This is a genomic window from Caldicellulosiruptor naganoensis (genome assembly GCF_026914285.1).
In the GTDB taxonomy this organism is placed as follows: Bacteria; Bacillota; Thermoanaerobacteria; order Caldicellulosiruptorales; family Caldicellulosiruptoraceae; genus Caldicellulosiruptor; species Caldicellulosiruptor naganoensis.
Genome location: NZ_CP113864.1, coordinates 1 through 57,671, shown reverse-complemented (window position 1 = coordinate 57,671; position 57,671 = coordinate 1). Strand labels below are relative to the sequence as shown.

Below are 57,671 nucleotides of genomic sequence, written 5' to 3'. Positions count from 1 at the left end.
TGCCTTTTATGTGCATGATTATAATAGGAACATTGTAGTCTGCAGCAACCTTGAACATCTCTTTGTCAAATGTGCCGCCGCTTATATCGTTTATTATATCAGCCCCTGCTTCTATAGCCTTTTTGGCAACAGAAGCTTTGTATGTGTCAATTGAAATAGGTATATCTTTTGAGACATCTCTTATTGCTCTAATTGCTGGAATAACTCTTTTCAGCTCCTCATCTTCAGGAACCGGGTCTGAAAAAGGTCTTGTAGACTCACCCCCAACGTCAATCAAGTCTGCTCCCTCTTCAATCATCTCAAGGGCTTTTTGAGAAACTGCAGTACTATCTACCCTTGAGCCTTCGTAAAAAGAATCTGGCGTGACATTTATAATTCCCATCACATTTGTCTTAAGAAGGTTTATTTGCTTTCCATTTGCACAAAGAGTTCTTTGTGAAATGGTAAAATCTGCATCAAAACTGCACTCAAACCCTTCTTCAGAAAGATAGCATTTTGTCCTCTCAAAATTGGCTTTTGAAGTTGTAGCAAAAGCGATATTGTCTTTTACAACAACAAAAAAACCAAGGTCCGAAAGAAGAGCTACAAACTTTGGCACATCTTGGATATTGTCAAACCTCAAGATTATACTCTCTGACCTTTTTACAAAGTCCAAAATCTCTCTTTCATCAAACCCTTTTTGATACATAATCTTCTTTAAATTTGCATCTTTTGAAATAAGTCTCAAATCATCTTCACCACCTTATTGTAACCTCACCGCTTTGTATTTTTACCTCTTTCCCATCCTGCACACAGATAAGCTCGCCATTTTGCCCTATGTCTTTGCAAAATGCCCTCTGCACACCGTTTATGACAATCTCCTTGCCAAGGTTTATACAGTAGCTTTTATACTCATCTCTAAAGCGTGAAAAACCATAATTTTTGAAATTCTCAAGCTCGTTTTCAAACTCTTCCAAGATTTCAATAATTATTCTTGTCCTATCAAAGTCCATGCCCATCTCTTTCCTTAATGTGGTTGCAATCTCCAGAAGTTCATCAGGAAGGCTGGCTGCATTTACATTAAGACCTATTCCGATGATGACATTCCCAGCACCTTCGAGCTCACCTGAAAGCTCTGTCAAAATCCCACAAACCTTTTTGCCATTCAAAAGAATATCATTTGACCACTTGATAAAACTTTGAACTTTATATTTTCTCAAAACCCTGTTGACAATAAGCCCCGTAAAAAGTGTAAGGGGAACCACCTTTTCTATGTCAATGACCTCAAGCCTCAGAAAAATAGACATCTTAACTCCTTTTTCTAAGTCAATCCAGCTTCTTCCAAACCGTCCCCTGCCGGCATTTTGTCTTTCTGCATATACAACCGTTGCTGATTCCAATTTTTCTTGGTTTTCTTTTACATAGTTGTTTGTTGAGTTTATTTGCGAAAAATATAAAAAATCCTTGAACAATTCAGATCTTGAGATGAAATCTTCTATCTCCCAAACTCTTATTATGTCTTTGTCAACAAGCTGATAGCCTTTTTTCTTATAAGATGCTATAGCAAAGCCCATCTCTTGTAGGCTCTTGATTCTTTTGTTCACTGCCATGCGGCTGACATTCAGTTCTTTTGCAAGACTTTCGCCTGAGACAAAGTCCTCTTCATAAAGCTTTTTTAATATGTATATTGACTTTTCATCCATGGCTTTTTAAAAATCCCTTCCTTTTTAATAAATCAGATTTCTTTGTTTTAAAGGCTTCTTAAATTTATAAATTTTGTTCACATTTTAACTTCAACAACCCCTCTTTGCAATACCCAAACTTAAACCACTCACAGCTTCTGCAGATGCTTTCAAATTCTTGGATTGAAAGCTTTTTTATTACTTTATAAATCTCACTTGGCAAAACATTGTCAAAATTGCTAATGCCGTTTTTGCAAAGAAATTCCATAAGCTTTATATCGAAGTTTTTTACCTTCTCTTCTGCTGTGCAACTACCATCCACAAGTCTTGGACATCTTTGGCATATCACATCTGGGTATGTAGCAAGTACAACTTTTTGATTTTCAGTAAAAACTTTCTCATACACCTTTTTAAAATTTTCCACAAACTCCTTGTTATACCCAAGCCCTCTAAAGCCAAGAAAGCATAAAAGATGATGAAATCTTAATTTTATCATGAAACTTGACTTTTAATGCCTACAATTGATTTAATTTAATTATACCACTCATGCCCAAAGTACAAAATTGCAATTTCGCAATCATAATCATCTACTATTTCTTCTGCCACTTCGTTCAGCTGAGAAAACAGAAGCTGAAAGTACAAAGAAAGATCTGTACCATCACCAAATGTCCATCCTTCTTCGGGTATTTTTAGTACTGTCCAGAACAAACTATAATTATACATTTAGAAGGCCATTTCTTTGTATATATATCCATCTTGACTAAAAGTCGTTTCTGTCGACTTCCAGTGGCAATTTTTTGAGAGCTAAATTGTATTCGGTTTCATTAATGTAGAGTAAGGTTTTGTTTGGATTGTTGGCAGCAGCTGGATAGACGGAAGGCTTTGAGGTGGCTATATAGCTTGATTTTTCTGGCTTGATGTGAGTTTTCCACAGATGTTTTGATATAAAAACATTGACAGAGGTGCATAATCTTGATATAATAAAATCAAGCTATTTGACGTGTTTGTAGCCTGCCCTTTGGGGATTGAAATTTCAAATATCCCAAAAGCTTGTTTATTATCCCTGTTAGTTTGTAGCCTGCCCTTTGGGGATTGAAATAGATTATGATATGGGTGTCGTGCCAACGTTGCCTGGTTTGTAGCCTGCCCTTTGGGGATTGAAATAAATCAAGAAAATCTTCAAACTTCATAACAATAAGCGTTTGTAGCCTGCCCTTTGGGGATTGAAATTGAAAGTCTCAATATCAATAATTTCAACGCTTGGTGTTTGTAGCCTGCCCTTTGGGGATTGAAATGATTTTGGTATAAGATTCATTGTTTGAATTCCTGAACTGTTTGTAGCCTGCCCTTTGGGGATTGAAACTCAGGTAATTCTGAAAGCTTTTTCCCATGTAACTTTTCGTTTGTAGCCTGCCCTTTGGGGATTGAAACTCAGGTAATTCTGAAAGCTTTTTCCCATGTAACTTTTCGTTTGTAGCCTGCCCTTTGGGGATTGAAACTCAATCTGTAAATGTTTATGAGGTCTCAAAAAATTGTTTGTAGCCTGCCCTTTGGGGATTGAAACACTGCTTAACCCCTTGTACTGCCTGTGTCCTCAACACGTTTGTAGCCTGCCCTTTGGGGATTGAAACGGACATTCCCATACTCTATCCTTCAATTTTAGTATTGTTTGTAGCCTGCCCTTTGGGGATTGAAACTCCAAATCAACCGCTATCTTCAAAAGCTCATCATACGTTTGTAGCCTGCCCTTTGGGGATTGAAACTATGGTAGACAGCGACGGTGAGATAGGCCCAGCTAAGTTTGTAGCCTGCCCTTTGGGGATTGAAACTGAACCTGTAACAAGGTTTGAGATAAAGCTTAGTTTGTTTGTAGCCTGCCCTTTGGGGATTGAAACACTGTAGAGATAAATCATACATTATTCACCTCAACTAAGTTTGTAGCCTGCCCTTTGGGGATTGAAACATTTTTCGTTGCTTCTCATACATGAGGCCTATTGTATTGTTTGTAGCCTGCCCTTTGGGGATTGAAACTTTAAACTCCAATCATGAGATATAAAACCTTTATCAGTTTGTAGCCTGCCCTTTGGGGATTGAAACGCTTCTTCTGCAGATTCATGAAGTATAAAGACATCTGTTTGTAGCCTGCCCTTTGGGGATTGAAACCGATTTTGCACTTAGACACGAAAAGAGCTTTGCTGTGTTTGTAGCCTGCCCTTTGGGGATTGAAACTTATACGTGCTGACAATGAAGCGTTCAAGGAAAGCAGTTTGTAGCCTGCCCTTTGGGGATTGAAACAAATTTAAGTATGTGTTTATTTCTTCCACTGTCTGCGTTTGTAGCCTGCCCTTTGGGGATTGATGCGGAAGAAGAGGATAAGAAAATATGTTTGATATTTCTCTTCCCATCTGCTATAATGTTTTCAGAATACCTTCTCAGGTGAAAACAATGAATAATAACCAGCTCCCTCATAACATAAACGACCTTGAGTACAAATACATATTCTCTAACAAAAGCATTTTCCTCAGGCTTCTGAAAAGGCTTGATGAGATTGGAATATTCAAAAACCTCACAGAAGACCAGCTTGAAAGAATTGACAAAAGCTATGTACTACCTGATTTTTCTCAAGAAGAAAGTGATTTGCTTTACAAAGTAAGCCTAAAAGAAAAAGAAATTATCTTTTACATTTTGTTTGAACACCAGTCTTCAGTTGACCATTCAATGCCCTTGAGGCTTTTGTTCTACATCACAGATATATACAGAGACTATATCAAGGATTTTGACAGAGTGGAAATAAAGAAAAAGGGATTTACATTGCCGGCAGTTGTGCCGATAGTATTTTACGACGGGGAAGACAGGTGGACAGCCGCAAGAAGACTTAAGGAAAAGATTTTAGGATTTGAGGAGTTTGGAAATTGCGTAATTGATTTTGAGTATATATTGATTGACTTAAACCAAGCAGAAAGCATTTTGCAAGTAAAAGACATACTGAGCTTAATATTGAAGCTCAACAGGATAAAAAGGTATGATGAGTTAGAAAGACTAATTTTAGAGCTTGGAGAATATTTACTGGGTGCAGAGGAGAAGGAGATAGAGGTATTGAAGGTATGTTTGCCAGCTGCTTTGAGAGAGCTTGATGAGATAGAAGTTGAGGCTGCCAAAAGAGCGATTGATGAGAGTGTAAGAGGGGGTGAAAAAGCTATGCCACTATTTCAGAATTTGAGAAAGATAAGAGAAGAGTTAATTTTTGAAGGACTTCAGCAAGGACTGCAGCAAGGGCTTCAGCAAGGACTTCAGCAAGGACTTCAGCAAGGTTTTGAGCAGAGCAGAATAGAGACAGCTGAGAGGATGATTTTAAAAGGTTACAAAGATGAGGAGATAGCAGAGATTACAGGACTTTCGCTTGAGAGAATAAAAGAGCTTCGTGCAAAGCATAGAAATTGATTGAAATTTTGAAAAATATCCTTTTGCCACAAGCGTTTTTGGTGCTGCTTGTGGCTTTTATTGTTTTAGCAAGCAGCAGTAGAATAGAGATTTCACTTTTTGAGTTATTATTCAAAAGACAATTTATATTATTTCATTTTGACCAAAAGTCACATCTGTCGACCTCAGGTAGTAAAATTTTAAGGTTTGATTTGTATGCGGTTTCAAGAAGATTTGACATGGTTTTTGCAAAGTTTCTGGCAGCAGCTGGATAGACGGAAGGTTTTGAGGTGGCTATATAGCTTGATTTTTCTGGCTTGATTTAAGTTTTCCACAGATGTTTTGATATAAAAACATTGACAGGGGTGCATAATCTTGATATAATAAAATCAAGCTATTTGACGTGTTTGTAGCCTGCCCTTTGGGGATTGAAACTAAGATTTCACGATTTGCGTCACACTTTTGCAACGCGTTTGTAGCCTGCCCTTTGGGGATTGAAACCACTATGATTACCTTCTAACCCTTGAAAAACCTCAAGTTTGTAGCCTGCCCTTTGGGGATTGAAACTCGTCATCATAGTTTTTGCTACCTTTCATAACAACTGGTTTGTAGCCTGCCCTTTGGGGATTGAAACCTTTCATTTGCTTCTTTGTTGTAATAAGCATCTCTGTGTTTGTAGCCTGCCCTTTGGGGATTGAAACGTAACAATTAAAACATGACAATGTACATGCCAGCCTTTGTTTGTAGCCTGCCCTTTGGGGATTGAAACCAAAGAAGACAATACACATAACACCATCGAAACACGTGCGTTTGTAGCCTGCCCTTTGGGGATTGAAACGTAAAACCACTCCGTAGGTCTTCCTTTTTGTTGCGTTTGTAGCCTGCCCTTTGGGGATTGAAACGTAAAACCACTCCGTAGGTCTTCCTTTTTGTTGCGTTTGTAGCCTGCCCTTTGGGGATTGAAACGTAAAACCACTCCGTAGGTCTTCCTTTTTGTTGCGTTTGTAGCCTGCCCTTTGGGGATTGAAACACAACCAACCCCGGTGGGGTAGGGCACATGTGGGTGTTTGTAGCCTGCCCTTTGGGGATTGAAACGCTTTCCTTTGATTAGCTATTGAACATCTCATACCCAGGTTTGTAGCCTGCCCTTTGGGGATTGAAACCTAAATGGATGAGCAATATAAACCAGTTCCACAATAAGTTTGTAGCCTGCCCTTTGGGGATTGAAACACAACTTTAAAAACTGGAATCACAAGCATCCCTCATCAGTTTGTAGCCTGCCCTTTGGGGATTGAAACCCTGCATATGTGAATTCTTCTCCTAATTTTTCCACTACGTTTGTAGCCTGCCCTTTGGGGATTGAAACTTTTTATCAACCTCCTTCATTTATTTTTGAGCCTTTGTTTGTAGCCTGCCCTTTGGGGATTGAAACAGACCTGGTCTGGGTCTACTGTGTTTGTGGGCAAGGTTTGTAGCCTGCCCTTTGGGGATTGAAACTGTTACTTACTCTAAATACTTTTGTTTTTTGTTGTGGTTTGTAGCCTGCCCTTTGGGGATTGAAACAAAAATAGACAGTATTTCCGCACATCTGCAAATCCGTTTGTAGCCTGCCCTTTGGGGATTGAAACTCTGAAAGCTTAAAGTTTTGCATCAAAAACCTGATAGGTTTGTAGCCTGCCCTTTGGGGATTGAAACCGACCATATACTTCTACCACAAGTTTTCTAGGTGAGTTTGTAGCCTGCCCTTTGGGGATTGAAACACACCTCTAACACCCAATTTTTGCCTTCAAAAAGCGTTTGTAGCCTGTTCTTTGGGGATTGAAACCATTGTAAACAGTTGTCGGAATTGGCTGTCCTACAGTTTGTAGCCTGCCCTTTGGGGATTGAAACTAATTATTCCCTCCTTAACGATTTTGTATTTTTAGTAGTTTGTAGCCTGCCCTTTGGGGATTGAAACTTTTCTTTTGTTTTACAATAACATTTCAAACCAAATGTTCTGTTTGGTGTGCCTTTTGAAAATGCTTCTCTTTATGGAAGTGCCTTTTTGTCAGTTTATATTTTCCCTGTATATTTTTAACAAAACGGTTATAATAACCTTAGATAAAAAACGTTGGAGAACCTTTTTATGTCCAAGCTATCTCAAATGTATTTCTTTTGGAAAAACTCAATTACCCAGTCTATGGAAAGGTTAAACAGTAACATAAATGGGATATTTCAAGCTCTTTCTGGCTTTTATCAAAACATCGTGCTTACTTTTTGACACCTCCAATCCCCTGAAGAGTATGGAATTCTTGGCAGCTCTTTTTAGGCTACCTTCCACGGAGCGTCCGTCATCGAGCAAAATGATCTCTTTTAAATCTAACCTTTAGACTTCAACTTTCTCAAAAGATAGAAGATTCTTTACAAAAAAGAGAAATCAATCTTGTTGCAACAGATGCTACTTGTCCAAAATGGGAAAGTTCAAATTACATAATATCTGTAATATCTATAGGATACCTTGAGCTTCTTTACAAAGCTGACAGAAGGGTAAAAACTCTTTTAAAACTTGCAAAGGGAATTATTAAGATCTCTAAGCTCAGCACCTATCACAGCCAGCGCTGATATTTTAGCTAAAATAAAACTAAAAGACACAAAAGTGTATTTTACACCCTGATTGAGAACCAATCAACAGTAAGGCGCAATATGACTTAAAAATATTAGAGCTCTTAGTAAGCCTGTGAACCAACAATCTTATCTTGACATGTAACAAAAAATATATTATGCTTAAAATAACTACCATTCCCAATTACTTCTTCTGAGGTGATTTTTTTATGTTTAAAAAACGTTTTATAGCCTTCGTGAGTGTATTTTTAAGCTTGATTTTGCTTTTCTCACAAGTTAGTGCTCAGAGCTTGCTTAAAAACAAATACATTTACATTTTCCCTACTTATGAGAATATCCACTTTTTTTCAAATGGTTTAATTGCTTTTTGCTATCAGAAAAAATGGGGCTTTATGGACTCAACTGGCAAGGTGCTTTTAAATGCTCAGTTTGATGATATTGACGTTGTGGTCTATGATGGTAGGAATATTATGGGGGAAGTTGACAAAATATATAACAACATATTTGTTGTTAAAAAAGACGGCAAAATAGGATTTGTCGATGGAAACTGCAATTTTTTAGTCAAGCCATCTCTTGATTCTATTGAAAAAGTATATCCATACCTTGACATCTTAACTGTAAAAAGCGACGGAAAGATTGGATTTCTAAACCTTGCAAAAAATAAGCTTACTTTACCCCAGTTTGACAAGCTCTTAACTATCGCCAGCCAAGAAATGTACAATCTCATCATGAAAAGCATCAATACTCTTAAGGTGCAAGATTTTTGGCATATTACGCCAATTGAATATTTGCTGTTTGAAAAGAAAGGCAAATGGGGACTTTTAGACTTTGACGGAAATGAGGTAATTGAAGCAAAGTATGACAAGTTTGAAGATGTATTTGCCGATGGCATTTTTAAAAAGATAATACTTGAAAAACTTTCAAAAGGCAGTGCAAGAAAGCTAACCCAACCTGCTCTTGAAGAGTATATTGACATATTCTCTTCACAAGAATTCAAAGACGGAAAAGTGGTTGCTGAAAAATACAAACTTGTTTTTCACAAGAAAGATGGTCGAAGCATTGACGGAAGCAACACATATGATGGTGCAAAAATCCTTTTAAGAGGCAAGTTTGCCGCTGTCAAAAAGAATGGCAAATGGGGTGTAATTGATACAAACGGAAAATGGGTAGTAAATCCCAAATATGAAGACATCCGTGACTTTTCTGAAGGATTTGCTGCGGTAAAGCTTTCTGGCAAATGGGGTTTTATTGACAAAAACTTTAAAGAAGTTATCAAACCTCAATTTGACAGTGTATTTGATTTTAAAGAAGGACTTGCTGCAGTCAAATTAAAAGGAAAATGGGGTTTTGTTGACACTACTTCAAAACTTAAAATAAAACCACAGTTTGATGAGGTAAAAAACTTTTCAGAAGGGTTTGCCGCTGTTAAAATGGGCAAATATTGGACGTATATAAATAAAAATGGAACACCTTTCAAAACCTCTTTTAACAGCGCAGATGACTTTTTTGCCGGAATAGGAAAAGTAGAAGTCGGCGGAAAGATTGGGTTTGTCTCTACAGATGGTCAGTACATCTTATCGCCAAGGTTTAAAAAGAATGCAGATATTATCTGGGATAACATAAACTATGTTTACAGGATGGACACAACTATTAACTCTTTGTACAAATATATAGCCAATTATCCAAAGATAGGATATGTAATTGTTAACAGTGGCAAGATTGGGCTTTTGATGAAAGTAAAATAAAAAACGTGGTCACCAAAGCTGCAAAAGGATGTTGCAGCCCTGATGCCACATGCAAAATGAATTATTTGCCCTACTCTAAACTAAAGACATTTTCAAGCTCACACTCTTCTTTTATTGTGCACACTCCTTTTGCCCACATTGAAGAGAAATAGTCGCTGATTATGCTTGCAGCTGTTATCCTTCTTTTAAAATACTTTGCAGAGCCAAAACACTGCAAAACTGCTCCGCACTTGAATAAAATCTCAAAACCTTCTTCCTTTTCATCTATTTTAAAAACCTGAGACAAGTTCACATAGCCAAAAATAGGGTCTGTTGCTACTTTTGCCTTTCTGGTCTTGACAGGAATAAATGTAGCATCTGGAAGAACAATTGGAAGAAGGTTCTTCTGCCCTATCTTTTTTGAGATGAGCTTTTTTATAGTCAAAGGATCAATTGCATACATAGAATAGAGCTTTTTTGTAAAGCTTCTGATTGACATAGGGCAAACCTTCTTTTCACCGTTTAAAAGAAGAAGCATAACTCCATCGCCGCTGTCAAGATACTGTGGCACAAAGTATATAATGTCTCTTGGAATCTTATCCATTTAAAACCACCATCCTTCTGATACTTCACCAGATTTTACAACTTTTATATTTATTATAACGAACAATTGTTTGCAAGTCAATTGCTTTTAATCTGTATTATTTTTTCTGAGAGCTTGTCTATGGTGTCAGAAAGCTTGTCAATTTTGCTTTCAAATCTTGTAAGAAGATATACGCAAAGTACAATCGGAAAACCTATGTTAGCAATGTTTGTTATAATCTCCTGCACTGCTATCACCTCCTGTTAATTTGAATCATATGTACTTTTATATAAGACATATCGGGGCTGCCTTCTGTTTAGCTTTTAAGAAGACAGCCCCATTAATTTTTAGCCAATGAGCTGATTTACATTTCTGTCTATAATTCTTGCTGAAACCTTCTCAACAATTGGTGCAGACACTGAAAAAATGTTCTTCTGGATTATCAAATTCATTACATTTTCAACTTCTTGTGCTGTCAAATTGCTTTTGGGGTCTGGAATTGAAAGCCTGAATGTCTTGCCATTTTGAAGCCTGAATGTCAAAACCAAAGTGAGCACTGCTTCTCACCTCCTTTCTTGCTAAAAGACTTTTTGAGGCATTAAAGCCTCAAGACCTCAAGTGTATCAGTACACAAGCTCAAAGTTGTTCTGTCTGACGACTGTGTAAAGTGGCTTTGTCTGAAGGCTTGCTATAGCTTGAGCAACCTGATAAACATCCAAATCCTGCGCATCTGGTCGGATGTCATAAGAGAGTGTTTTGACTTTGATTTTGCCAGTTGAAGTTGTCCCATTTTGAAGTTTAATCAAAAGATTTCCTGTAAGTGGATTTGCTGCCATCTTCGCCTCACCTCCTTTCTACAGCTTCTATTTTATCGGGTAGCTGTGGCACTTTCAAAAATTATACGAATATTTGTTTGGTTATTCTGAGTGAGATTTGCTATCAAATGTCGCTCAGATGACTGCAAATCTCATTTGTATGTGCATAAATCTCAAAAAAACTTAAAATAATATCTTTTTGAAACCCATTTTTTAAGGAGGAATCTATAGAGGTGAACCTTAAAGAAAAGAAGGCAAAAGAGTATCAAGATATGGTAAAAGCCCATGAGCCAAGGACAAACCTTCTCAAAAACTGCATATTTGCCTTTGTTGTCGGTGGAATTATTTGTGATATTGGTCAAGCCTTTTTAAACCTATATTCAATGTACTTTCCAAAAGATGAGGCACAGACACTTACATCCATCACAATGATTTTCCTTGGCGCGTTTTTGACAGGAATTGGCGTGTATGACAAAATAGGCAGGTTTGCAGGGGCTGGCAGCATTGTTCCAATCACCGGTTTTTCAAACTCAATTGTTTCACCTGCTGTTGAGTACAAAAAGGAAGGATTTGTGTTTGGAGTTGGCAGCAAGATGTTCTTGATTGCAGAACCTGTTTTGGTCTGTAGAATATCCACCTCAATACTGATTGGTTTTGTGTGCTATTTTGTCAAAATTTTTCCAAAGATTTAATTGGCCTCAAGGCTGAACTAAAAAGCCAGCAAAGGGGGCTTTGGCAGATTGAAAAAGGTTGGAAAATCTACTTTCAAGTTTGAAAGCTGCCCTATAATCTCAGACTGTTTTACCATTGTTGGTAAAAAGGAAGGGGAAGGTCCGCTTGGAATTTTCTTTGACATGGTAATTGAGGATAAGTACGCCGGGCAAAAATCTTGGGAGCTTGCGGAAGGAAAGATTTTAAACATAGCAATTTCAAAACTTATTCAAAAAAGTGGTTTTCCTCTTGATAAGGTTGCCCTGATCTTAAGTGGCGACCTTTTGAACCAGCTCACAAGCTCTCACTTTGCCACAAGAGATTTGGATATTCCATTTATAGGGCTTTATGGCGCATGTTCAACTTTTGCACTCTCTGTTGGGCTTGCGTGTGTGTTTGTTGCCGGTGGGTTTGCAAAAAACGTAATTGCTGCAACATCATCTCACTTTTGCTCTGCTGAAAAGCAATTCAGATACCCTTTGGAGCTTGGTTGCCAGCGCCCCCGACAGCGCAGTGGACTGTCACAGGTGCAGCGTCATTTTTGATAAAGCCTGAGGATGGCACTCAAAAGCCTAAAATTACTCACATTACAGTCGGAAAAATCTTAGACTATGGCATAAAAGACCCGAACAACATGGGTGCGTGCATGGCACCTGCTGCGTTTGACACAATTAGCACGCATCTTGAGGATACAAAAAGAGATTTTACCTACTACGATATAATTGTCACAGGTGATTTAGGATATGTGGGAAGAAAGCTTCTTGAAGAGCTTTTCAAAAAAGAAGGAAAACCTTGCCATTTGAACTTTTTGACTGCGGAATTTTGATGTTTGACCAAAAGACACAAGACACAGGAGCTGGAGCAAGCGGATGTGCGGCCTCTGCATGCACCTTTGGTGGATACTTTTACAAGCTCATGCTTCAAAAAACTTTCAAAAGAATTCTCATTGTACCAACTGGTGCTCTTTTGTCTTCTTCAACAGTCCAGCTTGGTGAAAGTATCCCTGTGATTGCTCATGCACTTTCAATTGAGATTGAGTAAATCTTTTGATGTATCCGCTTTTGTAGAGGTGATGATGACAAATGGATTATTTAATGGCATTTGTAGTTGGCGGGCTTATCTGTGTTGCTGGTCAGATTTTGATTGACAAGACAAAACTGACATCTGCAAGGATGCTTGTGCTTTTTGTAACCCTTGGCGCAATCTTGCAATGTCTTGGGCTTTACCAAAAACTTGTTGATATTGCAGATGCTGGGACAACAGTCCCTCTCCCTGGCTTTGGATATTCTTTAGCAAAAGCTGCTACTGAAGAGGTGAAGAAAATTGGGCTTACAGGAGCATTCACAGGGGGAGTCTCAAGGACAGCTGGCGGCATTGCCGCAGCTGTGTTTTTTGGGTATGTAATAGCGCTTATTTTTAATCCTAAGAGTAAGTAGAATTTCGGAAATGTAATTCATGGAACACTTGCAGATAATGTCATGCAAGAGGGAGAAGGCATTCAGAATAATGAGGATTTTGGCAAAAAACGACTTGGTTTGTAGCCTGCCCCCTGGGGATTGAAATTTTTCCAAATAGTAAGCTATTCAAAAAACAACCCTGAGAAAGAAAAGACAGAAAATTTTCTTTTACATAAATGTCTAAAAAATTCCAAAGCAGACGCAACTAAATAAAAAAGGCTTGCGGGAAGATTTGCCAAGCTAGCCGCAAGGCTTACAATTTTACTGTGATAAATCAACATATTTCACACTCTTTCTTTCAACCAGCAGTCTATCATGCCCTGTGGAAGTCCCCGAATATATCTAACATACACTTTGAGGCCGTCGTACTTGACTTCTGTGACATTGCCTTCAAGCCCTGAATGTGCAAAGAAATTTCTCTTGTCTGGTTCATCGGCAATTGGTTTTGTTGGGTCGACAATTTTTCTAAGCCTTGTCCACTGCTGAGTCTCACCATACGCCTGTATCTTTTCAGTGTCGTTTGAAATCTTATTGCCAAGCATTGTCCAGTTCATCGGAATACCAAATATTGTATAAATCTCTGCAAAAGTCTTCCCAAGATTCTCCAAATCAAACCCAGTCTCTTGGCAAAACATTGTAATGTTGTATTTCTCTAAAACCTCAACAATGCCCATGTAAAATCCCAAACTCAAAATTGCATCTAAGTATGCTTTTTTGTTGAGCTTTGGAGAGCTTTTAAAGTCTTTTAAAAGCTGGTCTTTTGCATGGCTGATGAGATTTTTAAGTTCATTTTTTATCTCATCTCTAGAATGGTATGGATGGTAGTACAAATACAGTGGAACGTTATTTTTGATTGCTGAAAATAAAATGGTAAACATTTCTATCTTTTCTTTCAAAAACTTTCTCTTCTGTCGTATTTGTTGCTTTTGCAAAACTTTATTGTTGCCTTTCTGGTCATCTTGTGGCTCTTGATAGATATTTCTCAAAAACGAAAAGTTGTGGTCGCAGGCTTCTTTTTTGCTGATCGGGGATGAGAAAAAAGCTGTATAGATCTGTGGCTGAATATGTATCTCAAAAGATTTTGCTGTGCTTCCTATAATAGGGTCTGAAAACGTAAGGTATATCTTTGGGCGCTTTTCTTCATGAATCCAGTGCATAAGTCTTGTAAAAACCGCAAAATGCCTTGATGCCTCTATCATTGCTGATATGTATATGTTGTGCCCACTTGAGATGTCAAGATAAATCTCATCCACATCTTCATTCATATACCTTTCTATCATGTCAAACAGAATCTCAGGGACTATATCGTCATAGCTACCATCAAGCTCTATATTTTTAAGATATGTCCCAAGCGAATGAATCACAACTGTTTCATCTCTCAGCCTCTCAAGAGGAAGCCTGTCTATTATTCCAAAAGGAGATTTGAGATATTCTGAAGGATTTTCATATATCCTTTCCAGTTCCTCTTTTAATGAGTCATCTTCTACCCAATCTTTGAGCCTTTCATTTAGAACAATGCTGACAGGATAAATCACAGCTGCTTTTGCCTCTTGCCCTTGCTGTCTTAAAAAATTCCTTAAAACAAAGCTGGAAAGCTCTGAAACTTTTTAAAAGTTTACAACCTCATCATTAAATTTGGTTATAAAAAACTCTTTTAGCGCAGCTTTGGGATTGTCAAATCGCCCAATTTGGCAAATAATCTTCATATAAAAACCCCTTTCTTCAAAAAAGGTTTGCAGACAAAATTTTTTTAGCTGCAAAGGATATATCTTCTGAATCTCTCATGCTTGAAGATCTTTATTAATTCAACAGAACCGTCTGGCTTTATAACTTCTTGAGCTGTTCTTTTAGTTGTGGCATAAATAGGAATAAAACCGTTTTTGAAGCACCAGCTGACAAGATATACTGTTGCGCCAAAATCTCCTTGAATGAGGCAGTAGTTGAGGTTTTGGCTTTTGTTTCTACTCAAAAATGAAACAATAGGCTTGAACATTTCCTCATTTAAATCAACATCCGGCGGTATGTTGCTCCAAAAATTCTGCAAATCTTGAGGAAGTGAAATTATCTCCTCAACTCCAAGCACCTCTCTTGCTTCTTTTTCCTGTTCTTCTGTGAGAGTGTGATTAAATATCAAAAACAGCCTATTCAAAACTTTTCACTCCTTTAATTTAGATTATATACTATTTTGCCAAAAAGTTGAATATTGATTTCATAAAAAAGGCGGGAAAGAGGAGTAAAAAACAATCCTCTTTTTCTGTTCAAATCTGTATATACTTAGTTTTCTTTATAAAAATCAGTATATCACATTTTAAAGCACCTTGAAGTTCTTTTCTTAATCCCTCTCAAAAGCCCTTTAACAACTAAAGAGCAGAACCAAAACTGTTGCAAATACAAGAGGTTTTTTAAAGTATCTTTAAAAACTCTTTCCACCTGTTGACTTTTGATTTATCCATATACTGTCGTCAATAAAATGCAATCTTTTTATCACAACATTTGAAATTTTACCCACAGAAGAATATTTCGACAAATCCCATAATGTCATGTAGTTGTCAAGCGCAGGTATGCAAATGTTTTGTTTTATTCCTGTATACTGCATTGAGCCACTGCTGTCTTTTGCCGGCTGACCAAAAATTGTTAAACACGAAAACGAAAGTTCTATCGCATCAACAGGAGTTAAAGAAAGATTAAAAAGTTCAATTTTAGCAACTGGAAAATTGTAGGTCTTGGTGTCTACTTTGGTGCTATTTACATATATTGGACAGTTGTTGTTAGCCTTTTGATACAATTCAAATATAAATCTTAACTTGATTGATATATTCTTGAGTAGTGTAGTATTTTATCAGGTCAACACAATCTTCAAAAACGTAAACTTGCTTATCATAGTCACTGTCGTAATAAGTACAGCCAAGAACATAGTATTGTAATAGAGTATAATTATTTTTTTCCATTTCGTCAAATAACTCGTCAATACCCTCACTTGTTCCTAAATAGCTTTTCCTCTTTTTTGGGTCATAATATGCATAAGCTATTGTATATTCCACTATTTTGGTATCATTCTTTAGTATTTTCAACAAAAAATTTAACTGGTCATAATACTCAGAAGTTTTTTGCTCTCCATCCAAGATTCCTAAAACAATATCTACCCTTTTGCCATTCATTTTTACACCATTTTTCCTGTAAAGTTCATTTAGAAATATAAAAGGTTGTTTATTCAAATACAATACCGGTACCTGCTGACCATTTAAAATGCACCAGTTTTTAGGTTTGATGTTAACTGTATTAAATTTTTCGTTCCATTTGCTGTGAGGTACACCAACTACTTACTCTCCAAGCTGTCTGAAACAATAAACTTCATTTTCAGAACTTAGAATTTTGTAGCCATAGTAATCTAAATGAAAAACATTGACCATCAAGTTACCATTACCACTGTAAACAGGCAACTGAACGCCATCTATATAAACTTTATAGTCTGAAAGCTTAACCGTCACAGGCAAAGTCAACGCATATGAAATGGTATGACTAAAAAGGCAAATCAAAGCCAATGTTAAAGTTAAACTCAACATCTTTACAAATTTCTTTTTCATTTTCTCAACTCCCCTAAATTTTATTTACAATTTGTATTTTATCTATTATTTTGGTTTTTTCAGTTCAAAAAATATGCGAAGTAGATTTCATGTTAAATTCTTTTACTGGGCTGCTTCAATTAAACTCATACTTGGTTGCCTATAACTACTCCGCAAAATCACAAGATGGGTGATTAACAATTTGTATTTTTAAAACACACAAATAGAATATAATTTCATTTTGACCAAAAGTCACATCTGTCGACCTCAGGTAGTAAAATTTTAAGGTTTGATTTGTATGCGGTTTCAAGAAGATTTGACATGGTTTTTGCAAAACTTCTGGCAGCAGCTGGATAGACGGAAGAATCTGGGGTGACTATATAGCTTGATTTTTCTGGCTTGATTTGAGTTTTCCACAGATGTTTTGATATAAAAACATTGACAGGGGTGTATAAACTTGATATAATAAAATCAAGCTATTTGACGTGTTTGTAGCCTGCCCTTTGGGGATTGAAACGGTGTTATTTGCACAAATATTTTCTCTCTTGGGTTAGTTTGTAGCCTGCCCTTTGGGGATTGAAACTTGTAATGCTGCATTGCTACAATTGAGTCCAGATATGTTTGTAGCCTGCCCTTTGGGGATTGAAACTTTTAATCTCTTGTAGTTTGAGAGTTCTCTTAGAATGTTTGTAGCCTGCCCTTTGGGGATTGAAACTGTTCCTAGCACACCGTTTCCAGCCCAACCATCTGCAGTTTGTAGCCTGCCCTTTGGGGATTGAAACCAAAAAGTGTGAGCCCAAATCAATTATCACGGCTTCTGTTTGTAGCCTGCCCTTTGGGGATTGAAACACCTAATCCTTACATGGACGCTTATACGTTCTATTATGTTTGTAGCCTGCCCTTTGGGGATTGAAACTTGTCTATTGCTTGAAGCAAATCACTTCTTGTTATTTTTTGTTTGTAGCCTGCCCTTTGGGGATTGAAACCAGATGAGCAGGTCGAAATCTTAAGACATGAAATAATGTTTGTAGCCTGCCCTTTGGGGATTGAAACTCTTTTTAGCTTCTTCATAAACTTATCAAAATCCCTGTTTGTAGCCTGCCCTTTGGGGATTGAAACTTCTGTCGAACTGCGTTATCAATATAATGTCATATCCGTTTGTAGCCTGCCCTTTGGGGATTGAAACTTCCTTTTTCACGCTACCATCTGGCATAGCCCAAACGGGTTTGTAGCCTGCCCTTTGGGGATTGAAACACAATCTTGAACCTCAAGGAACATGGAAGTTTAAAGGTTTGTAGCCTGCCCTTTGGGGATTGAAACACAATTGATATTAGAAATATGACACTAACTGAAAAGTTTGTAGCCTGCCCTTTGGGGATTGAAACTTTTTACGTTTCCATTATATAGCTCTTTGAGTGTTTGTAGCCTGCCCTTTGGGGATTGAAACACATTCGCTCTTAAAGCACTAATATCTTTGATTTCCGTTTGTAGCCTGCCCTTTGGGGATTGAAACAGCTGTGTTTTCACTTGTTGAAGAGCTACCCGAACAACGTTTGTAGCCTGCCCTTTGGGGATTGAAACTTTCTCTTGTAACTATCAAACTATGAACGTGAACATGTTTGTAGCCTACCCTTTGGGGATTGAAACTTTCTTCGGCAATCCTTCAACATCGTTGATATTGAAAAGTTTGTAGCCTACCCTTTGGGGATTGAAACACAGGTTTTCCACATATTTCACAATTCCCATATTTATTGTTTGTAGCCTACCCTTTGGGGATTGAAACGTATTAGTAAAGAGAAAACTTTCCTTCTGGTAGTCGGTTTGTAGCCTACCTTTTGGGGATTGAAACGAGAGAATTGCTTGGAACACCATGAGCAGGTGGTGCAAGTTTGTAGCCTACCCTTTGGGGATTGAAACTAAGATACCGATGTTAGCTCAAGGCACTAACCACTTTGTTTGTAGCCTACCCTTTGGGGATTGAAACTGTCATAACCAAGTTTTCTACTTTGACTAAAAAACTTTGTTTGTAGCCTACCCTTTGGGGATTGAAACGTATACTTACAACGTTTGGAATTTCTTGTCAACTAAGTTTGTAGCCTACCCTTTGGGGATTGAAACACGCACACCTGAGCCATACACCACAATCCTCATTTTGTTTGTAGCCTACCCTTTGGGGATTGAAACTACCTCAGCAACGCTTTTCCCAATCGCTTTGGCTAAATAGTTTGTAGCCTCCCTTTGGGGATTGAGAAGAAAGAGCCTTCTCTTTGGAGATTGAGATGTTTGGGTTCCAATTCCGTATTGTCCTTTCTTTTAACTTCGCATAAAATTTGACCTTTCTTAAAGGTTTCAAACAAGTAAAATTTTAATTGTAAATTTCAAAATCGGCTGTTTGAAAGAAGGTCAGAAGCAGTTGGAAAAGGCTTTTGACATCAAAGGTTCGATTGTACAAGCATACATTGTTTGCAAAAGACAGGCGTGGCTTTTGTCGCGAAATATCGGTCCATCGTCAGACAATCCATTTTTGGAGATAGGCAAGTTAATATCGCAAGAGTATTACAAGAATGATAAAAAAGAAGTCTACTTTGACGGGGTAGTTTTAGACCTTATCAGGCAAGAAGATGAAGTCTTACTGGTTGGGGAAATTAAAAGATCATCACGTGCAAAGAATGCTGCAATCTTGCAGTTAAAATTCTACCTGTATAAGCTCTTTAAAAACAACATTAAAGCGCGTGGCAAACTTCTTATTCCTGAAGAGAAAAAGACTTTTGATGTTGAACTCACTACTGACGATATAGAAGAAATAGAAACTCTTACAGAAGAGATTGCTTTATTTTTGTACTCTCAATTACCACCCCAACCACAGAAAATCAAAGCATGTTCAAAATGTTCGTATAAGGAGTTTTGCTGGGCATGAAAAGACCAATTTACATTTTTTCAGATGGTAGCTTGAGAAGAAAAAACAACACTCTGTATTTTGAAAGTGAAGGTGTGCAAAAGTTCATACCTGTCGAAAACACTTCTGAGATTTATATCTTTGGAGAAGTTGAGCTGAACAAAAGATTTTTAGAGTTTTTGACTCAAAGTGAGATAATTCTACACTTTTTCAACAGGTATGGCTACTACGTTGGAAGCTTTTATCCACGTGAGTACCTAAACTCTGGATACATGATTCTAAAACAAGCTGAACATTATCTTGACCCTAACAAAAGACTTTACCTTGCAAAAGCATTTGTGGAAGGCGCATACAAAAATATGAGACAAATATTAAAATATTATCAAAGCCGTGGGATTGATGACCTGAAAATTTATATAGAGCAAATAGAAAACTTATTCAGCAAAATCAACTACACAAATGATATAAACTCCCTTATGGCAATTGAAGGAAACATTAGGCAAACCTATTACTCAGCCTTTGACCTCATCATAGACAAAGATGAGTTCAAGTTTGAAAAAAGGTCAAAACGCCCACCAAAAAATGCACTCAATACACTAATTAGTTTTGGCAATTCAATGATGTACACAATTGTTCTTTCAGAAATTTACAGAACTCATCTTGACCCACGGATAGGATATCTTCACGCTACAAATTTCAGAAGATTTACACTCAACTTAGACGTTGCTGAAATCTTCAAGCCAATAATTGTCGACAGGCTTATCTTTTCAATAATCTCAAAGAACATGTTAAAGCCCGAGCACTTTGAACAGGACTTAGAGGGAATAGTTATCACAGATTTTGCCAAAAAGCTTTTTATTGATGAACTTGAACAAAGACTCTCAACAACAATCTCTGTTAAGAACATTGGTAATTATGTCTCATACAGGCAGCTTATAAGAATTGAGCTTTATAAGATTGAAAAGCATCTCATGGGCGAAAAGGAATATCAGCCATATGTAACCCAATGGTAATTGAGGTGAAGAGGATTTGTACACAATCCTCGTGTACGATGTCAATGAAAAGCGTGTTGCAAAAGCATTAAAGGTGTGCCGAAAATACCTCAACTGGGTGCAAAACTCTGTGTTTGAAGGTGAGATTTCAGAGGCAAAGCTGAAAAAGCTAAAGTTTGAGCTTTCTCAAAAGCTAAACCTTGAAGAAGACTCTGTTATTATTTACAACTTTCAAAGTCGCCTCTATTCCCAAAGAGAAATACTTGGTGTTGAGAAAAACAACTTAGACAGATTTATTTAAAAAATTAAGTTACATGGTTGAAATTCTAATTTGGTTGTGATAAGCTAAATTTTAGTAAAATCAAAGAGGTGCCAAAAAAATGATTGAAGCTGTTGCTGAACTGGGTAGATTCGTGCTGGAGGGAAAATCAAAGTCAGTCTCACAAGAGGGCAGCTCCTCTGATGTTTTATCAAATAATCTTTCTTCTTTTTTATCGCGAATTGAAAGCGAAAAAATTCTTTTTATCCTTTTAAATCAAAACCAGGGAAAGTTTGAATACTGCGGGCTTGAACTTCAAGACCCAATGGAGTCAAGAACACAATTTTACCTTTTCAGCCAAGGTGCAAAAGGCGGTGGGACAAACTTTTCACCTACATGTACTCTTGTAAAGCCAAAAGCTACAAAAAATATGTCAGAGGCCCAAATAAAAGATAACATAAAATCCCAAGTTGAAAAGACGTTTCAGCAAAAGGTTGAAAACTGGTTTTCGAACAAGGCACAGCCTCTTGCTAAGAAATTCTCGAAATTAAAAATTTTAACTCAATCTGATGCAGATTTTATTGAAAAGATAACACAAACCATAAAAGAGCAAAGAAAAAGAATTATAGATGACATTTCCCAAACCATTTATGACATTGAGCTTAAAAAAGGAAATAGCATACTTCTCTCTTTTCTCATCAATGGTAAGTACATTGGCGAATATGAGATTTTCAAACTGTTTTTGCTTGAACTTATAAAAGAGAAAAACCAAAGGTCAAGTTCGCAGGATAAAACATGTTCTTTGTGCAAACAAAAAAGAGAAAATGTCTCTGGTATGGTCAACGTTTTCAAATTCTATACCATTGATAAGCCGGGGTTTATAAAAGGTGGATTTTCGCCTGAGAATGCATGGAAAAACTTCCCTGTATGTTCAAGCTGTCATACACACCTCAGTAGAAGTAGAAAGTACTTGGAACAAAACCTTCAATTTAAATTTTACAACTTTAGATACCTTCTCATACCAAAGTTTACACTTGGATTTGACTCTGAATATGCAGAAATCCTTGATATTCTTGAAAAAACACAAAAAGACATCCGACTTGGTGAGAGAAAATTAGAGCATATCACAGACGATGAAAATGAAATTCTTGAAATTGTGAGCGAATTTAATGACTCTATGTCAGTTACATTCCTGTTTTTAACAACACAAATGGGCGCGGAGAGAATTGTCCTTCTGATTGAAGATGTTTTTCCATCACACTTAAAGAACATATTTGATGCAAAAAGACATACAGAAAAGAAATTTCGCAAACTCTTTGACAACCCTGACATTGACTTTACATTCCAGCAGATTAAATACTTTTTCTCAAAGAGCAACAGGCTTAGGAAAAAGCCAGATCTCGACAGCTATTTTTTAGAGATAACAGAAAGCATTTTTAAGAAAAAGCCAATTGACTTTGACTTTTTACTCTCTCATTTTTGTCGAAGGCTTCAGGATGACATTGTAAATAGCGACTTATCAGCTTTCTACGTTTCTTGTAGCTATGCAATGGAAGTTTTAGAATTTCTGAGTAAACTAAACATTTTAAAGCTAAAAGGAGATGAGATGAATATGCCTTTTGAAACTCCGTTTGACGAGATTTTAAATGAGTTTCCTGTTGCATCTGCAAACCCTGCTGTAAAAGGAATTATCCTTGTTGGCGCGCTTTGTGACATGCTTTTGAGAATTCAGTCAGCGGGTCTTAAAAAAGCGCCTGGAAAAATGCCGCCGTTTGCCAAAAATTTGAAAGGGCTTAGGTTAAAACAAGCTGATATCATCTCACTTCTGCCAAAGATTGAAAACAAACTTATGGAATACTCAGCGTTTGGCAAGGCAAAGAAACTTGTTGCTGCTACAGCTTCAGATCTTTTGCTAAAAGCGCCAGCTGACTGGAAATTATCTTCCGATGAGGTAAGTTTTTACTTTGCCTGTGGTATGAATCTTGGTCAAAAAATCAGGGACCTTGCAAAGAAATTGACAAATGACATAGAAGAGGCTGAAGATGAAGAATAAAACCTTATGTTTTAAAAAATTCAAATAATCAGAAGGGGGAATTTTCGATATGGAAAATTTAAACAATAACATTATCAAAAACAGGTCTGAGATTTTGTTTTTATACGATGTAACAGACGCAAACCCAAACGGTGACCCACTTGATGAAAATAAGCCAAGAATTGACCCTGAGACAGATATATGCATAGTAACAGATGTGCGCTTAAAAAGAACCTGCAGGGATTACTGGGCAGAGTACAAGAACTTGCCTGTGTTCATCTTAAGAGAAATCTCCGAAGATGGAAAGCTCATGACAAAGTCTGACAAATTCTCAAAGTATAATCTCAGCAAAGAAAAGTTAAAAGACTACATTGACATAAGGCTTTTTGGGGGTACAACCACTTTAAAGAGCAAGGACGAAAAGAGAAAGAGCAAGTCAGACGAAGATTCATCAGAGGAAACCGGCGCAATTACCTTTACAGGACCTGTTCAGTTCAAATTCGGAAGGTCTTTGCATAAAGTCGAGTACATGCTTGTCAAAGGCACAACAGTTATGCCATCTGGAGAGGGAAAAGACCAAGGAACATTTACAGAATGCTATATTCTACCGTATGCTCTGATTGCTTTTTATGGTGTTGTAAATGAAAATGCAGCTTTATGTCAAGAGTTGCCTGTAACAGAACAAGATGTTCAGCTTCTTTTAGAGGCTCTTTGGTGCGGGACCAAAAACCTGATTTCACGCTCAAAGTTTGGTCAGATGCCAAGGCTTCTTGTAAGGGTTGAATATAACCAGAGCGGTTTTTACATTGGTGAACTTGACAAACTTGTGAAGCTCATTTCCCAAAAGTCAGATACTGCTATACGATCACCAGAAGACTTCCAACTTGATATTACACGACTTGTTGAAAAGTTTACAAAGTATCAGGATAAGATTCAAAAGATTGAAGTAGCTGTTGATGATTCTCTCAGCTTTGTATGCGAGGGCAAATTTGTTCAGCTAAAAGATGCTCTTTCTTTCTTGGGTGATAGAGTCAAAGTTCTTAAATTTGATTGATTAAGCTTTAAGGTGATGTGATATGAAAGTAGCTGTATTTGATATCAAAGCTGACTTTGGTTTTTTTGGTAAGTTTTATTCAACATCTTCGCCAATAACATACCCTTTCCCACCATTCCCAACCATCCAGGGGATGGTGGGAGCAATCTTGGGTCTTGACAAAAAAGAGTATCTTGATGTTTTAGAGTATGGTAAGTTTCGGGCTGGCATAAGAATTTTAACCCCTGTGAAAAAAATCAGAATGGGAATAAATCACATAGACACAAAAGAAGGAAGATGGCAGCCTATAAAAACCAAAAACCGCCAGCCACGAACACAGATGAGGTTTGAGCTTTTAAAAGATCCTTGTTTTAGAATTTACGCAACCCATACATCTACCAATGTCTTTCAAAAACTTGTTGAATTTTTGCGAGAACACAAAAGCTTTTTCACTCTTTCAATGGGTCTTTCTGAATTTCTTGCTGACTTTGAATTTGTCGGAGTATTTGAGGCTTTTGAAAAGGACATGCCAGATGATTATGTAAGCCTTTGCACACCAATTCCTTTAAGCTATTTAGATAGCAAAGCAGATACACCCCTAAGGATTGAAGCTGGAAAAAGCTACTTTAAAGAGAGAATGCCACTTTACATGCTCAGGACAAGAGAAGTTGTAAAATACGAAGACGTCATTTTCGAACCTACTGGAAAAGAACTTTTAGCAAGACCATCAAGTTATGTGGAGGTCCAAAATGGAGAGAACATCCTTTTGTTTTGATAACAGAAATTTGTCTGGCCTTTTTTCTCACCCCGGCAAAGACGGCGGGATAGAAGGCGCAAAGCCTTTAGAGGTTCATCTTGCAAACACCAGCATTTTAGCTAACTCCTTTGCTTCAGAGAAGAACATTGCACTTTGTTCAACAAAGTTTCTTTCCCAGATTGCAAAAATTACAGCCTTGCTGCATGACATCGGCAAGGCAACTTCTTTTTTTCAAGCTTATCTTTTTGATAAAAAGAAACCAAAAACCAGATTATCGCGCCACTCTCTCATCTCTGCTATCTGTGTTTGGGGAACATTAAATAGGCTCATTGAAGATAAGAAAATCCAAGAGGACAAAGCTTTTGAAGGCTTTACTGCAATTTTAGCATTTTTTGCTACTTTAAAACATCACGGTGATTTAGAAGCAGCATCAGATATGATATTGATCTCAGAAGATGATTTAGAACTTTGCTATGAGCAGATTGAGAATATTGACAAAGAGAAGTTTAATACTCTTATTTCTAATATTTCCACTCTTTACCCTGAAATTGAAATTGGTTTTTTGACAACAGATATCTTAAGAGAATTTGTAGACCATGCAAAAAACTCAATAAAGCTTTTTAAAAGAGCCTTCAGAAAGCTTTTTGACACAGAGATGAAATTCTTTTTCATGCTAAATTTGTTGTATTCTATCCTCCTGGATGCAGACAAAACAGAGGCAATCTTTGGCACTTTGGTTGATATTCCAGAGCTAAACCTTTCTCACACTGATGTGGATAGTTTCAGGAGAAGAATTTTCAAGCCTGAAAACTTCGAAAATTCAATAAAAGCTTTAAGAGACAGTGCTTTTGAAGAAGCAATAAATTGTGAGATTGACGAAAATAGACGTATCTACACCCTCTGTCTTCCAACAGGGCTTGGAAAAACTATTATCTCTTTTGCTTTTGCACTAAAGCTAAGAAGATTTGCTCAAGATAAATTCGGCAGCAAATTTAGAATAATTTACTCACTTCCTTTTTTATCTATCATTGAGCAAAATTATAACGTCATCTCACAGATTTTAAGCTTTTGTGGCATTGACACAACTTCAGACATCATTTTAAAGCACCATCACCTAAGTGATATTGCCTACAAAACCAAAGATGGTCTTCAGAACAACCAAGAGGAAATCTTTGACAAAGACATTGCAAAACTTTTAATAGAAGGCTGGAACTCAAATATAATCGTCACTACATTTGTCCAGTTTTTGGAGAGTATTCTGACAAACAAAAATTCAAATATGAGAAAATTTCACAGAATTGCTAATTCAATTATCATTCTTGATGAGGTACAGGCTATAAACTCAGAGTATTGGTTTTTGTGCAAGAATCTTTTTGAGAAGATGTGTAATAGCCTAAACTGCTACATAATCCTTTCAACTGCCACAATGCCGTTTATTGTTGACAAAAGTAGAGCCATCAGTATTGTAAAACCGGAGAACTATTTTGACAAACTTTGTCGAACAGAGTTGTATTTTGACAATAATTTCTCAAAAATAAGACTTGAAGAGTTTGTGGCAAACTTTGAGTTTGAAGAAGAAAAAACTTACCTTTTTGTCATGAACACTGTAAGCAGTGCAAAAAACTTGTACGAACTTATAAATCAAAGATTTCCTGACATGCAGGACGAAATTACAATTCTGACAACTCATATAATCCCAAAAGAAAGATTGAGAAGAATTGAGCAAATTAAAAATAAGAAGTACAAAATTGTTGTATCAACCCAGCTTGTTGAAGCAGGGGTTGACGTTGATTTTGACCATGTTGTAAGAGACATTGCTCCGCTTGACTCAATCATCCAAGCAGCAGGAAGGGCAAACAGAGAAGGCAAAAAAGGAAAGAGCAAAGTAACAGTTGTTGAACTTGTATCTGAAAGAGGAAGACTTTTTGCAACAGAGGTTTATGATAGTCTATTGATTGATGCAACCAAAAAGATTTTAAGTCAATTTCAAAAGGTTGATGAAAGTAAGTTTGCAGAGCTAATCTTTGAGTATTACAAAGAACTTGCAAGACGCGGCGTGATTGAAACAAGCAGCGACGATAAGGGAACATCACAAAAATTTCTTGAGGCAATTTACAGACTTCTTTACACCTCATCCGACTCTGAGACAGCGGCAATCGGAAGTTTTAAACTCATCGAGGATGAACCTTACAAAATAGATGTATTTGTTGAGGCAGATGAGGAAGCAAAAATTATCTGGCAGAGATTTGTAGAAATTCGTGAGATCAAAGACTTTTTTGAAAGAAAAAAGAGGTTTTTGGAGATTCGCAAAAGTTTTTACGACTACGTCATCTCTGTGCCAAAGACAGACAATATCCCCACTAATTTTGAAAATCTTATACTCTATGTGCCGCACAGCCAGCTCAACGACTTTTATGACCTGATGACAGGCTTTAAAACAAAGGGAGAAAGCTACCTGAGTTTTTAATACTTTTTGCTTTCTCCCTTGTCTTACCTGTAGGTTTTTATAGACTTTTCAGAGGGTAAAAATAGTAGCGAAAAAACAACGTATATTAACAAAAAGGCGGTGTTTTGCATGGGAGTTATTTTTGGAATTATCATTCTTATCCTTCTTGTACCTATACTTATTCCTCTTTTATCAATTGCCCTTGTTCTATCATATTTAATAGGTTGTTTTTTCATCGGTCTTTTAAAAGGGATATTCAGAAACTTTTTTTAATCTCATCTCTTCTTCTGAGTAGCTTTTCAAATACTTTCAGCGCTGAATTAAAAAGTATTTTGAATGAGTCAATATCTTCTAAATAGTTTTGATTGCTGCGAGATGATGAACCATGCACTGCAGCGTTCCTAACATATTCTAACTCTTTTAGTATTTCTGCTTCCTCTTGGTCTTTGATTAGTCTATTTGAATTTGCATCAGATCCAACATTCTTTATTTCATTTCTTAGTTTATCTCGTGCCTCTTCACGTGCATCGTAATTCATATTGTCTTTTATATTATATACATCTGCAAAAAGTACAATTGTTGCTTCATAAAGAAGAATCAAAGCCTTGAGATACTGTTTTCTTTCATAGAAAAACTGAGATCTTTTGTACATTCTCTGAAAGAGTTTTTCCTGCCTGTTCATTTCACAAAATTCTCTGTACATTATCTCAACTATTTCTCTTTCATAATCATGCTCAGCTGTATTTAGTTTATCCTCAAGCCCTTTTATTATCTCTTCAATCTCTCTTCGTGGCTGGCGGTTCATCTCCAGCCTGAAATATGTCTTCTCTTTGTTGCCAAAACCAAGTTGATTCAAAATGGGCACAAAGTAGCCAGAATTTTCAAAGGTAGCCATCGCCTCAATCATTTTGACCAGTTTGTCTATAAAAGAAATTTCAATTACAGGAGATTGTCCATCCACAAGCCCTGAGAAGTATTCTTTCATCTCATGTGCACCATAGAATATTCTTATGTTGTTTATCTTTCTCAAATATTTCAAAAGCATTATACCATAGGAAAAAACAATAGGAATGTTCCTAAAGGCGTGCGTCATGTCAAAGATTACATTGTGGGCACCATCTTTATCAAGCTCTTTCAAAAGTATGTCAATGCCTTTACCAAGTTCAACTGGCTCTATTTTATGAAACTTAAGGCTTGGTACATACTTTGTTAAAGTATTTTGCCACTTTAAAAGCGTTTGCTCTGAAATACCTTTCTTTTCTTCTTCATACACTTTCAAGCACATCTCAGTTATGCCTTCTGAGCTTTGTACATCATGGGGAAGAATTTGGTAAAGTTCTGACCACGCTGATTTATTAGTGCCAATTATAATAAACTTGTCAATGTTTATGCTCTCAACGTTTCTAAGATATTCATATAGGGCAATACCAAAAAAGGCTGTCTTTGACGCTGTATATCTTTTATTGTTTTCACAGTCAGGATTAAAAACGTATTCAGTTTGTTCATAACCCACTGTTTGGTCCTTTTTAAGTCGACCTTTGCCTATTACGGAAATTAGGATATTCGAAGCTTTGTGTACATTCACCTTTAAAAACCCCCTTGATTATAGCGGTTCTTCTAAGCAAAATTATAAACCAATTTTTCCTTTTTTTAAACGCTTCTCGCTCTTCTTTTTGACAAAATTCGCAAAAAAATAAATTCTGCTTTTGCACAATATAGTTATAATTAGTTATTCTTGTAAACAATATGACTCCTAAATATCATCTACAGGGGTGATTGAGATGAATTTCTTTTTGCCGAAATACAACTTTCTGCTTATTTTATGATTATGCATATAATACATTAATTTTACGATTATATATTCATTTTGACCAAAAGTCACTTCCGTCGACCTCCGGTGCAAAATTTTTGAGTTTTGATTTGGATACGGTTTAATTTCGATATAGCAAGGCTTTGGCTTGATTTCTGGCAACAGCTGGATAGACGAAAGGGATTGATGAGGGTTTAGCTCTTGAATCTTCTGATTTGAGCAGCACTTTGATATGATGTACTGATATAAAAACATTGACACCTTTGCATAAAGTTGATATAATGAAATCAAGCATTTGAACGTGTTTGTAGCCTGCCCTTTGGGGATTGAAACAGGGCTTTCGCGGCATAAACGGTTTCCCCCCCAGAGGGGTTTGTAGCCTGCCCTTTGGGGATTGAAACCGCCGCAACAACAAAAGAAATATTTGATTGAAAAACGTTTGTAGCCTGCCCTTTGGGGATTGAAACATCTTCAACTCTCTCAATCCCTAAATACAAGCTACTCGTTTGTAGCCTGCCCTTTGGGGATTGAAACTCTAAATCCATAGCCACTTTAACCAATTCGTCATACGTTTGTAGCCTGCCCTTTGGGGATTGAAACATTTCCCTCAACTTCTTCACTATCCCCTTCAACCTATGTTTGTAGCCTGCCCTTTGGGGATTGAAACGCTTTTGGGTTAACACGTGTTAGATTTGCATATGTAGTTTGTAGCCTGCCCTTTGGGGATTGAAACTTCGTCTTGATCTCACCTCCTCTCTTGTTAAGCTTAGTTTGTAGCCTGCCCTTTGGAGATTGAAACTTTTATTTCACTCCCTTTCAAACAGATTTTCCCACGCTTGTAGCCTGCACTAATGTTCAAACTTCGCAAAAAATTTAACTTTAACTCCTGCTTTTCCTATTCTATCATTAAGAGAGGAATCTTCCTTTTATAAGAAGGGGGAAATAACACATGTCTTCTATTCCAAAAAGTCCAAAGGAAGTCTACGAACAGATTTTATTTGAGTATCAAGCCTATTCAGAGTTTAAAAAACGAATAGAAGGAAAGTGTTACCTGCCACACGATCCCGAAAATGTCCTTTACCTGTACTGCACTTCCACTTTTAATGAAGAATATGAAAAAATGCTAAAAAGCAAACAGATTGAAAATTATATCGAACCGCAAAACGAAGAAGAGGTGGAAGACTGCTTTTTGGAAGAAGACGAATATTTCAAAGAAGAATTGGAAGATGACTTTGACCTTTTTGATGCAGACTATGAGATGTCAAGCGAAATGGACGATATTGTTGACGACCCTGATTTTTGGGATTCCTTTGATTATGAGTGGGACGACTGATGAGGAAAGAAAAGTTTTTAAAACAAAAATTTTGCGCAAGTAGGTTTTTCACCTGCTTGCGCCACCACCGCCAGAAGAACCTCCTCCAAAGCCGCCAAATCCACCAGAACCTCCACCACCTCTGCCAAACCCACCAAATCCGCCAAAACCACCAAAATGGTGGTGGTCATCATCCTCATCCCATGGGTCCTGTCCCCACCAGTAAATTCTCTTTCGTCTTCTACCAATAAATGAAAATATTATTATTAGAACTACAGCAACAAAAATTGCAAAATCCGGAATATCAGACTCTTGGTCTGAGCCCTGGTCGCCCACTTGAATTTCTGTCGACGTAGCATCACCACTTTCATCTATACCATAGCTGGAAAGTTCTTCTATTTTCAGCCCATACTCCTTTGCAACTTCGCTTGCAACAGCTAAAAATGTATCCTTTATCCCCTTTGAATATTTTTTTCTCTCAAAAGCTGGTATAGCATACTCATCAAGTATCCTTCCTGCCTTGCCATCCGGAATTGCACCTTCTAAACCATATCCAACTTCTATTCTTATTTTTCCTTTTTTGCCTGAAAGTAAGTTTTCTCTGTTTACAAGAATCAAAACTCCATTGTTAAGCTCTTTGCCTCCAATCCCCCAGCTTCGGAAAAGCCTATTTGCATACTCCTCTATTGTATAGCTGCCAAGTGTCTGTACAGTTACAACAACAATCTCTGCAGATGTTCTGTCTTCTATCTCCTTTGCCAAAGCCCTCATTTCATCTTCATCAGAGCTGTCAATTAAGTCTGCATAGTCAAAAATATAGATATTTTCAACAGGTTTTTCCGGAATCTGGGCAAAAGCTACAGCAAAAGATGTAAATAAAATCAAAGCTGCTACTGCAAATGACGCTGCAAGTACACAATGGAATTTAGCCTGTTTTACTTTCATTGTAAATCTTCTCCTTTTTATTTTGAAAAGTCAACCGAAGGCACGCTCTTTGCTTGGCTCGATGCTTCAAAATACTGTCTTTCTTCAAATCCAAACATCCTTGCAATCAGAACATTCGGAAAAACCTTTATTTTCATGTTATACTGTTTTACTGCATCATTGTAATCCTTTCTTGCAACGGCAATTCTATTTTCTGTACCAGCAAGTTCATCCATAAGCTGCACAAACGCTTTGTCGGCTTTGAGATTTGGGTAGTTTTCAACTATCATCAAAAGCCTTGAAATTGCCGATGTCAGCTCATCGTTTGCTTTTGCCTTATCTTCTACTCCTCTTGCGTTTAAAAGTTTTGAACGTGCCTGAGCAAGAGTTTCAAAAATCTCTTTTTCGTGCTTTGCATACCCTTTGACTGTGTTAACTAAATTTGGTATGAGGTCTGCCCTTCTTTGCAGCTGATTTTCAACCTGGCTCCATTTGCTGTCAACATTCTCTTTCAAGCGCACAAGGCTATTATATGTCGAAAAGGTGTATACAACAAGAACTACAACTAAAACCAAAGCAGCTAAAAGGATTTTTGTGCCTTTCTTCAATTTTTTCACTTCCCCTTCCCATATATTTTTTGGCTACAAGGATATATATACCCACTATCTTCATTTTACGAAATCTAATGCTAAAAATTAACTTTTTACTTTTAAATCTTTGGTTAAATAGACTTGAAAAATTGCTTCTAATATCCTTAAAAATTATATTTGTTTCAGCGCTAAAATAAAAAGCCACAGATAGTTGATCTTCTATGCCTATCTGTAACCAAACTCCCTTTTGATTGTTGAACTTGCAATTTTATTTTGTGTAATTCCTATTAATCCATCTTTACAAATTTGCCCTTAATAAGTTGGTACTTACTCAAATCAAGGTCTTTGTTATTTAAAATTTTGCACCTTACATTTACAGAATATACTTCTTCTAATATTTTTGGAGTATTTTGGGTAAAATCAAACTCTGCAATAAGTTTAATCTCGCCTTCCTCAAAACTACATAATTTTAACTTTTCGTACCTATATTTCACATCTCCACCAACAAAAATCAAAGAACTGGTCGGAAGGATTTTGCTAATCTTGCCTACGTAAGCATCATCTTCAAAACCAATTAATCCTACCCAGTAAAGCTGTTTTATCGGAAGGATAAATTCAAATTCATGAAGACTTTCATCTTTTGCTTTTCTTGATAGAGACCCTGCTGCAGTTGACACTATCGAATCCACAAATTCAAATTTAAATCCATCTTCGTTAATAAAATTTTTTTATCTGTCTCATAGTTCTACTGGACCTTGATGCAAATTAGTGTATTATGCTAATGAAGTAATATTATAGTTAGTATTAAAACATATTCCATTTATTCTTTGGAACATGGTGAAGACATATTTATCATCTAATTTATTACAGAACAAAGGGCAAAAAGTTCCAACCTTTTTTAGTATGTTCTCAAGAAGTAAAGTAGGAAACTGAAACACATGGGAGAAGACCAGAGTCTTAGAGTCTGTGAACTTTTCAAATGGTGTTTTACTATTCATCCCTTTACCATTATGAGGTCTAAAAAATTTCTTGTATCCTGCCATCTTTGAGCTTCTTGAATGAAATAACATTTATTTTCAAAATATATCGAGCCTGTATCAAGTTAATGCCCGGAAATGGAATATGATACAACTGTGGAAGTTACAATAAAAAGTCGCAGGCACGTTGGATTTGTTTTTTATGCCTGTAGCTTTAGCTTTTCATTAATTAATTGGTAAAGTTGTTGGAGCAAAGAAGAAAAAAAGATAGGCGGTGCTATTGCCGCCTACTTACTTATCCTCAAAGTCATCAAACAAATCTTTTATATCAATATCATCAAAGTCTTTCTCAAAATCCTCATCAGTCAAGAGGTCTTCTTCGGTTGAAAACTCAATGCCATAATAGTCGCACAAAAAGTCAGAAACTGCAAGACTTAAATCAAGCTCTCCAAGGTGGCTTGCTACAGAAAATGGATCAAGTTTTTTGAAAACTTCTTTGATGTCGTTTACCTTGTTCAAGTGCTTTATAAATATTTCAAGTCCAACCTTGTCTTTTGGAAGCACTACCGTCTTCCCTGGCTTTATTGGCGAGTGTTTGCTTGGCTTTGCCAAAAAGAGTTTTACAATAAACTCTATTGCAAAGTTGTCTGCATGAGACATATATCTTTTTTTGCAGCTATTGCACTTGATGTAAGCTATGTCTGCAAAGTTAATAAGCCCTATTTTTGCAAGATATCCTTCATCCTGCCACTCAAGCTCAACATTGCTGCTACCACAGCTATAGCAGATGCTTGGCGTTATTGTGTCTTTTACAAGGTTGTAAAAGAAAATATAGTCATTGTCAAAGCCATCTGGGAAAACAGATGAAAACCTTTTCTCCCAGCAGTTTGCAGCATTGCACATACTGTCTTTTTCTTTTTTGCTATTTGGGCACATGCCAAAATAGCCAGGGCAGAATTTAAAATACAAGTAGTCTCTTGGGCTTGAAAATCTTATAGTTTCGTCTTTCATGAGCTCTCTTATGCTTGCATTCTCTGAAAGCTTCCTGTCCACAAAATCAAGTATTGTCTCTTTATTTGATATATTTACAAAAAACTTATTTTTATCTTTTCTTTTTTCCATAAAAATACCATCCTTTTTTCTTAATTCAATTTATACAAACTACAATATTACATTAAAATAATACCCCTTTTACTTTTCTTCTTTTATCCACTCAAGCGCCTTTTTTGTGTAATCAAAATCTTTCTCCAGCATATCTCTTAGCGGAAGGTATTCCAAAACTTCTTTTGCCAATGTCTTTACTGAATTGTTGTATCTTTGCAAAGGCAAATACTTTACTTCAAGGTTTTTGACAGCAAATGTTGTATCAGCCCTGCTTTTTAAAAATACATTGCATTTTACCGTGCACTCTAAAAAGTCTCCCTGGTAAAGATAAGTGAGTTTTCTTAGAATTTCTGTAGCATCTTTCGTAGCGCCAATATACTTCCCTTGCACTTGTTTTATTTCTATTATTATATCATCAACTATCTCTTTTTTGACATTCAAATTCATCGACTTTAACGCCAGCACAAGATTGTCTATGAAAACATCAAATGTAGGCGAAATCTCTGTAAACATGCCTATCTTTACATCACCAAAGATGGCTTTAAAATTTTCCAAAACTGCCTCACTAAAAAATGTAATTGTCACCTTTCTAATTTTTCCTCAGCTCCCCTTTTTTAAATCCGAAATTTCTATTTCTCTTTGAACCTCTCATGAATATTGAGCAGTTTGTGAAAATATATCAGCTGGTGTTCAAAGATTGTCTTTAAAATCTCCCTAATTGGTGCAACAATGTATCTTTTTGAGACTGGACTAAAATAAAGGTCGTAATAATCAGGTCCTTCAAAGAGTATGTCAAAATCTTTGAAATTCTTGTTAAATTCCCTCTTAAGATCTTCAATAGTCTTTGCATATATTATGTTCATTGCAACATTTTCTTCATTTTCAAAAAGCTTTTTGTAAGCCTCGCAAATATCCAGGGCAGAAAAATTGGAAACAGGAAAGTTTATATACAAATCATCAAAGTACTGATAAAGTGCACATGGCATTATTGTTTTTGTTTTATTCTTTTCTACGATCCCATAATAGCCCTCACCAAGCCAAATGATAGGAATCATGTCAAGAGTCAAATCTGTAAATGTGTCATAGCTGTTGTTTGCTGCCCAAATTTTCATTGAATTTAGCATGGATATTATATCTGCTGAATAGACAATACATAAAAATTCTTTGTAAAAGGCATTTGCAACATCAAAGCTTTTTAGCTGCTGCTCAGTTGGCAGTGGAATTCTGAGCTTTTCTAAAAATTCTTTGGTATATATCCAGCTATTTGTCTGAATAATATTGTTTAAAAAATTTGAAAAGGTTAAAATCTTCCCCACTCCCTATAAGTAGCGTTTTTGTGAATCTCCTTTTGAATTCTATTTTATCTTATCTTCTTCAAAATTACAAACCTTGAATGACAAATTTGTTTGCTTTGCCTCTTGCAAAATTATATTTTTTTCCATTAAAATTTATATTGTAAAAGTATATATCTTAAAACAATTCTTTGTTTTTATCAAAAAAAGAATCTGGAGGGGTGGTTGTATGGAAATTTTAAAAGTTGCTGCTTCATCAATGCCTCAGAAGGTTGCAAATGCGCTTGCTGCTATTGTAAAAGAACAAGGTGAAGCTGAACTTCAGGCTGTTGGTGCTTCCGCTGTAAACCAAGCTGTTAAAGCTATTGCAATTGCTCGTGGTAAGGTTGCTCCAAACGGAATAGACCTTTATGTAATACCTGCATTTGCAGACATTGTTATAGAAGGCGAAAAGAAGACAGCTATTAAGTTTATTGTAAAGTCAAGATAAACTAAAAAGTGTATTTAGACGGGCTGCCATAAAAGTAATGCATAAGTGGCAGCCCAATTGCTTATTTTTTTGTTTCTTACAAGTCCCCTTTTTCAGTAAAAAATTCAATTTTTATATCCCCCGTGTTTGTGACCATTACATTTTTCACTTTTAACCCCTTTAGATTTTGAAAAATTATCTTCTCAATGTCAATCTCCAACCTATCCTTGAAAAGATTAACACCTTCAATTTGGCTTTTTTTAAACTTTCCAAATAAAAAACCATAAATTATTATGCTTTTTGATGGGTCAAATAGTATTTTAATAATCTTTCCTTCAGACACAATTGAAAATTTCAAAACTAATTCTGGAAAGATGTTCACAGGTTTTATCTTCACATTAATTTCATTGTTTACAACATCTATTTCTTTAACTAAATCTGGAAACGAAGTGTTTTTGGATAATATAAATACAATTTCCTCGACGCTTGTGGAAATCTTCCCCATAAAGTAGTCTTCCCTCTCTTTTGTCAGAATCTTTTGTGTAAATTTTCCTTCTATATTTATATACCCTATAGGAGTATATTTAAAATCTAAATTTTTGCGAAATTGTAAAAGAAAAAGAGCTGCCATGTGTAAATCACCATAAATGTTAGCAGCTCTTGCCTCTTTCAAGCTATATTAGAATCTTCTTTTGCAAAAGCAGGCTTTCAACCTCATCTTTTGGAAGAGGCTTGCTGAAAAGATAGCCTTGTCCAAAATCACAGCCAATCCCTTTTAAAATCTCTAGCTCTTTTTTGTTCTCTATTCCCTCTGCAACAACTTTTAAACCAAGCTTGTGCGCCATCAGGATAATCCCCTCTACAATTGCCCTGCTTTCCTTTGAAAACTCAAGCTCGGATATAAAACTTTTGTCAATCTTGATACCGCTGATTGGAAGCCTTTTCAGGTATACAAGGGAGGAATAACCTGTTCCAAAGTCATCAATTAAAAATTTTATCCCCATCTGGCACAAAAAGCCCAAAATCTTTAAAGACACATCAAAGTTTTCAACAGCACCAGTTTCGGTAATCTCAAAGGAGATTTTAAATGGATCAACAGAGTATTTTTCTAAGAGCTTTGCAACTGTGTTCTCAAAATATTTTGTTTTAAACTGGCGGGCAGAAAGATTTATTGCCATATGAATATCATTTATACCTCTTTGCTCCCAATCTTTGAGGTCTTTTAATGCCTTTTCAATTACCACCTCTCCAATTCTTACAATAAGTCCGCTTTCCTCTGCAACTGGTATAAATTCAAGTGGTGATACCATTCCTTTTTGTGCCAAAAACCACCTTATCAGCGCCTCAACACTGTGTATCTCCATATTTTCAAGGTTTACAACTGGCTGATAGTAAAGTACAAACTCATCATTTTCTATTGCTTTTCTTAAATTCTTTTCTATCTCTATCTTATTTAGATTTTTCAATAGCAAAAATGGCATAAAAATCTGAAAATCGTTTTTTCCATTTTCCTTAGCAAGAGAGAGTGCCATATCTACATTTCTTAAAATCTCTTTTGTATCTTTTCCATCCTCAGGATAAAAAGATATTCCCATACTAACTGTTGTGTAAAGCTCTCTTTCTATTTTTTCTATAAATACCTCATTTTCAAAAATTTTCTGAATCTCTGTGCAAACCTCTATAACATAGTCTTTCTTTTCAAGACCATTTAGGATTATAGCAAATTCATCACCGCCAACTCTACCAAAGTAGTTTTCAACTTCCAAGCCTTTCAGATACTCAGCTATTTTCTGGGAAATTGTCCTTAGGTATTCATCGCCAACTTCATGACCATACAGGTCATTTATATCCTTGAAATTGTCAATGTCAATTAATATAACAGCTCCAATTTTACCTGTTTGAGCCGCTTTTTTGATTAATTCGTTTAATTTATTTTCAAAAAGTTTTCTATTGGGTAGATTTGTAAGATCATCATAATACGCAAGATACTTTATCCTGTCTTCATACTCTTTTTTAGCTGAATAATCAATATTTATCCCTATTAATTTTTCTGGCTTTCCTCTATTATCATAGAATACCTTTATGTGTACTGAGACCCACTTATAATTTCCATTTTTGTCTTTTATCCGCACTTCGTACTCTATTTTCTCGTCTCTTAGCTCAAAAGCTCTTTGAATTTTTTCAATCACAGCTTTTATGTCATCTGGATGGTAAAGCTCAAGCCATGTATAATAGTCAATTTTTGGGTTAATCTTATCTGTCTCAAAATAGTCCTTGAGATTCCCATAAAACTCAATCCTTTTTTCAGCAACATCAAACTCCCAAATACAATCTGAAATGTTTTCAACTATGAATTTATACCTCTCTTCCTCTTCTTTTAAAAGCTCTGTCTGTTTATTTAGAATTTCTAAGGTATTTACCAGCTCCTGATTTGTCTCCTCAAGCTCTTCATAGCTTTCTTCCAAAAGACGCTGATTCTTTTTAATAGACGTAATGTCAAGCCCAGTTGAAATAATCAACGGTTCATTTAGATATGAATTTTTAACAACCACATTGTTCCAAATTATCCAGCATACATCTCCGGTCTTTGTGATAATTTCATTTTCAAAGTTATTCAAAACCTTCTTTTCTGCTATCTCTGAAAACAGTTTCTCAATGTACTCTCGCTTATGCTCTGGAATGAATATATCAACCCACCTTTTACCTATTACCTCTTCCCTTTTATATCCTGTGACTTCCTCCGCAAACCTGTTAAAATAGATAATCTCACCCTTTAAATTGAGAGTAAGCACTATTACATTTGCGTTAGATGCTAAAAGCTCTGCATATTTTTCATAAGCTTCTTTTCCCTGCTGAAGCCTTTTGTTTATGCCTCTCATTACAAGTATTGTCATGCTTGAGGCAAAGACGATTATAAAAAGAATATAAAGTATTAAAAACGTTATTTCTCTGTTCTTTTTTTCATAATAGTACGGAGAGTATGTAGAAAAGTAGTTATAATAAAGCTGATCAAATACACCATTTTTAATAAGCTCTTTTAGTCTTGCATTCACATAACCAACAAGCTCCGGACGTCTTTTGCTTATACCAAAACCACTTTCAACTATAAAAATATCCTTTAACCTGAGTTCAACTTGGCCTTCATAATTGCTTTTCACTAAAAAGTAATTAGCAACCTCTTGAGAGATTATAACTGCATCTACTTTGCCTTCTAAAAGTGCTTTAAACTCATCTTCAATGGTTGAAAAGGTGAGATAGTTTTTAACTTTTAGTCTTTCTTTTAGCAATGTCTCTGTATAATCACTTTTCACTACACCTATCTTAAAAGAGCTTAAATTTCTTAAAGTTATATCCTCGTCAAAATCTTTTCTTGTATAAATCCCAACATGTCTTGTGAAAATTGGATCTGTGAAATAGATATCTTTTTTTCGCTCTTCTAATATCACAATAGGACCAGTAATGTCAATCTCGCCGCTTATAAGTCTTTTATAAACATTTTCCCATGTATCGCTACTTACACTCAAAAAATACTTGTCTTGCTCAAAAATCAAATTTGCCAAATCAACCGAAAATCCATACACTCGCCCATCTACAATATATGAAAAAGGTGGGTACTGCTTATCTACTTGAAACTTTATTGTTTTGTAATAGCAATATGCAACCTGGCTTGTAAAAAGAAATAACAGGATTGATATTATAATAACCTGAAAAGCTCTTTTCATAAAAATCAACCTTCGAATTTTGCAGATATGCTAAATATTCTAACAATATATATACCTATTTTCAAGAAAACTGAAACAATTTTTTAAACACAAATCTCTCTCCATTCATTGCGATGCTGTACTTTAACACTTTTCCCCATACCTCTCGAGAGCTTTTTTCACTCTTGAAATTATCTCATTCCTTATCCTCTCTGGTGATACTACAACAACATCTTTGCCTAAATACAAAATCCTTGACAAAACTTCCGCTTCTTCAAATGTGTAGTAATAGATTGTAAGTTGGTGTTTGTTCTTCTCTCTCAAAAACCTTGCCGATTTTTTGAATGATGAAAAAAGACAAAACGCTCTTTCTAAAGCATTTCTGGTGTTCATAACCTCAAGGACAATTGGCTCTGGTGCTGAAGATTTTTTTAAAAATTCTTCATACTCCTTTGAAATTTCCGTCATGTCAACCTTTTCAGAGGCTAAGCTAATATCATGCAAATTTTGAACAACGCATTTTGCAAAGCTGTGAGAAGTTATAGAGTAAATAATTGCATAGATCAAATCATCTTTGAGAGAGTATTGAATCTTTACAGGAATCCCTGTTTCTTTAAACTGCCGACCGCCTCTTGTTATGTAAGTGTAGTTTATTGCTTTTTTTTCTAAGGCTGCACAAATTAGAATTCTGAGTTTCTTGCCAATCTCCCTTACCCACTCTCTTTTTACCACTTTTGAGTAGTTTTTAGGAAGCAAAATTTCTGGGTCAAACAGAAAATTGTTATTCACTTTTAGCCTTTTTATCTTTTCAATTGTTTCATCTTCCAAAAAAAGATGCACATAGCGGCTGGATAGCATGAATTTTAACCACATAAGTTCTATGTCTGTAGCATAAGGCTCGATTGGCGCATCAATTCTTAAAGTTAACTGTTGAGAGTCACCTTCTTTTTTTAGAAGATATAGGTTTTTATTCTCTTCCTCATTTTTGTCTAAAACTCTTCTCTCTAAGCTTGGAAAATTACAATTGTACTTTTGTAAAATCTTCTGTATATCCCTTTGTGAAATTTTACCATTCTCGTAAGTTTTATTTATAATCTCTTCTAAGGCTTTATAAAATGTGCTTTTTACTTCACTGAATATTTCCATAGTTCTTCAAAATCTCCTTCCACTCCTCAATTATTTCTTGTCTGAGCTTACTTGAGTCTTCGCTGCCATCTTCAACAACAACTCTGTGTGAAAAGCTTCTTATCCATGGTTTGAATTCTTTTAAGTTACTAAGCTCATACTCTACAACAAATTCATTTTGGCTTACTATATCTATTTTTGCATCCTTTAGTTCTCTTTTTACCCTGTTCAATACAAAGTTAAAGCTGGCCTCTTTATCATCAAGGATGTACTTTAGTTTTATTTTTTTAAACCCTGTCTTTTTGAGTGGAACAGACACAAAAAAGCACTTTTCAATAATTTTCCAGTATTCTTTGAAAATGTTTTTGTCAAATGTCTCATCTAAAATTTCTATTTTTTCTACCCTTGAGGCAGGAAGAGTATTTATTTCATTTTCATTTAGCACAATAAAATACCATCTGCCAAGTTTTACATCGTAAATGATTCTGAGTGGAATACAAGTATACTCTTTTATTTCATTTTTGCTTCTTGGATAGTACCAAACTTTTATTTTTCTGCCACTTGAGGCTGCCTGCCAAAATTTCCATACAAGCTCTTCATCTAAAACATAATGATGAGGCACATATGTAAACCAAAACAGCTGATTGGCTTCTTTTACAAACTCTTCTTCACCATTTTTCAAGAGATATTTTTCCAAGCTCTCTTTTAAAAACCATCCCGGAACATTCGGCACATTTGTGTTTATAAAAAATAAAACCGACAGGTAGATGTTTTTTAGCTCATCTTTTGAAAACCCTGAAAAAAGTTTTTCTATAGTATTCGACAAAACATAAACTTTCTCTTTTCTTAAAAATTTTATAACCCCTATACTTTGCATTTCCTTCAATGTCCTTTTTATACTTGAGTCAATAGCTTTGTCCTTTGTTCTTTCATCAAGAGCAAAGTAAATTTTATCCACTATTTCATTTGTAGATGCTTTTTTGTCTTTTGAAGAATTCAAAATCTGAAGAATCATGAAAAACAATGTTGTTTGAAGCGGAGTTGAGGTTTTTGAAAAATATATATTGATAAGCGGATTTTCCACTTCTTTGAAAAAATCTTCAACTATACATGGCAAAACCTTCTTGCCTTCTTTTTCGACCGACAGATACTCATCTTCTTTTAAAAACACTCTCATACGCCTGAGCTCTTCATCAAATGTTCTTTTACCTATCTTAAAAAGCTCAGCATCTTCTCGTGAATAACATCCATACAAATATACAAGTCGCGAAAAGTTTCTGAGCTTGTTAAAGTCGTTTATAAAAGGATTAAACTCCGGCATAGGTTTTAACTTCCCCTTTTATAACTTTTCTTTATTTATGAATTTTTGTGCTTGTTTAAAAGAGGAAAAAAAACTTTGTTATATTAATAACATTATATCAGAAACTAAAAGCAGGCAAAAGATTCTACTAAAAGCAGAAACTTTTTCTGTTTTTATATTTTTAATAATCTTTTTGTAACAAAAGCACCAGGCAGGACATTCTATCTCGCCTGTTTTTGCCTTTTTTAAGTTTTTCCCTTGCAAAATTTCTGTTGACTTGTGTGAAATGTTCATTTAAGTAAAAACAAGCAATGTGGCAAATACAGGTGATAAGTGAGAATTTATACAACAAACATGCATAAAACTAACATTTTGACCAAAAGTCATATCTGTCGACCTCCGGTGGCAAAATTTTAAGATTTAATTTGTATACGATTTCAGACTTGCAGCACGTGGATTTGACCAAACTTCTGGCAGCAGCTGGATAGACGGAAAAGTCCAATAAGCTTTTATCGCTTGATTTTCCTGGGCTGATTTGAGTTTTCCACAGATGTTTTGATATAAAAACATTGACAGGGGTGCATAATTTTGATATAATAAAATCAAGCTCTTTAACGTGTTTGTAGCCTCCCCTTTGGGGATTGAAACTCCTAACGACTAAGCTTTGTTAACACCGCAAAGAAAGTTTGTAGCCTCCCCTTTGGGGATTGAAACCTTTGTATCTTCCCTGGGTATCCTGGTCTACTTTGTTTGTAGCCTCCCCTTTGGGGATTGAAACAACCAATACTACTCTGTGCTTTTAACCCACTAACGTTTGTAGCCTCCCCTTTGGGGATTGAAACGCGCATTACTCTTCATCTTGAAGAAGATGGGGTCTAGTGGTTTGTAGCCTCCCCTTTGGGGATTGAAACTTTTTCCTTAAATCTCAAGTATTTCATTATTTCACCGTTTGTAGCCTCCCCTTTGGGGATTGAAACATTCTAAATGTTTTTGTTTTATAAAATCCCTTTAGCAGTTTGTAGCCTCCCCTTTGGGGATTGAAACAAGCCATCCCCCTACCTTGCAACACTTCTGAAAAACGTTTGTAGCCTCCCCTTTGGGGATTGAAACAAATTACAGCCTGTCCATTTCCCAGAACGACCTGAGTTTGTAGCCTCCCCTTTGGGGATTGAAACAAAAAATTTCCTTTTTCGTTACCGTTTGACGTTGCTTAGTTTGTAGCCTCCCCTTTGGGGATTGAAACATGACTTTTTGACAATGTATTTGAAAAGATTAAATACTGTTTGTAGCCTCCCCTTTGGGGATTGAAACGTTAATTGTGCATTTTCTAATGGGAAAACGATTAAATTTGTTTGTAGCCTCCCCTTTGGGGATTGAAACTGCTATTTCTTCACCATATAGTTTCTCCATCTCCGAAGTTTGTAGCCTCCCCTTTGGGGATTGAAACAAGGATTGCTTGTACCACCGCTTGAAGCGTCATGAAGTTTGTAGCCTCCCCTTTGGGGATTGAAACACTTTTTCAAATCCACTGTCCCATCCTGTGGAACGTGTTTGTAGCCTCCCCTTTGGGGATTGAAACCTTTATACATCTTCCCACTCCCTTTTTATTTTTTTTTAGTTTGTAGCCTCCCCTTTGGGGATTGAAACCCTATTTAGATTTTTTGATTCCTATTGTTTGTTTTTCGTGTTTGTAGCCTCCCCTTTGGGGATTGAAACCAAATTTTTTTTGCTAATTTAAAACTAGGATTTCGTGTTGTTTGTAGCCTCCCCTTTGGGGATTGAAACGTTAATTGTGCATTTTCTAATGGGAAAACGATTAAATTTGTTTGTAGCCTCCCCTTTGGGGATTGAAACTCGTTTTGCGGCAACAATTCTACGCAATGTACAATTGTTTGTAGCCTCCCCTTTGGGGATTGAAACGCCAAAAGTAATTCCTCATATTAATGTGCTTAACCTCAGTTTGTAGCCTCCCCTTTGGGGATTGAAACCAATAAAATTTGTGTATAAAGCCTTTATAAGCTTCAGTTTGTAGCCTCCCCTTTGGGGATTGAAACCACTACTGGGAGTAGGGCCAAAAGCCCTGCTCCACACCGTTTGTAGCCTCCCCTTTGGGGATTGAAACACCATACTTTCCAGCTTTTTCATGTTTGCTTTTCTGGTTTGTAGCCTCCCCTTTGGGGATTGAAACAGTAATAGAAAGTTCTGGGACTTATTTCACATTCTTTGGTTTGTAGCCTCCCCTTTGGGGATTGAAACATCTTTCCACTTTTATGTTAACCTCAAAACTGGTATCGTTTGTAGCCTCCCCTTTGGGGATTGAAACTCCCAAACGTCTACAACCGTCGTTCCTTTATGCGGTGTTTGTAGCCTCCCCTTTGGGGATTGAAACACTTATGTAAACCATTCCAGAGATTTGCCAGCTTTTTAGTTTGTAGCCTCCCCTTTGGGGATTGAAACACGCAATACATACTAACCCTGAAAAACTCAAACCATGTTTGTAGCCTCCCCTTTGGGGATTGAAACCCAAGCCCGTTATAAAGCTCTTTGTTCCAAAAAATTGTTTGTAGCCTCCCCTTTGGGGATTGAAACAATTTTTGACTAAAACACACAAATAAAAAATAGCTAAGTTTGTAGCCTCCCCTTTGGGGATTGAAACCAATGCTCTTGAAGATGTTGATACAATTGACATCGCTGGTTTGTAGCCTCCCCTTTGGGGATTGAAACACTTAAGAATTAAAAATTTTTAGGGAGACAGCTTAAGTTTGTAGCCTCCCCTTTGGGGATTGAAACACTTTTCCAAATCCACTGTCCCATCCTGTGGAACGTGTTTGTAGCCTCCCCTTTGGGGATTGAAACAGGTTTTGACAGGATTTTTTACTTTTTGTTTTTGGCTAGTTTGTAGCCTCCCCTTTGGGGATTGAAACTCATAGCCCATCAGTTGCATAGTATTATAGTATCTAGTTTGTAGCCTCCCCTTTGGGGATTGAAACTTTCGTTTAAGAGCTTTTCTTCTAACTCCTTGCTGCGTTTGTAGCCTCCCCTTTGGGGATTGAAACGGCATTTCAAGAGTAACATATGCAATAACTCTTGCTTTGTTTGTAGCCTCCCCTTTGGGGATTGAAACCCTTCAAATTCATGCACTTTGTACGACACAACATAGGTTTGTAGCCTCCCCTTTGGGGATTGAAACTTGATATTAGTGTTGAGAGGGGGTTTTATGGAAAAGAAGTTTGTAGCCTCCCCTTTGGGGATTGAAACGATCGCTAATACCAGAAGTGGTTTGTGAAGAACTGTTTGTAGCCTCCCCTTTGGGGATTGAAACCTTCCAAATAAGCCCTATCTACAACAGCCTTACACAGTTTGTAGCCTCCCCTTTGGGGATTGAAACACCATACTTTCCAGCTTTTTCATGTTTGCTTTTCTGGTTTGTAGCCTCCCCTTTGGGGATTGAAACAGTAATAGAAAGTTCTGGGACTTATTTCACATTCTTTGGTTTGTAGCCTCCCCTTTGGGGATTGAAACATCTTTCCACTTTTATGTTAACCTCAAAACTGGTATCGTTTGTAGCCTCCCCTTTGGGGATTGAAACTCCCAAACGTCTACAACCGTCGTTCCTTTATGCGGTGTTTGTAGCCTCCCCTTTGGGGATTGAAACACTTATGTAAACCATTCCAGAGATTTGCCAGCTTTTTAGTTTGTAGCCTCCCCTTTGGGGATTGAAACACGCAATACATACTAACCCTGAAAAACTCAAACCATGTTTGTAGCCTCCCCTTTGGGGATTGAAACCTTACTGAATTGCAAAATTAGCGACCTAGGGCTAAAGCGTTTGTAGCCTACCCTTTGGGGATTGAAACTCGTTGTTTGCTTGTTTGTACTTTTTTCCATTTCTTTGTTTATAACTTCCTTTCTTTATAGGAGAAAAATAAGTTGGTACTTCGGTTGTTGTCAATAGCCCGTTCCTTGTGACCTTTGTCAGAAAGAAGATAAGAAAATATGTTTATGTTTGATATTCCCCTTTTCATCTGCTATAAGGTTTTCAAGAAAACTTCTCAGGTGAAATCGATGAACGAAAACCTATTTACTCACAACATAAATGACCTTGAGTAACAAATATATATTCTCTAACAAAACCATCTTTCTCAGGCTTTTGAAAAGACTTGATGAGATTGGAATATTTAAAAATCTCACAGAAGACCAGCTTGAAAAAATTGATAAAAGCTATGTGCTGCCTGACTTTTATCAAGAAGAAAGCGATTTGCTTTACAAAGTAAGTCTTAAAGAAAAAGAAATTATCTTTTACATTTTGTTTGAACACCAGTCTTCAGTTGACCATTCAATGCCCTTGAGGCTTTTGTTCTACATCACAGATATATACAGAGACTATATCAAGGATTTTGACAGAGTGGAAATAAAGAAAAAGGGATTTACATTGCCGGCAGTTGTGCCGATAGTATTTTACGACGGGGAAGACAGGTGGACAGCCGCAAGAAGACTTAAGGAAAAGATTTTAGGATTTGAGGAGTTTGGAAATTGCGTAATTGATTTTGAGTATATATTGATTGACTTAAACCAAGCAGAAAGCATTTTGCAAGTAAAAGACATACTGAGCTTAATATTGAAGCTCAACAGGATAAAAAGGTATGATGAGTTAGAGAGGCTAATTTTAGAGCTTGGAGAATATTTACTGGGTGCAGAGGAGAAGGAGATAGAGGTATTGAAGGTATGTTTGCCAGCTGCTTTGAGAGAGCTTGATGAGATAGAAATTGAGGCTGCCAAAAGAGCGATTGATGAGAGTGTAAGAGGGGGTGAAAAAGTTATGCCACTATTTCAGAATTTGAGAAAGATAAGAGAAGAGTTGATTTTTGAAGGACTTCAGCAAGGACTTCAGCAAGGTTTTGAGCAGAGCAGAATAGAGACAGCTGAGAGGATGATTTTAAAAGGTTACAAAGATGAGGAGATAGCAGAGATTACAGGACTTTCGCTTGAGAAAATAAAAGAACTTCGTGCAAAACATAGAAATTGATTGAAATTTTAAGATTTGTAGGGCTGTCTGGAAGTAAAGTGGCATCTCTTTTACTTTATTTAAAAGCGCAAAAAAAAAAGAGATAAAATTCTGATTAGTTCCATAAAATACAGTTTATAGAGTTTATAACATGTAAATGAATTTTCAAGTATTGAAATTAAAGGGACTGTCCAAAAAGATAATTGGATAGTCCCTTTCTTACAATATAGAGTTTTTGATTTACTAAGTGTTACCTATAATATCGCGAAATAAAAATTTTAAAATTTTGTTTTTAGACAGCCTCTTTAGGCCCATGGCTTTGCGCCGCTAAGTTTCCTTAGCTTTGCCCCTTTCAGGTTTAATTTTTTGTTCAGCAAATTATAAAACAAATATACCTTACAATATAGCATAATTTTTAAAAAATCAACATTTTCTGAAAATTAAAAACTCTTATCTTCCTTTTGGATACCACAAATACTCAACAGATGACTTTTTTACAATAGGCTGAGGGTATAAGCTCATTAACTGCTGGATTTCTTTGTCTATACAGCAGCTGACTTTCAGGCCCATCTCTTTTGCCTTTTCGTAGGTAATTGGATAATCATGTGTGTATTTTCCCTCAACAAGCTCTGTTGCAATTTTCTCTGCAACATCGTCTGGATAGTTCCCGCTCAAAAGCTCCAAAACAGCGTTTTTTGTCTGTCTTATAGCCTTTTTTGCAACATCAGCTAAAATAAGCGTTCTGTCGTCAATCTCAGTTATTGGCTTTTGCTTTACAACCTCTAATATTGACACAGCAGGAAACTCACCAATCTGCGGGTCCACAGGGCCTAAAACCGCATCCGGTGCCATTACAATCTCGTCTGCCGCCAAGGCAATTAAAGTTCCGCCTGACATTGCGTGGTGAGGAATATGGACTGTCACTTTGCCCTTGTGCCTTTTTATTGCCCTTGCAATCTGAAGTGAAGCCAAAACAAGCCCGCCGGGTGTGTGAAGGATAATATCAAGTGGCACAGATGGGTCTGTCATTTCAATTGCCCTTATTACCTCTTCTGAGTCATTTATGTCAATGTACTTATAGATAGGAAAGCCTAAAAAACTCATGGTTTCTTGCCTGTGGACAAGCAAAATTACTCTTGAGCCTCTTTTTTTCTCTATCTTCGCAATAAGTTTTTGCCTTGTTGATTCTAACATTCTTTGTTTCATAACAGGTTGCAGTGAGGTGAAAATTAAGTATAGTACCAATATATCCCAAAAATTCATCTTATCTTTTCCTCCTTGTTTGCTTTTTAATAGTACCTATAAAAGAAAATCTCATCGTCAAAGAAATTGTTGTACCTTCTGTACTTTTTCTTGAAGAAATTAATAGTAAACATGCCAAACAAAAACCCACCTATATGAGCCCACCAGGCAATGCCGCTTCCAAACACAGGCCCAAACAGCTCAAGTATTCCAGATGACACTTGCGACAAAAACCATATCCCAAGATAGAAAAGTGCTGGTATCTCAATAAAAAGTGGAATAAACCCAAGAGGTATCAATGTCACAATCCTTGACAGAGGAAACATCAAAAAGTATGCGCCCATCACACCTGATATTGCACCAGATGCACCAACTGTTGGAATATCAGAGGTTGCGTTGAAAAACCAGTGAGTAAGTGATGCTGAAATCCCGCTTAAAATGTAAAATATTAAGAACTTGAAGTGTCCTACCCTGTCTTCTACATTGTCGCCAAACAGCCACAAGCTCCACATGTTTGAAATAAGATGCATCCAGCTTCCGTGCAAAAACATCGACGTTAAAATTGAACTGGTTGAAACACTAATAGCCGTCAAAATCCCGTGCTGTAGATAGTAAGTAAATCTATCTGGGACAAATCCGTATTTGTATACAAACTGCTGGGCAAGTTCAGGTGGCAGAGAGACCTGGTGTAAAAATACAAAAACATTAATTAATATCAGCAGCCAGGTCATAAAAGGTTTTTCGCGACTTGGGATTGTGTCTTTTAAAGGTATCATCAAAACTCTCCTTTCTTCATAAAAATTCACAGTTATTTGGGTTAGAAAATATTTTTTTGATTTTTTATATATTTTATTAATACCCCTCTTTGATTTAAAAATTTATATGGAAAGTTGAGAAATCTATTAAAATAAAAAAGCTACAGGCTCAATCCCTGTAGCCCTTTTAACAAGATTTTTTACCTATCGTCTCTAATTCTTGCAATTGAAGAGACTTTTATCTCATCCCCGTCAATTCTCATGAGCTTGACACCTTGTGTTGACCTTCCCTGCACAGGAATCTGCTGTACTTCCAGCCTTATAACCACTCCATCTGTTGAGCACAGCATTATCTCATCCTCGTCATTCACCATCTTTATATCAACAATCCTGCCCGTCTTTTCTGTGACCTTGTACGTCAAAACTCCTTTTGCACCGCGTTTTGTCTTCCTGTATTCTTCAATGTCACTTCGCTTTCCAAACCCGTTTTCTGTAACGCACAAAAGATACTTTCCATCGCTTGCCTTTTCCATTCCAACAATAAAGTCGCCATCTTCAAGTGTCATAGCCTTGACGCCCTGTGCCGACCTTCCCATAACTCTTACATCGTGTTCATTGAAAACAACACAGTAGCCTGAGCTTGAAACAAGAACCATCTCGTCATTGCCAGATGTTAGTTTTACATCAATCAAGCAGTCATCCTCAAGCAAAGTTATTGCCTTCTTGCCTGACTTGCCTGTGTTTTCAAACTCGCTCAAAAGTACCTTTTTAATCGTGCCGTTTTTGGTGCACATAATCAAGTAGCCATCTTTGAAGTCTTTTACAGTCATGCAAGCTGTAATTTTCTCATCTTTTTCTATTTGAATGAGATTTACAATTGCAGTACCTTTTGCCTGCCTTGACGCCTCAGGAACTTCGTAAGCTCTCAGTTTGTACACTTTTCCTTTGTCTGTAAAGAACAAGATGTAATGATGAGTTGTTGTGACAAATACCTCTTCAACAAAATCCTCTTCCCTTGTTGAGATTCCCGTTATACCCTTGCCACCTCTTTTCTGGCTCTTGTATGTGTCAAGCGGAAGTCTTTTGATGTACCCAAAGTGAGTAAGTGTAATCACTGTGTCCTGCTCTTGAATGAGCTCTTCTTCCTCAAAGTCTTCTTGTTCGCCTTGAATTATCTTTGTCCTTCTTTCGTCTTTGTACTTTTCTTTTATCTCTAAAATCTCTTTCTTAATAACCTCCTTTACCATCTCCTCACTTGCAAGCACGTTCTTGTAATACTCAATCATCTTAAGAAGCTCCACAAGCTCTTCTTCTACCTTTTGTCTTTCAAGCCCGGTAAGTCTTTGCAGTCTCATATCAAGTATTGCCTGAGCTTGGACCTCTGTAAATCCAAACCTTTCAATTAGTCTTTCCTTTGCTTCATTTACCATTTTCGATGAACGAATGATTGAGATAATCTCATCTATATGGTCAAGCGCTTTTTTGAGACCTTCTAAAATATGAGCTCTCTCTTCAGCTTTTTTAAGGTCATATTTTGTTCGTCTTACAATTACATCCTTTTGATGTTCAATGTAGTAGCTTATCATATCTAAAAGAGTTAGTACCTTTGGCTGGTTGTCAACAAGTGCAAGCATTATTATTCCAAATGTGTCCTGAAGCTGGGTATTTTTGTATAGCTGTTTTAGCACAACATTTGCATCGGCATCCTTTTTTATTTCAATTACAATCCTCAACCCTTCTTTGTCTGACTCATCTCTAATATCTGAAATTCCTTCAATTTTCTTGTCCCGCACAAGCTCAGCAATTTTTTCAATAAGTCGTGCTTTGTTCACCATGTAAGGAAGCTCTGTTATAACTATCCTCTGTCTTCCCTTAGATGTTTGCTCAATCGTAGCCTTTCCACGTACCACTATTTTACCTTTGCCAGTTGAATATGCCTCTTTTATCCCTTTTTTACCGATTATAAACCCACCTGTTGGAAAATCAGGTCCTTTAATTATCTTCATAATGTCATCTAAGCTAGCATCTGGATGGTCAAGCATGTACACAATCGCGTCAACAACTTCTGCCAAGTTGTGAGGTGGAATGTTTGTTGCCATACCAACTGCGATGCCCTGGCTTCCGTTTACAAGAAGGTTTGGAAAGCGCGATGGCAATACTTTCGGCTCTTTTGCAGACTCGTCAAAGTTTGGCATAAAATCGACCGTTTCTTTTTCAATATCGCGCAGCATCTCTACCGCAATTTTGCTCATGCGCGCTTCAGTATAACGCATAGCAGCAGGTGGGTCGCCATCAATCGACCCAAAGTTTCCATGCCCGTCAACAAGTGGATGGCGCATAGAAAAGTCCTGTGCCATTCTCACCAAGCTTTCATACACCGCAGCATCGCCGTGTGGATGGTATTTAGCAAGAACATGTCCGACAACCGTTGCAGACTTTCTGTAAGGCTTGTCTGGTGTAAGTCCAATCTCGTTCATTGCATAGAGAATCCTTCTGTGAACAGGCTTTAAGCCATCTCTTACATCTGGCAGTGCACGAGATACAATTACGCTCATTGCATAGTCTATATAGCTTCGTTTCATCTCTTCTTGTATCTCAACAGGAATTATCCTGAAATCAAGCTCTTCCATGCTTTAATTTTTCCTCCCTTTATAGTGTTCACTTTTTCTCATGCTTTTTTATCCATTCGACAACATCTTCAATATCAATACTACCTTCTGCAATTCTTATAGCTAAATCTACTGTCTCTTCTTTTGTATATTCTAAGATAATATTATGGAGTTTACATAATATTAGTTAAACACTTACACCTAATCTTTTATTACCATCTATTAGAGGGTGATTCCTTATTATTCAAATCTTTCTATTAATTTTTAGCAATCAACAATACATCCTCAATACTCAACATTATCATTTATCAGCTAACTCCTTTAATATCTCGCAATTTTCTTCAATTAAATTCAATAAAATCCAGAACTTTTCTCTGAGTCTCTTCAGGCAGTTTTATAACTTCCTCATAAATTTTTTTTGCAACTTCCACTTTTGAAACACCTCTTTTTTATATATCCAAATTCCTTACATACTTAGCATTTTTCTCAATAAACTCTCTTCTTGGCTCAACCTTCTCGCCCATGAGGATTGTGAATATCTCCTCTGCCATGACAGCATCTTCAAGCTCAACCCTCAAAAGAATCCTTCTTGCAGGGTCCATGGTTGTCTCCCACAGCTCCTGTGCGTTCATCTCACCAAGACCTTTGAAACGCTGAACCTGTGCATCCTTCATCTCTTGCAGGATTTTTTGAAGTTCCTTATCATTATACGCATATCGAACCTGTTTTCCTTTTGTTATCTTGTATAGCGGTGGCTGGGCAATGTAAATGTGCCCATTTTCTACAAGAGGTCTCATGTACCTGTAGAAGAATGTCAAAAGCAGCGTTCTTATGTGAGACCCATCAACGTCAGCATCAGCCATGATGATTACTTTGTGATATCTCAGTTTCTTGAGGTCAATGTCGTTCCCAATACCACAACCCAATGCCTGAATTAAAGGAAGTAGCTTGTCATTTGAATAAATCTTGTCAGGGCTTGCTTTTTCAACGTTTAGCATCTTACCCCAAAGAGGCAAGATTGCCTGATAGCGCCTGTCTCTTCCTTGCTTTGCAGAACCGCCTGCAGAGTCACCCTCTACAATGAATATCTCGCATTTAGCAGGGTCTTTTTCTGAGCAGTCTGCAAGCTTGCCGGGCAAGTTTGAGCTGTCTAAAGCAGATTTTCTCTTTATAACAAGCTCTCTTGCCTTTTTTGCCTCCTCGCGCGCTTTTGCCGCCAAAAGTGCTTTATCTATTATCTTTTTTGACACATCAGGATTTTCTTCTAAAAATGCTGCAAGCTTTTCAGAAACCAAACTTTCAACTGCCCAGCGTGCTTCACTGTTCCCGAGCTTTGTTTTGGTTTGGCCTTCAAATTGCGGCTCGTGAATCTTAACAGATACAACCGCTGTCATGCCATCTCTGATATCTTCACCTAAAAGCTGATTGTCTCCTTTTACAAAGTTATACTTTTTTGCATACTCATTAACCGCTTTTGTCACAGCAGCTTTAAAGCCAACCAAATGTGTACCGCCATCTATTGTTGCAATGTTGTTTGCAAATGAATAGATGTTTTCACCAAACTCGTCTGTGTATTGTATTGCAACTTCAATCAAAATCTGGTTTTTCTCACCTTCAATATAAATTGGGTCGGGATGCAAAACTTCTTTGTTGCGGTTTAAATACTTTACAAACTCTGCAATACCGCCATTGTACTTTAGCTCAATCGTTTTCGGATTTTTTTCTCTCTCATCGGTAAAGGTGATTCTTATACCTTTGTTTAGAAAAGCAAGCTCGCGAAAACGCTGTAAAAGCACTTCTGCATCAAACTCAATTGTCTCGAATATTTCATCGTCTGGCAGGAATGTAACCTTTGTGCCTGTTCTATCAGCCTTACCGATTACCTTTAGTTCACATACCGGTTTTCCTCTTTCATATTTTTGGTAATATATTTTTCCGTCTCTGTAGACTTCAACCTCTAAGTATCTTGAAAGTGCATTAACAACAGATGCACCAACACCGTGCAGGCCGCCAGACACTTTATACACGCTCTCATTAAACTTTCCGCCTGCGTGAAGTACAGTGAAAACTACTTCAACACCACTTTTTTGAAGTTTTGGATGAATGTCAACAGGAATCCCACGTCCATCGTCTACTACAGTTACGGAATTGTCCTTGTGAATGATAACATCAATATTCTTACAAAATCCTGCCATTGCCTCGTCAATTGCATTGTCGACAATTTCATATACCAAGTGATGAAGTCCTCGCTGGGATGTTGAGCCTATATACATTCCAGGACGTTTCCTTACCGCTTCAAGCCCTTCTAGGACCTGTATTTCACTTGCAGTGTATTCTTTCTTTGGATTTTTTGTGGTATCCAATTTTGTATCACCTTCCAGTACAGAATTTTAGACAATAAAAATAAAGCTACTTTTATGTCATATCAAGGTAGTTGTCTACATATGAGTTGAAATTGACAAATCTTTTTGCAAGTGTTGTTGATGAAACCGGAGAGACAATGGCATAAAGTCTTCCATCAATCTCAAGAAGTAGTATAGATTTTTTCAAGTCGTCGTTTATAACAACAACTCTATCTTCACTCTTTAGTTTTTCTAAAATCTTTAAGTTGTCCTCAGAGCTCATAAAAATATCATAGTTCATTATCAAAAGAAGCTCAGAGCTGTTGATAACATAATCCTCTCCTATATGAGCAAACATACCTTCACATCCCTATGGAGTTTTTAAAAATAAAAACTTCATAGTTGAACAAGATTTATATCATCCTTAATAAGTCCTGCACTTATTAAACTTTCCTTTTCCTCTGCAGAGGTTATAATAGCTTGATAATCCCGGCATAGCCCAAGCACATTTTTCCTCTTTTCATCATCAAGTTCTGAGAAAATGTCGTCTAAAAGCAAAACTGATCTTTCAAAGAGCTTTGCAGAGGCAAGATATATTGCAATACATGCAAGCTTAATCTGTCCTTCTGACGCGTACTCTTTTGCACTTTTTTGGTTTATAAGAACATCAAAATCGTCTCTGTGAACCCCTTTTGTCGTAAATCCAAAGTTGAGGTCTTTTTCAAACTGCTTTTTAAGTTGGTTGTAATATTCTTCTTGACTTGATGATTCAATCGACGGTCTGTACACAAGGTCGATTGTACTTTTGTCTTCAAACACCTCATACCAAACCTGTTTTGTCGCCTCAGACAGCTTTTTTATTGTCTCTTCTCTCTTTTTAGCTATCTGATACCCCAGTTTAGAAAGCTCTACATCGTACACATCTATTATATCCTTTTTATCGTAACTTTTCAAAAAAGCGTTTCTGCTCATCAAGGCTTTTTGATAGTCCTGAAAGGTTTTTATCATATGAGGATAGATCTTTGCAACCTCCATGTCTAAAAACCTACGGCGCACCTTTGGGTCCTGTTTTATAAGTTCGGTTGAATCTGGTTCAAAATATACAAACTTGAACTTCTCTATAAGCTCAGATAACTTATTAACTTTCTTTTCATTTATCATTATTCTCTTTTGAGAAAGCCTGTCTACATAACAGAATACCTTATATTCAAAATCATTCTGAAAAATGGATGCCTCAAGCTTAAAATAGTCACTTTCAAAGTTAATAAGATTTACATCCCTTGCTTTAAAAGACTTTCCACAAATACAAAAATATATAGCCTCAAGAAGGTTTGTCTTTCCTGAGGCGTTTTTCCCTAAAACCAAATTTATTCCATCTTTGAACTCAAAAAATCTCTGCTTGTGATTTCTAAAGTTTTCAATATAGATACTTTTTAATATCATCTTTTCAAAACCCCAAACAAAAAGCTTTATTCGGGCATCTTTACAGGCAGTACAAGGTAGATGTAATTCTGGTCGTCCTGCGGTCGTACGATGCTTGGGCTTGTATTTGATGTGATGTAGAGGTCAACCTGCCCATCTAAAACTTTTAAAACATCTAAGAAGTACTTGACGTTAAATCCAATCCTGATGTCCTTTCCTTCAACATCACACAGAACGTCTTCCTCGTACCTACCGTCTGTTGAATATGACATTACTCTAAATAACATTCCTGAAACTTCAAATATAACTGCTTGGACGTTTGTCTTTTCATCTTTTGAAACAATTGAAGCTCTCTCCAAGGTGCTCTCCAGAACATCTGACGAGATAGAAATTCTTGTTGAATACTCTGTTGGAATGACATTTTTGTAGTCAAAAAACCTACCAGCTATCAAGGTTACAATTATACTTGTTGAACCTATCTCAAACAAAGCTTGGTTTTCAAAAAACGAAACCCTCACCTTATCTGCTTCCTCGATGTCTATTATCTTTGTTATATCATCCAAGTTCTCAGCAGGCACAATCTCTGAAAACTCACCATCTACCTCAATTGGTTTTAACTTGCAGATTGCAAGCCTGTGCCCGTCCATCCCCACAAGGTTTACAAAATCTTCCTCTCTTTCGAAAAGTACACCTGTAAATGTGGGCCTTGTCTCATCCTTGGATGTTGCAAATATAACCTTGTCCATAGCATCTTCGAACTCTGTTGCAACAAACTCACAGTAGCTGTCAACTGGTTTTCTGTCCATCTTTGGAAAATCAAGCGGGTCTAAGCTTGGAAGCCTAAACTCTATCTTCTGGCACCTGACTTTCACTTCGTTATCCTCTTTAATTATCTCAACATCGCCAGATGGAAGCTTTTTCACAATGTCAGACAAAAGCTTTGCTTTGACAAGGGCAGCACCTTTTTCTAAAATCTCAGCATTAAACTCTGTTTGTATTTGCATTTTCATGTCATTTGTAGTAAGCACAACAACATCCTCTGCTTCAATAAGCACACACTCTAAGATTGATGTGACCTTTGTTGATGCTGCAGAATATATTACCTTGGAAATATTGTCTTGCAAAACCTCTTTGTCCACAACAAATCTCATTTCTCTTCCCTCCTTTTTTATTTGGGGGTGTTGCTATCTAAAAAGCAAAACAAAAAACTTGTCATCAACAGTAGTACTAAAAACGCCTGTGGATAAGTTGAAAACTCCTTTGAGTACTTGAGAAATGTAGATTTGAATAACTTAATAACATTGTGGATAATTTGGCTGGTTTTCAACCAAATTAACATGTGGAAAATCAAATTCACACCAAGTTATCCACAGTTGTTTATTCTCTGTTGATAAGTCGTTTTTTTAAGTTTTCCACAGTGTTTCTTATGTTAGTATCCTTGTTGATAAGTTCTTTGATTTTTTCACAGGCATGAAGTACTGTTGTGTGGTCCTTTCCGCCAAATGCTTCTCCTATTTTGGGTAAAGACACGTTTGTGAGTTCTCTTGCTAAGTACATTGCTATCTGGCGCGGAAATGCAACATTTCGCGACCTTCTTGATGATTTAAAATCCTCAAGCTTTATATTGAAATAGCTTGCAACCTCTGCCTGAATATCCTCAATTGTAAGCTCTTTTTTGGAATTTGTATCGATAAACTCTTTTAGGGCCTTTTCGGCAAGTTCTAATGTGATTTCTTTGTCAGGTGCCATGAGCTTTGAGTATGCCAAGATTTTGTTAAGTGCACCTTCAAGCTCTCTTATGTTTGTGTCAATCTTTGAGGCTATGAACTCTAAAATATGCTGTGGCACTTGTGTTCCTTCAAGCTGGCATTTTTTACTCAAAATTGCGATCCGCGTCTCGTAGTCAGGCGGTTGGATGTCTGTGATAAGTCCCCATTCAAAGCGGGACCTGAGCCTGTCTTCTAAAGTGTTTATCTCTTTTGGTGGTCTGTCTGATGATAAAATTATCTTTTTGTTTGCTTCATACAGTGTGTTGAATGTGTGGAAGAACTCTTCTTGGGTCCTCTCTTTTCCGCCCAGAAACTGGATGTCGTCAATCAAAAGAACGTCAACATTTCTGTACTTCATTCTGAACTCGTCAGTTTTTTCATCTCTAATTGCAGCGATCAGCTCGTTTGTGAAAACTTCAGATGTTACATACATAACCTTTGTGTCAGGATAGAGCTTTAATACATGATGGCCAATTGCGTGCATAAGGTGTGTCTTTCCAAGCCCAACTCCACCATAGATAAAAAGCGGATTGTATGTCTTTTCACCGGGTGGGGTTTCTGCAACTGCCAGGGCTGCAGCATGAGCAAGCCTGTTGTTATTGCCAACAACAAATGTCTCAAAAGTGTATTTAGGATTTAGCGTTGTTGTAATTTCAACCTTTTCTTCTTGTTTTTGCTTTATGTACTTTTTATACTTATCAACCTCATTTGGCAGGATGACTTTAAAACTCAAATGAGGTGAGTAAAGCTGCCTCAGGGCGTTTAGTATCAAGACAGAATATCTATTTATAACTATCTCCCTGTGGAAATCTGCAAATGCCTTTAAAATTAGAGTGTCGTTCTCATCAAAACAAATGGGAACAAGTGTTTCAACCCATGTGTTGTATGAGATATCTGTTGGGCTTGGGTTCAGTTCTTTTTTGATAACCTCCTTGATATCTTCCCATACTTTATTGACGTCGTAATCTACCAT

Annotated in this window: 46 protein-coding genes, 3 pseudogenes, 5 CRISPR repeat arrays and 1 riboswitch (1 of these 55 running past the window's edge); of the genes and pseudogenes, 16 read left to right on the top strand and 33 right to left on the bottom strand. The window is 36.7% G+C overall.

Translation table 11 applies throughout. The annotated features are described in order from the left end of the window. From folP to OTJ99_RS00240, 4 genes are all read right to left on the bottom strand, one after another. Positions 1-727: the 5' portion of a dihydropteroate synthase gene (gene folP, locus OTJ99_RS00255; protein ID WP_083943562.1), read on the bottom strand. The gene continues 401 nt to the left of window position 1, outside the view; only the first 727 of its 1,128 coding nucleotides appear in the window; it begins with the start codon at positions 725-727; its stop codon lies off the left edge, out of view. A 7-nt stretch (positions 728-734) separates the two neighbouring features. Next, complete coding sequence (locus tag OTJ99_RS00250) at positions 735-1,682, bottom strand: biotin--[acetyl-CoA-carboxylase] ligase (protein WP_045165989.1); 948 nt, start codon at positions 1,680-1,682, stop codon at positions 735-737. Between the two features lie 64 nt (positions 1,683-1,746). Then, complete coding sequence (locus OTJ99_RS00245; protein WP_045165990.1) at positions 1,747-2,157, bottom strand: DUF1284 domain-containing protein; 411 nt, start codon at positions 2,155-2,157, stop codon at positions 1,747-1,749. 35 nt (positions 2,158-2,192) lie between these two features. Then, complete coding sequence (locus OTJ99_RS00240; RefSeq protein ID WP_045165991.1) at positions 2,193-2,384, bottom strand: hypothetical protein; 192 nt, start codon at positions 2,382-2,384, stop codon at positions 2,193-2,195. 279 nt (positions 2,385-2,663) lie between these two features. Further along, positions 2,664-4,022: direct repeats of the CRISPR family, unit length 30 nt; unit sequence GTTTGTAGCCTGCCCTTTGGGGATTGAAAC. A gap of 21 nt (positions 4,023-4,043) precedes the next feature. Here OTJ99_RS00240 and OTJ99_RS00235 point away from each other — a divergent pair. From OTJ99_RS00235 to OTJ99_RS00225, 3 genes are all read left to right on the top strand, one after another. Beyond that, on the top strand, positions 4,044-5,102 hold the full coding sequence (locus tag OTJ99_RS00235) for an Rpn family recombination-promoting nuclease/putative transposase (protein ID WP_235374887.1): 1,059 nt from the start codon (positions 4,044-4,046) through the stop codon (positions 5,100-5,102). Continuing rightward, entirely contained in the window at positions 5,099-5,356 is a 258-nt protein-coding gene (locus OTJ99_RS00230) for a hypothetical protein (RefSeq protein ID WP_045165992.1), read from the top strand. Before OTJ99_RS00235 ends, OTJ99_RS00230 begins: the two co-directional genes overlap by 4 nt. Positions 5,357-5,486: 130 nt before the next feature. After that, positions 5,487-7,038: a CRISPR direct-repeat array (repeat unit 30 nt; unit sequence GTTTGTAGCCTGCCCTTTGGGGATTGAAAC). A gap of 853 nt (positions 7,039-7,891) precedes the next feature. Then, positions 7,892-9,427 carry a WG repeat-containing protein gene (locus OTJ99_RS00225; protein ID WP_045165993.1) on the top strand — a complete coding sequence of 512 codons (1,536 nt, stop codon included), beginning with the start codon at positions 7,892-7,894 and terminating at the stop codon, positions 9,425-9,427. Positions 9,428-9,497: 70 nt separating this feature from the next. On the opposite strand, the gene OTJ99_RS00220 is transcribed toward OTJ99_RS00225, so the two are convergent. The 4 genes from OTJ99_RS00220 to OTJ99_RS00205 all read right to left on the bottom strand — a co-directional run bounded on the left by OTJ99_RS00220 (position 9,498) and on the right by OTJ99_RS00205 (position 10,825). Continuing rightward, positions 9,498-10,010 (bottom strand): hypothetical protein, encoded by a 513-nt coding sequence (locus OTJ99_RS00220; RefSeq protein ID WP_045165994.1) that lies wholly within the window; start codon positions 10,008-10,010, stop codon positions 9,498-9,500. A gap of 77 nt (positions 10,011-10,087) precedes the next feature. Continuing rightward, positions 10,088-10,237: a YvrJ family protein gene (locus OTJ99_RS00215; protein ID WP_011915711.1), complete on the bottom strand. Its 150-nt coding sequence runs from the start codon at positions 10,235-10,237 to the stop codon at positions 10,088-10,090. A gap of 99 nt (positions 10,238-10,336) precedes the next feature. Beyond that, entirely contained in the window at positions 10,337-10,546 is a 210-nt protein-coding gene (locus OTJ99_RS00210; RefSeq protein ID WP_039767048.1) for a DUF2922 domain-containing protein, read from the bottom strand. A 66-nt stretch (positions 10,547-10,612) separates the two neighbouring features. Next, the gene (locus tag OTJ99_RS00205; protein ID WP_045165995.1) at positions 10,613-10,825 is read right to left on the bottom strand and encodes a DUF1659 domain-containing protein; all 213 of its coding nucleotides are present in this window, start codon (positions 10,823-10,825) and stop codon (positions 10,613-10,615) included. A 212-nt stretch (positions 10,826-11,037) separates the two neighbouring features. Between OTJ99_RS00205 and spoVAC the strand changes: the two genes are divergently transcribed. The 3 genes and pseudogenes from spoVAC to spoVAE all read left to right on the top strand — a co-directional run bounded on the left by spoVAC (position 11,038) and on the right by spoVAE (position 12,951). Continuing rightward, positions 11,038-11,496, top strand: coding sequence for a stage V sporulation protein AC (gene spoVAC, locus OTJ99_RS00200; protein ID WP_083943563.1), 459 nt, complete (start codon positions 11,038-11,040; stop codon positions 11,494-11,496). Between the two features lie 48 nt (positions 11,497-11,544). After that, positions 11,545-12,556, top strand: a pseudogene (spoVAD, locus tag OTJ99_RS12915) (stage V sporulation protein AD). Between the two features lie 41 nt (positions 12,557-12,597). Further along, positions 12,598-12,951 (top strand): stage V sporulation protein AE, encoded by a 354-nt coding sequence (gene spoVAE, locus OTJ99_RS00180; RefSeq protein WP_045165996.1) that lies wholly within the window; start codon positions 12,598-12,600, stop codon positions 12,949-12,951. A gap of 305 nt (positions 12,952-13,256) precedes the next feature. Here spoVAE and csx1 read toward each other — a convergent pair. From csx1 to OTJ99_RS00155, 5 genes and pseudogenes are all read right to left on the bottom strand, one after another. Then, a pseudogene (gene csx1, locus OTJ99_RS00175) lies at positions 13,257-14,678 on the bottom strand (CRISPR-associated CARF protein Csx1). A 44-nt stretch (positions 14,679-14,722) separates the two neighbouring features. Beyond that, on the bottom strand, positions 14,723-15,121 hold the full coding sequence (gene csx20 / locus OTJ99_RS00170; RefSeq protein ID WP_045165997.1) for a CRISPR-associated protein Csx20: 399 nt from the start codon (positions 15,119-15,121) through the stop codon (positions 14,723-14,725). Positions 15,122-15,385: 264 nt separating this feature from the next. Next, on the bottom strand, positions 15,386-15,757 hold the full coding sequence (locus OTJ99_RS00165; RefSeq protein WP_052671508.1) for a hypothetical protein: 372 nt from the start codon (positions 15,755-15,757) through the stop codon (positions 15,386-15,388). A 1-nt stretch (position 15,758) separates the two neighbouring features. Beyond that, complete coding sequence (locus OTJ99_RS00160; protein ID WP_157841368.1) at positions 15,759-16,130, bottom strand: hypothetical protein; 372 nt, start codon at positions 16,128-16,130, stop codon at positions 15,759-15,761. Between the two features lie 162 nt (positions 16,131-16,292). After that, on the bottom strand, positions 16,293-16,556 hold the full coding sequence (locus tag OTJ99_RS00155) for a hypothetical protein (RefSeq protein ID WP_052671510.1): 264 nt from the start codon (positions 16,554-16,556) through the stop codon (positions 16,293-16,295). Between the two features lie 466 nt (positions 16,557-17,022). Then, positions 17,023-18,719: a CRISPR direct-repeat array (repeat unit 30 nt; unit sequence GTTTGTAGCCTGCCCTTTGGGGATTGAAAC). A 229-nt stretch (positions 18,720-18,948) separates the two neighbouring features. Between OTJ99_RS00155 and cas4 the strand changes: the two genes are divergently transcribed. The 7 genes from cas4 (at position 18,949) to OTJ99_RS00120 (ending at position 26,971) form a co-directional block, all read left to right on the top strand. Next, the gene (gene cas4, locus OTJ99_RS00150; protein WP_045165998.1) at positions 18,949-19,452 is read left to right on the top strand and encodes a CRISPR-associated protein Cas4; all 504 of its coding nucleotides are present in this window, start codon (positions 18,949-18,951) and stop codon (positions 19,450-19,452) included. Next, on the top strand, positions 19,449-20,444 hold the full coding sequence (gene cas1b, locus OTJ99_RS00145; RefSeq protein WP_045165999.1) for a type I-B CRISPR-associated endonuclease Cas1b: 996 nt from the start codon (positions 19,449-19,451) through the stop codon (positions 20,442-20,444). Before cas4 ends, cas1b begins: the two co-directional genes overlap by 4 nt. A 16-nt stretch (positions 20,445-20,460) precedes the next feature. Beyond that, positions 20,461-20,724 (top strand): CRISPR-associated endonuclease Cas2, encoded by a 264-nt coding sequence (cas2, locus tag OTJ99_RS00140; RefSeq protein ID WP_013291506.1) that lies wholly within the window; start codon positions 20,461-20,463, stop codon positions 20,722-20,724. A 79-nt stretch (positions 20,725-20,803) separates the two neighbouring features. Next, positions 20,804-22,735 (top strand): TIGR02556 family CRISPR-associated protein, encoded by a 1,932-nt coding sequence (locus OTJ99_RS00135; RefSeq protein WP_269015377.1) that lies wholly within the window; start codon positions 20,804-20,806, stop codon positions 22,733-22,735. A 49-nt stretch (positions 22,736-22,784) separates the two neighbouring features. After that, complete coding sequence (cas7b, locus tag OTJ99_RS00130) at positions 22,785-23,768, top strand: type I-B CRISPR-associated protein Cas7/Csh2 (RefSeq protein WP_045166001.1); 984 nt, start codon at positions 22,785-22,787, stop codon at positions 23,766-23,768. Positions 23,769-23,790: 22 nt separating this feature from the next. Continuing rightward, on the top strand, positions 23,791-24,522 hold the full coding sequence (gene cas5b, locus OTJ99_RS00125; protein ID WP_045166002.1) for a type I-B CRISPR-associated protein Cas5b: 732 nt from the start codon (positions 23,791-23,793) through the stop codon (positions 24,520-24,522). Next, complete coding sequence (locus OTJ99_RS00120) at positions 24,497-26,971, top strand: CRISPR-associated helicase/endonuclease Cas3 (protein ID WP_045166003.1); 2,475 nt, start codon at positions 24,497-24,499, stop codon at positions 26,969-26,971. The genes cas5b and OTJ99_RS00120 overlap by 26 nt, the downstream gene beginning before the upstream one ends. 235 nt (positions 26,972-27,206) lie before the next feature. Here OTJ99_RS00120 and csx2 read toward each other — a convergent pair whose 3' ends face one another. Beyond that, on the bottom strand, positions 27,207-28,535 hold the full coding sequence (gene csx2 / locus OTJ99_RS00115) for a TIGR02221 family CRISPR-associated protein (RefSeq protein WP_045166004.1): 1,329 nt from the start codon (positions 28,533-28,535) through the stop codon (positions 27,207-27,209). A 528-nt stretch (positions 28,536-29,063) separates the two neighbouring features. Continuing rightward, a CRISPR array of direct repeats spans positions 29,064-29,559; the repeat unit is 30 nt; unit sequence GTTTGTAGCCTGCCCTTTGGGGATTGAAAC. 150 nt (positions 29,560-29,709) lie between these two features. Here csx2 and OTJ99_RS00110 point away from each other — a divergent pair. Next, on the top strand, positions 29,710-30,093 hold the full coding sequence (locus OTJ99_RS00110) for a hypothetical protein (RefSeq protein WP_045166006.1): 384 nt from the start codon (positions 29,710-29,712) through the stop codon (positions 30,091-30,093). Between the two features lie 48 nt (positions 30,094-30,141). Here the strand turns inward: OTJ99_RS00110 and OTJ99_RS00105 are convergent, their stop codons facing one another. The 7 genes and pseudogenes from OTJ99_RS00105 to OTJ99_RS00075 form a co-directional block, all read right to left on the bottom strand. After that, positions 30,142-31,017, bottom strand: coding sequence for a TPM domain-containing protein (locus OTJ99_RS00105; RefSeq protein ID WP_045166007.1), 876 nt, complete (start codon positions 31,015-31,017; stop codon positions 30,142-30,144). A gap of 17 nt (positions 31,018-31,034) precedes the next feature. Further along, positions 31,035-31,604, bottom strand: coding sequence for a LemA family protein (locus tag OTJ99_RS00100; RefSeq protein ID WP_045166008.1), 570 nt, complete (start codon positions 31,602-31,604; stop codon positions 31,035-31,037). A 269-nt stretch (positions 31,605-31,873) separates the two neighbouring features. Continuing rightward, positions 31,874-32,275 (bottom strand): hypothetical protein, encoded by a 402-nt coding sequence (locus OTJ99_RS00095; protein WP_200889486.1) that lies wholly within the window; start codon positions 32,273-32,275, stop codon positions 31,874-31,876. Positions 32,276-32,359: 84 nt separating this feature from the next. Further along, positions 32,360-32,664: pseudogene (locus OTJ99_RS00090) on the bottom strand (hypothetical protein); the annotation flags it as partial. Between the two features lie 190 nt (positions 32,665-32,854). Beyond that, positions 32,855-33,685, bottom strand: coding sequence for a hypothetical protein (locus tag OTJ99_RS00085; protein ID WP_045166010.1), 831 nt, complete (start codon positions 33,683-33,685; stop codon positions 32,855-32,857). 69 nt (positions 33,686-33,754) lie between these two features. Continuing rightward, positions 33,755-34,252 (bottom strand): hypothetical protein, encoded by a 498-nt coding sequence (locus tag OTJ99_RS00080; protein WP_052671512.1) that lies wholly within the window; start codon positions 34,250-34,252, stop codon positions 33,755-33,757. 44 nt (positions 34,253-34,296) lie between these two features. Further along, positions 34,297-34,983 carry a hypothetical protein gene (locus tag OTJ99_RS00075; protein WP_235374890.1) on the bottom strand — a complete coding sequence of 229 codons (687 nt, stop codon included), beginning with the start codon at positions 34,981-34,983 and terminating at the stop codon, positions 34,297-34,299. A gap of 205 nt (positions 34,984-35,188) precedes the next feature. Here OTJ99_RS00075 and OTJ99_RS00070 point away from each other — a divergent pair, with 205 nt between their 5' ends. Next, complete coding sequence (locus OTJ99_RS00070; protein ID WP_045166011.1) at positions 35,189-35,449, top strand: stage V sporulation protein S; 261 nt, start codon at positions 35,189-35,191, stop codon at positions 35,447-35,449. 76 nt (positions 35,450-35,525) lie between these two features. Here the strand turns inward: OTJ99_RS00070 and OTJ99_RS00065 are convergent, their stop codons facing one another. The 4 genes from OTJ99_RS00065 to OTJ99_RS00050 all read right to left on the bottom strand — a co-directional run bounded on the left by OTJ99_RS00065 (position 35,526) and on the right by OTJ99_RS00050 (position 41,575). Then, positions 35,526-36,101 carry a hypothetical protein gene (locus OTJ99_RS00065; RefSeq protein WP_235374892.1) on the bottom strand — a complete coding sequence of 192 codons (576 nt, stop codon included), beginning with the start codon at positions 36,099-36,101 and terminating at the stop codon, positions 35,526-35,528. Between the two features lies 1 nt (position 36,102). Continuing rightward, positions 36,103-39,150, bottom strand: a complete 3,048-nt coding sequence (locus tag OTJ99_RS00060; RefSeq protein ID WP_045166012.1) for an EAL domain-containing protein — start codon at positions 39,148-39,150, stop codon at positions 36,103-36,105. A 123-nt stretch (positions 39,151-39,273) separates the two neighbouring features. Then, a complete protein-coding gene (locus OTJ99_RS00055) occupies positions 39,274-40,275 on the bottom strand; it encodes a WYL domain-containing protein (RefSeq protein WP_045166013.1) in 1,002 nt (333 codons plus the stop codon). Further along, complete coding sequence (locus OTJ99_RS00050) at positions 40,259-41,575, bottom strand: helix-turn-helix transcriptional regulator (RefSeq protein ID WP_045166014.1); 1,317 nt, start codon at positions 41,573-41,575, stop codon at positions 40,259-40,261. The genes OTJ99_RS00055 and OTJ99_RS00050 overlap by 17 nt, the downstream gene beginning before the upstream one ends. Positions 41,576-42,172: 597 nt before the next feature. Continuing rightward, a CRISPR array of direct repeats spans positions 42,173-45,411; the repeat unit is 30 nt; unit sequence GTTTGTAGCCTCCCCTTTGGGGATTGAAAC. Positions 45,412-45,704: 293 nt separating this feature from the next. On the opposite strand from OTJ99_RS00050, the gene OTJ99_RS00045 reads away from it, so the two are divergent. Continuing rightward, entirely contained in the window at positions 45,705-46,580 is an 876-nt protein-coding gene (locus tag OTJ99_RS00045; RefSeq protein WP_269015375.1) for an Rpn family recombination-promoting nuclease/putative transposase, read from the top strand. 271 nt (positions 46,581-46,851) lie between these two features. Continuing rightward, a riboswitch (cyclic di-GMP riboswitch) is annotated at positions 46,852-46,917 on the bottom strand. A 92-nt stretch (positions 46,918-47,009) separates the two neighbouring features. Here the strand turns inward: OTJ99_RS00045 and OTJ99_RS00040 are convergent. The 8 genes from OTJ99_RS00040 to dnaA all read right to left on the bottom strand — a co-directional run bounded on the left by OTJ99_RS00040 (position 47,010) and on the right by dnaA (position 57,671). Then, entirely contained in the window at positions 47,010-47,822 is an 813-nt protein-coding gene (locus OTJ99_RS00040) for an SDH family Clp fold serine proteinase (protein ID WP_045166017.1), read from the bottom strand. Positions 47,823-47,848: 26 nt separating this feature from the next. Then, positions 47,849-48,577: a rhomboid family intramembrane serine protease gene (locus OTJ99_RS00035; RefSeq protein WP_045166018.1), complete on the bottom strand. Its 729-nt coding sequence runs from the start codon at positions 48,575-48,577 to the stop codon at positions 47,849-47,851. A 179-nt stretch (positions 48,578-48,756) separates the two neighbouring features. Then, complete coding sequence (gene gyrA, locus OTJ99_RS00030; RefSeq protein WP_045166019.1) at positions 48,757-51,186, bottom strand: DNA gyrase subunit A; 2,430 nt, start codon at positions 51,184-51,186, stop codon at positions 48,757-48,759. 428 nt (positions 51,187-51,614) lie between these two features. Beyond that, entirely contained in the window at positions 51,615-53,528 is a 1,914-nt protein-coding gene (gene gyrB / locus OTJ99_RS00025; RefSeq protein WP_045166020.1) for a DNA topoisomerase (ATP-hydrolyzing) subunit B, read from the bottom strand. 52 nt (positions 53,529-53,580) lie between these two features. Continuing rightward, positions 53,581-53,865: an extracellular matrix regulator RemB gene (remB, locus tag OTJ99_RS00020; RefSeq protein WP_045166021.1), complete on the bottom strand. Its 285-nt coding sequence runs from the start codon at positions 53,863-53,865 to the stop codon at positions 53,581-53,583. 38 nt (positions 53,866-53,903) lie between these two features. After that, positions 53,904-54,950 carry a DNA replication/repair protein RecF gene (gene recF, locus OTJ99_RS00015; protein WP_045166022.1) on the bottom strand — a complete coding sequence of 349 codons (1,047 nt, stop codon included), beginning with the start codon at positions 54,948-54,950 and terminating at the stop codon, positions 53,904-53,906. Positions 54,951-54,976: 26 nt separating this feature from the next. Beyond that, positions 54,977-56,080 (bottom strand): DNA polymerase III subunit beta, encoded by a 1,104-nt coding sequence (dnaN, locus tag OTJ99_RS00010; RefSeq protein WP_045166023.1) that lies wholly within the window; start codon positions 56,078-56,080, stop codon positions 54,977-54,979. A 226-nt stretch (positions 56,081-56,306) separates the two neighbouring features. Then, positions 56,307-57,671, bottom strand: coding sequence for a chromosomal replication initiator protein DnaA (gene dnaA / locus OTJ99_RS00005; protein WP_045166024.1), 1,365 nt, complete (start codon positions 57,669-57,671; stop codon positions 56,307-56,309).

Coding starts and splice junctions, on each gene's coding strand:
- OTJ99_RS00110 (WP_045166006.1), top strand. CDS start 29,710: ATGTCTTCTATTCCAAAAAGTCCAAAGGAAGTCTACGAACAGATTTTA.
- OTJ99_RS00050 (WP_045166014.1), bottom strand. CDS start 41,575: ATGCCGGAGTTTAATCCTTTTATAAACGACTTTAACAAGCTCAGAAAC.
- OTJ99_RS00220 (WP_045165994.1), bottom strand. CDS start 10,010: ATGGATAAGATTCCAAGAGACATTATATACTTTGTGCCACAGTATCTT.
- OTJ99_RS00205 (WP_045165995.1), bottom strand. CDS start 10,825: ATGGCAGCAAATCCACTTACAGGAAATCTTTTGATTAAACTTCAAAAT.
- spoVAE (WP_045165996.1), top strand. CDS start 12,598: ATGGATTATTTAATGGCATTTGTAGTTGGCGGGCTTATCTGTGTTGCT.
- OTJ99_RS00160 (WP_157841368.1), bottom strand. CDS start 16,130: ATGAATGGCAAAAGGGTAGATATTGTTTTAGGAATCTTGGATGGAGAG.
- OTJ99_RS00245 (WP_045165990.1), bottom strand. CDS start 2,157: ATGATAAAATTAAGATTTCATCATCTTTTATGCTTTCTTGGCTTTAGA.
- cas1b (WP_045165999.1), top strand. CDS start 19,449: ATGAAAAGACCAATTTACATTTTTTCAGATGGTAGCTTGAGAAGAAAA.
- OTJ99_RS00060 (WP_045166012.1), bottom strand. CDS start 39,150: ATGAAAAGAGCTTTTCAGGTTATTATAATATCAATCCTGTTATTTCTT.
- dnaA (WP_045166024.1), bottom strand. CDS start 57,671: ATGGTAGATTACGACGTCAATAAAGTATGGGAAGATATCAAGGAGGTT.
- OTJ99_RS00070 (WP_045166011.1), top strand. CDS start 35,189: ATGGAAATTTTAAAAGTTGCTGCTTCATCAATGCCTCAGAAGGTTGCA.
- dnaN (WP_045166023.1), bottom strand. CDS start 56,080: ATGAGATTTGTTGTGGACAAAGAGGTTTTGCAAGACAATATTTCCAAG.
- cas7b (WP_045166001.1), top strand. CDS start 22,785: ATGGAAAATTTAAACAATAACATTATCAAAAACAGGTCTGAGATTTTG.
- OTJ99_RS00250 (WP_045165989.1), bottom strand. CDS start 1,682: ATGGATGAAAAGTCAATATACATATTAAAAAAGCTTTATGAAGAGGAC.
- cas5b (WP_045166002.1), top strand. CDS start 23,791: ATGAAAGTAGCTGTATTTGATATCAAAGCTGACTTTGGTTTTTTTGGT.
- OTJ99_RS00105 (WP_045166007.1), bottom strand. CDS start 31,017: ATGAAAGTAAAACAGGCTAAATTCCATTGTGTACTTGCAGCGTCATTT.
- OTJ99_RS00035 (WP_045166018.1), bottom strand. CDS start 48,577: ATGATACCTTTAAAAGACACAATCCCAAGTCGCGAAAAACCTTTTATG.
- OTJ99_RS00120 (WP_045166003.1), top strand. CDS start 24,497: ATGGAGAGAACATCCTTTTGTTTTGATAACAGAAATTTGTCTGGCCTT.
- remB (WP_045166021.1), bottom strand. CDS start 53,865: ATGTTTGCTCATATAGGAGAGGATTATGTTATCAACAGCTCTGAGCTT.
- OTJ99_RS00240 (WP_045165991.1), bottom strand. CDS start 2,384: ATGTATAATTATAGTTTGTTCTGGACAGTACTAAAAATACCCGAAGAA.
- OTJ99_RS00235 (WP_235374887.1), top strand. CDS start 4,044: ATGTTTGATATTTCTCTTCCCATCTGCTATAATGTTTTCAGAATACCT.
- OTJ99_RS00040 (WP_045166017.1), bottom strand. CDS start 47,822: ATGAATTTTTGGGATATATTGGTACTATACTTAATTTTCACCTCACTG.
- OTJ99_RS00155 (WP_052671510.1), bottom strand. CDS start 16,556: ATGAAAAAGAAATTTGTAAAGATGTTGAGTTTAACTTTAACATTGGCT.
- OTJ99_RS00085 (WP_045166010.1), bottom strand. CDS start 33,685: ATGGAAAAAAGAAAAGATAAAAATAAGTTTTTTGTAAATATATCAAAT.
- OTJ99_RS00135 (WP_269015377.1), top strand. CDS start 20,804: ATGATTGAAGCTGTTGCTGAACTGGGTAGATTCGTGCTGGAGGGAAAA.
- gyrA (WP_045166019.1), bottom strand. CDS start 51,186: ATGGAAGAGCTTGATTTCAGGATAATTCCTGTTGAGATACAAGAAGAG.
- OTJ99_RS00225 (WP_045165993.1), top strand. CDS start 7,892: ATGTTTAAAAAACGTTTTATAGCCTTCGTGAGTGTATTTTTAAGCTTG.
- OTJ99_RS00055 (WP_045166013.1), bottom strand. CDS start 40,275: ATGGAAATATTCAGTGAAGTAAAAAGCACATTTTATAAAGCCTTAGAA.
- recF (WP_045166022.1), bottom strand. CDS start 54,950: ATGATATTAAAAAGTATCTATATTGAAAACTTTAGAAATCACAAGCAG.